General features: G+C 56.0%; 47 protein-coding genes and 1 tRNA gene. 27 read left to right on the plus strand and 21 right to left on the minus strand.

Annotated elements, in window-relative coordinates:
* The first annotated feature begins 418 nt into the window (after positions 1-418).
* On the plus strand, positions 419-751 hold the full coding sequence (locus tag DC3_RS25100) for a hypothetical protein (protein WP_146890116.1): 333 nt from the start codon (positions 419-421) through the stop codon (positions 749-751).
* Here the strand turns inward: DC3_RS25100 and DC3_RS25105 are convergent.
* From DC3_RS25105 to DC3_RS25115, 3 genes are all read right to left on the minus strand, one after another.
* Positions 731-1,552, minus strand: coding sequence for a metalloenzyme domain protein (locus tag DC3_RS25105; RefSeq protein ID WP_146890119.1), 822 nt, complete (start codon positions 1,550-1,552; stop codon positions 731-733). The two genes, DC3_RS25100 and DC3_RS25105, sit on opposite strands and share 21 nt — an antisense overlap.
* A gap of 121 nt (positions 1,553-1,673) precedes the next feature.
* Entirely contained in the window at positions 1,674-3,341 is a 1,668-nt protein-coding gene (locus DC3_RS25110) for a long-chain fatty acid--CoA ligase (protein WP_146890122.1), read from the minus strand.
* 343 nt (positions 3,342-3,684) lie between these two features.
* Positions 3,685-4,116: a 23S rRNA (pseudouridine(1915)-N(3))-methyltransferase RlmH gene (locus tag DC3_RS25115; RefSeq protein ID WP_146890125.1), complete on the minus strand. Its 432-nt coding sequence runs from the start codon at positions 4,114-4,116 to the stop codon at positions 3,685-3,687.
* Between the two features lie 123 nt (positions 4,117-4,239).
* Here DC3_RS25115 and DC3_RS25120 point away from each other — a divergent pair, with 123 nt between their 5' ends.
* From DC3_RS25120 to DC3_RS25150, 8 genes are all read left to right on the plus strand, one after another.
* Positions 4,240-4,653 (plus strand): hypothetical protein, encoded by a 414-nt coding sequence (locus DC3_RS25120; RefSeq protein WP_146890128.1) that lies wholly within the window; start codon positions 4,240-4,242, stop codon positions 4,651-4,653.
* On the plus strand, positions 4,650-4,859 hold the full coding sequence (locus DC3_RS25125; RefSeq protein WP_146890131.1) for a hypothetical protein: 210 nt from the start codon (positions 4,650-4,652) through the stop codon (positions 4,857-4,859). Before DC3_RS25120 ends, DC3_RS25125 begins: the two co-directional genes overlap by 4 nt.
* 51 nt (positions 4,860-4,910) lie before the next feature.
* Entirely contained in the window at positions 4,911-5,732 is an 822-nt protein-coding gene (gene rsmI / locus DC3_RS25130; RefSeq protein WP_146890134.1) for a 16S rRNA (cytidine(1402)-2'-O)-methyltransferase, read from the plus strand.
* An 81-nt stretch (positions 5,733-5,813) separates the two neighbouring features.
* Positions 5,814-6,776, plus strand: a complete 963-nt coding sequence (gene pfkA, locus DC3_RS25135) for a 6-phosphofructokinase (RefSeq protein WP_146890137.1) — start codon at positions 5,814-5,816, stop codon at positions 6,774-6,776.
* A gap of 86 nt (positions 6,777-6,862) precedes the next feature.
* Positions 6,863-8,023 (plus strand): deoxyguanosinetriphosphate triphosphohydrolase, encoded by a 1,161-nt coding sequence (locus DC3_RS25140; RefSeq protein ID WP_146890140.1) that lies wholly within the window; start codon positions 6,863-6,865, stop codon positions 8,021-8,023.
* A 108-nt stretch (positions 8,024-8,131) separates the two neighbouring features.
* Positions 8,132-8,208: transfer RNA gene (locus tag DC3_RS25145), tRNA-Ile, on the plus strand.
* Positions 8,209-8,403: 195 nt separating this feature from the next.
* Positions 8,404-8,532 (plus strand): hypothetical protein, encoded by a 129-nt coding sequence (locus tag DC3_RS30045; RefSeq protein WP_281292599.1) that lies wholly within the window; start codon positions 8,404-8,406, stop codon positions 8,530-8,532.
* Between the two features lie 184 nt (positions 8,533-8,716).
* Complete coding sequence (locus DC3_RS25150) at positions 8,717-10,078, plus strand: NAD(P)/FAD-dependent oxidoreductase (RefSeq protein WP_186816256.1); 1,362 nt, start codon at positions 8,717-8,719, stop codon at positions 10,076-10,078.
* On the opposite strand, the gene DC3_RS25155 is transcribed toward DC3_RS25150, so the two are convergent.
* Entirely contained in the window at positions 10,054-10,923 is an 870-nt protein-coding gene (locus DC3_RS25155; RefSeq protein WP_146890146.1) for a DUF4384 domain-containing protein, read from the minus strand. The genes DC3_RS25150 and DC3_RS25155 overlap by 25 nt on opposite strands.
* Positions 10,924-11,163: 240 nt before the next feature.
* Here DC3_RS25155 and DC3_RS25160 point away from each other — a divergent pair, with 240 nt between their 5' ends.
* Together DC3_RS25160 and DC3_RS25165 are read left to right on the plus strand one after the other, a co-directional pair.
* Positions 11,164-12,804: a ribonuclease J gene (locus DC3_RS25160; protein ID WP_146890149.1), complete on the plus strand. Its 1,641-nt coding sequence runs from the start codon at positions 11,164-11,166 to the stop codon at positions 12,802-12,804.
* A gap of 57 nt (positions 12,805-12,861) precedes the next feature.
* The gene (locus DC3_RS25165) at positions 12,862-13,707 is read left to right on the plus strand and encodes a sugar phosphate isomerase/epimerase family protein (RefSeq protein ID WP_146890152.1); all 846 of its coding nucleotides are present in this window, start codon (positions 12,862-12,864) and stop codon (positions 13,705-13,707) included.
* A 50-nt stretch (positions 13,708-13,757) separates the two neighbouring features.
* Here DC3_RS25165 and DC3_RS25170 read toward each other — a convergent pair whose 3' ends face one another.
* The 4 genes from DC3_RS25170 to mnmG all read right to left on the minus strand — a co-directional run bounded on the left by DC3_RS25170 (position 13,758) and on the right by mnmG (position 17,866).
* Entirely contained in the window at positions 13,758-14,600 is an 843-nt protein-coding gene (locus tag DC3_RS25170) for a ParB/RepB/Spo0J family partition protein (RefSeq protein ID WP_146890155.1), read from the minus strand.
* The gene (locus DC3_RS25175; RefSeq protein WP_146890158.1) at positions 14,584-15,333 is read right to left on the minus strand and encodes a ParA family protein; all 750 of its coding nucleotides are present in this window, start codon (positions 15,331-15,333) and stop codon (positions 14,584-14,586) included. The genes DC3_RS25170 and DC3_RS25175 overlap by 17 nt, the downstream gene beginning before the upstream one ends.
* Positions 15,334-15,362: 29 nt before the next feature.
* On the minus strand, positions 15,363-15,896 hold the full coding sequence (locus DC3_RS25180; RefSeq protein WP_246130806.1) for a 16S rRNA (guanine(527)-N(7))-methyltransferase RsmG: 534 nt from the start codon (positions 15,894-15,896) through the stop codon (positions 15,363-15,365).
* Between the two features lie 173 nt (positions 15,897-16,069).
* The gene (mnmG, locus tag DC3_RS25185; RefSeq protein WP_146890164.1) at positions 16,070-17,866 is read right to left on the minus strand and encodes a tRNA uridine-5-carboxymethylaminomethyl(34) synthesis enzyme MnmG; all 1,797 of its coding nucleotides are present in this window, start codon (positions 17,864-17,866) and stop codon (positions 16,070-16,072) included.
* 259 nt (positions 17,867-18,125) lie between these two features.
* Here mnmG and dnaA point away from each other — a divergent pair, with 259 nt between their 5' ends.
* The 4 genes from dnaA to pyk all read left to right on the plus strand — a co-directional run bounded on the left by dnaA (position 18,126) and on the right by pyk (position 23,774).
* The gene (gene dnaA / locus DC3_RS25190) at positions 18,126-19,490 is read left to right on the plus strand and encodes a chromosomal replication initiator protein DnaA (RefSeq protein WP_246130810.1); all 1,365 of its coding nucleotides are present in this window, start codon (positions 18,126-18,128) and stop codon (positions 19,488-19,490) included.
* Between the two features lie 286 nt (positions 19,491-19,776).
* The gene (gene dnaN / locus DC3_RS25195) at positions 19,777-20,859 is read left to right on the plus strand and encodes a DNA polymerase III subunit beta (RefSeq protein ID WP_146890166.1); all 1,083 of its coding nucleotides are present in this window, start codon (positions 19,777-19,779) and stop codon (positions 20,857-20,859) included.
* 235 nt (positions 20,860-21,094) lie between these two features.
* Positions 21,095-22,363: a phosphopyruvate hydratase gene (gene eno / locus DC3_RS25200; protein ID WP_146890169.1), complete on the plus strand. Its 1,269-nt coding sequence runs from the start codon at positions 21,095-21,097 to the stop codon at positions 22,361-22,363.
* Positions 22,353-23,774 carry a pyruvate kinase gene (gene pyk, locus DC3_RS25205; RefSeq protein WP_146890172.1) on the plus strand — a complete coding sequence of 474 codons (1,422 nt, stop codon included), beginning with the start codon at positions 22,353-22,355 and terminating at the stop codon, positions 23,772-23,774. Before eno ends, pyk begins: the two co-directional genes overlap by 11 nt.
* A gap of 147 nt (positions 23,775-23,921) precedes the next feature.
* Here pyk and DC3_RS25210 read toward each other — a convergent pair whose 3' ends face one another.
* The 9 genes from DC3_RS25210 to DC3_RS25250 form a co-directional block, all read right to left on the minus strand.
* A complete protein-coding gene (locus DC3_RS25210) occupies positions 23,922-25,052 on the minus strand; it encodes a saccharopine dehydrogenase family protein (RefSeq protein WP_146890175.1) in 1,131 nt (376 codons plus the stop codon).
* A 159-nt stretch (positions 25,053-25,211) separates the two neighbouring features.
* Positions 25,212-26,810 carry an aldehyde dehydrogenase family protein gene (locus DC3_RS25215; RefSeq protein ID WP_246130807.1) on the minus strand — a complete coding sequence of 533 codons (1,599 nt, stop codon included), beginning with the start codon at positions 26,808-26,810 and terminating at the stop codon, positions 25,212-25,214.
* Complete coding sequence (locus DC3_RS25220) at positions 26,807-27,715, minus strand: DUF1338 domain-containing protein (RefSeq protein WP_146890178.1); 909 nt, start codon at positions 27,713-27,715, stop codon at positions 26,807-26,809. The genes DC3_RS25215 and DC3_RS25220 overlap by 4 nt, the downstream gene beginning before the upstream one ends.
* 261 nt (positions 27,716-27,976) lie before the next feature.
* Positions 27,977-28,840: an ABC transporter permease gene (locus DC3_RS25225; protein WP_146890180.1), complete on the minus strand. Its 864-nt coding sequence runs from the start codon at positions 28,838-28,840 to the stop codon at positions 27,977-27,979.
* Entirely contained in the window at positions 28,837-29,736 is a 900-nt protein-coding gene (locus DC3_RS25230) for an ABC transporter ATP-binding protein (protein WP_146890183.1), read from the minus strand. Before DC3_RS25230 ends, DC3_RS25225 begins: the two co-directional genes overlap by 4 nt.
* A 131-nt stretch (positions 29,737-29,867) precedes the next feature.
* Positions 29,868-30,905: a nicotinate-nucleotide--dimethylbenzimidazole phosphoribosyltransferase gene (gene cobT / locus DC3_RS25235; protein WP_146890186.1), complete on the minus strand. Its 1,038-nt coding sequence runs from the start codon at positions 30,903-30,905 to the stop codon at positions 29,868-29,870.
* Between the two features lie 39 nt (positions 30,906-30,944).
* Positions 30,945-32,021 (minus strand): bifunctional adenosylcobinamide kinase/adenosylcobinamide-phosphate guanylyltransferase, encoded by a 1,077-nt coding sequence (gene cobU, locus DC3_RS30105; protein WP_186816257.1) that lies wholly within the window; start codon positions 32,019-32,021, stop codon positions 30,945-30,947.
* Positions 32,018-32,752 (minus strand): adenosylcobinamide-GDP ribazoletransferase, encoded by a 735-nt coding sequence (locus DC3_RS25245; protein WP_146890191.1) that lies wholly within the window; start codon positions 32,750-32,752, stop codon positions 32,018-32,020. Before DC3_RS25245 ends, cobU begins: the two co-directional genes overlap by 4 nt.
* Positions 32,753-32,763: 11 nt before the next feature.
* Positions 32,764-33,648: a LysR family transcriptional regulator gene (locus DC3_RS25250; protein WP_146890194.1), complete on the minus strand. Its 885-nt coding sequence runs from the start codon at positions 33,646-33,648 to the stop codon at positions 32,764-32,766.
* A gap of 174 nt (positions 33,649-33,822) precedes the next feature.
* Here DC3_RS25250 and DC3_RS25255 point away from each other — a divergent pair, with 174 nt between their 5' ends.
* From DC3_RS25255 to DC3_RS25295, 9 genes are all read left to right on the plus strand, one after another.
* The gene (locus tag DC3_RS25255) at positions 33,823-35,472 is read left to right on the plus strand and encodes a proton-conducting transporter transmembrane domain-containing protein (protein WP_146890197.1); all 1,650 of its coding nucleotides are present in this window, start codon (positions 33,823-33,825) and stop codon (positions 35,470-35,472) included.
* Positions 35,447-37,867: a YbcC family protein gene (locus DC3_RS25260; RefSeq protein WP_146890199.1), complete on the plus strand. Its 2,421-nt coding sequence runs from the start codon at positions 35,447-35,449 to the stop codon at positions 37,865-37,867. The genes DC3_RS25255 and DC3_RS25260 overlap by 26 nt, the downstream gene beginning before the upstream one ends.
* Positions 37,868-38,287: 420 nt before the next feature.
* Complete coding sequence (locus DC3_RS25265) at positions 38,288-38,926, plus strand: adenosylcobinamide amidohydrolase (protein ID WP_146890202.1); 639 nt, start codon at positions 38,288-38,290, stop codon at positions 38,924-38,926.
* A complete protein-coding gene (gene cobO / locus DC3_RS25270) occupies positions 38,923-39,489 on the plus strand; it encodes a cob(I)yrinic acid a,c-diamide adenosyltransferase (RefSeq protein WP_146890205.1) in 567 nt (188 codons plus the stop codon). Before DC3_RS25265 ends, cobO begins: the two co-directional genes overlap by 4 nt.
* 9 nt (positions 39,490-39,498) lie before the next feature.
* Entirely contained in the window at positions 39,499-39,849 is a 351-nt protein-coding gene (locus tag DC3_RS25275) for a DUF4345 family protein (protein ID WP_186816258.1), read from the plus strand.
* Positions 39,828-40,715 (plus strand): adenosylcobinamide-phosphate synthase CbiB, encoded by an 888-nt coding sequence (gene cbiB / locus DC3_RS25280; protein WP_246130808.1) that lies wholly within the window; start codon positions 39,828-39,830, stop codon positions 40,713-40,715. The genes DC3_RS25275 and cbiB overlap by 22 nt, the downstream gene beginning before the upstream one ends.
* Complete coding sequence (locus DC3_RS25285; RefSeq protein WP_186816259.1) at positions 40,703-41,659, plus strand: pyridoxal phosphate-dependent aminotransferase; 957 nt, start codon at positions 40,703-40,705, stop codon at positions 41,657-41,659. Before cbiB ends, DC3_RS25285 begins: the two co-directional genes overlap by 13 nt.
* Positions 41,649-43,052: a cobyric acid synthase gene (locus DC3_RS25290; RefSeq protein WP_222594830.1), complete on the plus strand. Its 1,404-nt coding sequence runs from the start codon at positions 41,649-41,651 to the stop codon at positions 43,050-43,052. Before DC3_RS25285 ends, DC3_RS25290 begins: the two co-directional genes overlap by 11 nt.
* Before the next feature lie 144 nt (positions 43,053-43,196).
* Positions 43,197-44,507, plus strand: coding sequence for an ammonium transporter (locus tag DC3_RS25295; protein ID WP_146890214.1), 1,311 nt, complete (start codon positions 43,197-43,199; stop codon positions 44,505-44,507).
* Between the two features lie 101 nt (positions 44,508-44,608).
* On the opposite strand, the gene DC3_RS25300 is transcribed toward DC3_RS25295, so the two are convergent.
* Positions 44,609-45,202, minus strand: a complete 594-nt coding sequence (locus DC3_RS25300) for a peptidylprolyl isomerase (RefSeq protein ID WP_186816260.1) — start codon at positions 45,200-45,202, stop codon at positions 44,609-44,611.
* 116 nt (positions 45,203-45,318) lie between these two features.
* A complete protein-coding gene (locus DC3_RS25305) occupies positions 45,319-46,002 on the minus strand; it encodes a zinc metallopeptidase (RefSeq protein ID WP_146890219.1) in 684 nt (227 codons plus the stop codon).
* Between the two features lie 192 nt (positions 46,003-46,194).
* Here DC3_RS25305 and DC3_RS25310 point away from each other — a divergent pair, with 192 nt between their 5' ends.
* Positions 46,195-46,575: a VOC family protein gene (locus DC3_RS25310; protein WP_146890222.1), complete on the plus strand. Its 381-nt coding sequence runs from the start codon at positions 46,195-46,197 to the stop codon at positions 46,573-46,575.
* A gap of 111 nt (positions 46,576-46,686) precedes the next feature.
* Here the strand turns inward: DC3_RS25310 and DC3_RS25315 are convergent, their stop codons facing one another.
* Positions 46,687-47,436 (minus strand): peptidylprolyl isomerase, encoded by a 750-nt coding sequence (locus DC3_RS25315; RefSeq protein WP_146890225.1) that lies wholly within the window; start codon positions 47,434-47,436, stop codon positions 46,687-46,689.
* A gap of 46 nt (positions 47,437-47,482) precedes the next feature.
* On the opposite strand from DC3_RS25315, the gene cmk reads away from it, so the two are divergent.
* Positions 47,483-48,106 (plus strand): (d)CMP kinase, encoded by a 624-nt coding sequence (cmk, locus tag DC3_RS25320; protein WP_146890228.1) that lies wholly within the window; start codon positions 47,483-47,485, stop codon positions 48,104-48,106.
* Positions 48,103-48,648, plus strand: a complete 546-nt coding sequence (locus tag DC3_RS25325; protein ID WP_146890231.1) for a lysophospholipid acyltransferase family protein — start codon at positions 48,103-48,105, stop codon at positions 48,646-48,648. Before cmk ends, DC3_RS25325 begins: the two co-directional genes overlap by 4 nt.
* Here DC3_RS25325 and DC3_RS29620 read toward each other — a convergent pair.
* A partial coding sequence (locus tag DC3_RS29620) for a hypothetical protein (protein ID WP_222594831.1) occupies positions 48,602-48,925 on the minus strand: 324 nt, incomplete at its 5' end. The genes DC3_RS25325 and DC3_RS29620 overlap by 47 nt on opposite strands.

The following is a 48,925-nucleotide window of genomic DNA, read 5'->3' on the forward strand; positions in this document are numbered from 1 at the left end:
GGTACCCGATCTTTTGCGTTCTGCACAGCATTTCTCGGGGCGGAGAATCCATCGCCAAAAACTCTGTACTCAGTACAAAAATAGCAGATGTGACGGATCTTCATGGCCAGGCAGGTGATACTGATGGCTTGTGTCCCTGAAAGAACATCAGCTGTTCTGGCCTAATCCATAAGACTTAAAAGGCTTCTGGGTGAACCTTTTTCTGCCATCATGCCGAAAGCATTTTCATGCTCTATATCTATATAAGGTGTGATCTTACGCCCTGTGAGTCCAGAACCCTGAAGCATGCACCGGATCTCTGAAACGCAGTTCCCCTTCTCCTGCAGATGGCCACCCGATTCAATTCGCTATAAACATAATTCACTCACAAGATATGCTATAATTCAAAAAGCGAGGTTTAGCCCTCCAGGAGCAACGTATGAGTACACGCATCTACACCACCGAACACCCGGAGCATGGAGATGTGGCTGTGATCAGCGGATGGGACCCTGAAGAGCGGAAATATTATCTGCTGGTTCAACTGCTGGATTCCAAGGACCCACCTCTGTACGACAGTCAGAATCGCAAGACCACTCCCTCTGGGATCATCCAGAGACTCAAGAGCATGGACCTCTCCCCTCCTGCAAGCCTGCAAGAAGACCTTGAAGACGACGCCCTGAACCAACGTGACGGGTACTACCAGCATTACGGCAACATCAAACCCCTCAAAAAAAGAAGGAGAACTTCCCCTTCACCCCTCGCTGCTCGCTAACCCGAGCAGTTTTTTGATTTCTGCACCTGCCTCTGCAATGTCTCTGACTTCAGAAGCCTCAAAGCCGGCAGAGACAAAGGGCACCCGTGCAAAGGTGTGGGTTTTGATGTTGGTGTCTTCCATGTTGCCGTGGTCAGAGGTCATGAAGATCCTCACCTCGTGCTCCACTGCTCCCTCCAGAAAAGCATTCAGGTGGATCAGGTAATTTCGGGCAGCCACAGCATCCTGGGCATGGCCAATGAAGTCACTGAACCACAGGTCCAGCATCACCAGATCCACTTCTCTGGCAGCCCTTGCTGCTGCCCTTCCCCATGCTCTGATTTCGTTCAGAGGAAGGTATGGTTCATAAGGTGCCTGGTAATGCATGCCCAGTGAAGGGCGAATGCTGGGGAAGCCCTCAGGGTTGAGGATTTCTCCTGCGTCCAGCACACTCTGAACGATTGCCCCATGTTTTCCTCCGGGAGGTGCATAGGTGGGAGGATAGAAGTTGAGCAGTTTCAGGGTCCCTCCTGCCCGGGTCAGCAGCACAGGGGTGCTGTGGTCCCGAATCAGGGGTTTGATGGTGGGACCAGGAACCGGACCGTAGTGCCTCCCCATGTGCTTTGCTGCATTGATGCCCGTGACAATGCTGGTTTGACCTGTGCCTGACTGGGGGAGGCCTTCCACACCAAGTCGAGCATCCACCTTCTGGCCTGCATCAATAAGGGATCGCAAGACAGGCAAGTCCTGATCCCAGCAACTGTCTGCTGGAGCATCCTCTGGATGACCGATGCCATCCAGGCAGAGCCAGAGAACAGGCATCAGTGGGCCCCTTGATGTTTCACGTGAAACAGGGTGAAAGCACAACCCAAAAAACAGCAGAAGGCTTTCAGGCCCTCTGCTGTGAAGTGTTGATGATGCAAATGTTGATGGTGCAGCTGCATTACTGTTCCAGTCTAAAGTCCTTGAACTGGTCGCGCAATGCACGCTTGAGGAATTTGCCCACTGTGGTTCTGGGAATCTGCTCCACAAAAACGTAAGCGTCAGGCAACCACCATTTGGCAAATTTTTCTGCCAGGAAGGCATTCAGGTCTTCTCTGGAAGGTTGCTCCTGTCCTGGCTTGACCACCAGAACGCCCAGAGGACGCTCTTCCCATCTGGGGTGGGGTGTGGCGATCACGGCAGCTTCTGCAATCGCCGGGTGACCCATCAGGGCATTCTCCAGATCCACACTGGAGATCCACTCTCCACCGCTCTTGATCAGGTCCTTGGCCCGATCCTGAATCGCCATGTAGCCTTCTTCATCGATGGTGATGATGTCTCCGGTGTCAAACCAGACCTGATCGTCCAGTCTCACCTGTGTGGCCCTGCTCCCTTCCGGATTGTTGTAATACTCCTGGCTCACCCACGCACCACGGACCAGCAGGGCACCCATGGTCTTGCCATCGTGGGGCACCTCATTCAGGTCACCATCTACAGCGCGGATCTCCACCAGAGGCACGGGAATCCCCTGTTTTGCACGGTAGTGGTACCCCTCGTCGCTTTCCACATCCACACCCACCGGAACAGAAGCACAGGTGCCCAGAGGGTGGGTTTCGGTCATGCCCCAGGCGTGGAACAGGTGCAGGCCCAGTTTGTCTCCTGCGCGGATCAGGCTCTCGGGGGCTGCGCTCCCACCCACAACCAGCATCTCCAGTTTGCTGAGGTCATAGGGGGTTCCAGCCTGAATGGCCCGTTCCACTTCCTGAAGGAGACCCATCCAGATGGTGGGAACACCTGCCGTGCGGGTGCACTGTTCTTCTGAAAGCAATTTTGCCAGAGATGCACCATCACTGAACACAGAGGCGAACACCTGCTTGGCCCCGACCATGGTGGCGGTGTAAGGCAGCCCCCAGGCATTCACGTGGAACATGGGCACCACAGGGAGCAGTGAATCGGCATGTTTCAGGTTGAGGGCATCTGGAAGCGCAGAGGCAAGGCTGTGCAGCACTGTGGAACGGTGGGAGTACACCACACCCTTGGGATGGCCAGTGGTTCCCGAGGTGTAGCACATCCCGGCAGGATCATTTTCATCGAGCTCCGGGAAATCAAAGGTGGTGGGCTGTGCACCAATCCACTGGTCGTAATCCAGCATGCCAGGGATGGACTGGGGGGTGGGACCCATGATCACCACTTTTTCAATGCTCGGGCAGTGGGGAAGCAGGGCAGGAAGCATGCGTGCGAACACATTGTCGATCAGGAGGATGCGGTCCTGGGCGTGGTTGATGATGTAGACCAGTTGCTCAGGGTGCAGTCGCACATTGACGGTGTGAAGCACAGCACCCGCAATGGGAATCCCAAAATAAGCTTCCAGGTGACGGAAGTGGTTCACTGCGAAGGTGGCGACCCTGTCCCCTTTCTGGATGCCTGCTTCTTTGAGGGCATTGGCCAGCTGTCTGGCCCGTGCTGCCATTTGCCTGTAGGTGTATTTGTGTTTGCCAGGAATGGGCTGACCGGCCTCATTGACGCCAGCAGGAATCAGAGACACCACTTCACGGTCAGGGAAGTAACGCTCTGCACGTTGCAGAATGTGGGGGATGGTCAGCGGAAAATTCATGATGGTGCTGTGCATGGACAACCTTACCTTTCTGCCAGCGTGGGCAGCACAAGATGAAATTTTGAACTTGGTTTCATTTTAACAGCCTGATGCCCCTTTCAGGGAAGTGGAACCTCATCTCTTCAGGTGAGCACAAAGCCCGAACGTGTAGATGGCGTAGAGCTCTCAGCCCTCAGCATTCAGCCATCAGCAAAAGAAATGTCCCTGAAAGGTTTGAGCTGTACCGGCACGCAAGCCATGCGCTTTTCTGCCCCGGCGAAAGCAGAAAGCTGTTTTTGTGCTGATCGCTGACCGCTGACCGCTGATGGCTGCTGCAGAGAACACCACCTCTTCAATGCTTTTGACCTTACACTGCCCCTCACCTGTGGTACGGCTCACCCTTGGAGATGGTGCTTGCCCGGTACAGGGCTTCAAGCATCACCACCATGGCCAGATCGTGGGGAAAAGTCAGTTTGCTCATGCTCCAGAGGAAATGGGCTTTTTCCCTGAGTTCATCGCTGTGTCCATCTGGACCCCCAATCACAAAAGCAATCTCACCATGACCGGACAGGGCCACCTGATCGAGGTGCACAGAGAGCTCCTCACTGGTCAGGTGTTTCCCTCTGGGATCAAGGGGCATCAGGTAGGCATTTCCAGCGGCCCTCAGCACCTCCTGGGTGGGATCTGCTTTGTCTTTTAAACGGGTGGTTTTGACCTTGTGGTAACGTCCAAGTCGCTGGTAATACTCTTCCCAGCCGCGTTTTGCATAGTCCAGTCGGGGTTCTCCGACGGTGATGAAGTGCAGTTTCATGCCTTCACCGTAGCACGGCACAAACGCCCGAACCTGAGAACTGCTGCGTGACGTTCTGGTGCATAAAAATTCCCCAGTCCCCTTTGGAAATTCAGCAGTTTGGAGTACACTGACCGAAGACGTATGAATTATGCGGCGGTCCTGGCATTCGTGATGGTGTTCGCGTTTTCCTTTCCTGTGCTGGTGAGGATTGCGAACAGCGTCGGTGTGGCAAGGTCCACCATTGTGATCACGGTGGTGCTTCTGGCCTTTCTGCTGTTCCTCACCCAGTGGGTCCGGCTCAGGGTGTCCAGGTACCGCAGCACCGTCAGCAAGATTGAACAGGCAAAAGCACAAACCTCACAAAGTCCAAACTCAGACAGTGCATACTATGTGGGAGGGGAGCACCTTGGAGAACTGCTGCTCAGGGTCGGAAAACGCCGCGAAGCCATTGCTGTTTACGAGCGTTATCTGGAGTTGCAGAAATCCGAAGGGAAAGACGTGCAGGCCATCCTGTCACGCCTCCAGGCCCTGAGATCGCAGGAGGAAGTATTGTGAAGGCTTACAAAGGCGTGGTGGTGGACGGCGTGGTCGTTCTGGAAGGGGTCAAACTTCCGGACGGCACAGTGGTCACTGTCACTGTGGGCGAGGCAGAACTGTTGCGCGCCACCATCAGCAACGCACTCCGGATTCGTCGCAACAAGCGTGCCAAAGTTCGCATCAAGACCCAGCCCATCTACGCTGAAAAGCTGTCGCTGGATTAGGCCCTGGTTTCACTTCATCCTGTGGGGAAAGTCACCCTTTAGACTGTAGGGGTGATTCATGTCACCCTTGTTCCCACTCCCGTTGGCAATTTATCGGACATCACGCTCAGGGCCCTGGAGGTCCTGAAAAACTCTGATGCCATTGCTGCTGAAGACACCCGGCACACCGGCATCCTCCTGAAACATTTCGGAATCGACAAACCCCTGGTGCGCCTCGACCAGCACACCATCAGGGACCGTGCAGAGGGCGTCCTGGAAAAATACCCCAGGCTGGCTTTCGTCAGTGATGCAGGAACGCCAGGCATCAGTGACCCTGGAGCAGAACTGGTGCAGATTGTGCTCGCTCTGGGAGGCCAGATTGAGGTCCTGCCCGGCCCGACCGCCCTGATTCCTGCCCTCGTGCTCTCTGGACTTCCCACCCAGCCTTTCACCTTTGAAGGATTCCTTCCCCGTTCAGGTTCTGAACGCAAGGCCAGGGTGCAGGCCATGATTGAGCGCACCCACACCAGTGCCTTCTACGAAAGTCCTCACCGGATGCTGGACACGCTGGAGGAGCTCATCAAATTGTGCGGACCTGAACGCCAGGTCAGCATCACCCGGGAGCTCAGCAAAAAATTTGAGGAGACTTTCCGAGGAACCCTGCAGGAGGCCGCCACCCACTTCAAGAAAGGCATCAAGGGAGAAATTGTGATGGTGCTCTCTCCGGCAGCAGCACAGGACCCCTCACAGGGGATGGACTTCCGGGAGCTGGCCCGTAAACTGTACCAGGATGGCCTGGGCACCCGTGAAGTGCGAGATGAACTCATCAAGGCAGGTTTGCGTAAGAATGACGCTTACATGATAGCCTTAGAACTGCGTGAATCGTCCAGCTGAAAGACAAAGCTGCAAAACAGGGTTGCAAGACAGCTTTGAGAAGCAGAAGGCAGGCTGGAGGTTCAGGAGAGGGAAAGAGACATGAAACGAATCGCTGTGTTTACCAGTGGGGGCGACGCTCCTGGCATGAATGCGGCTGTGCGTGCTGTGGTGCGTGCAGCCACGGGCAAGGGCATTGAAGTGGTCGGCATCATGCGTGGATTTCAGGGCATGATCGAAGGCGACATGCGCCTGCTTGGCCCCCGTGATGTGGCCAACACCATCCAGCGTGGGGGCACCATTCTGCTGACCGCCCGGTCCAAGGACTTCCGCAATCCCGAAGGGCGAGCAAAAGCCGCTGAACAGCTCAAAAAGTGGGACATTGATGGCGTGGTCTGTGTGGGCGGAGATGGCAGCTTCCACGGCGCGCACTACCTGCATGAAGAGCATGGCATCAAGGTTGTGGGCCTGCCTGGCACCATTGACAACGACCTGTATGGCACCGACTACACCATCGGGTACTTCACTGCTGTGGACACTGCCCTGGACTGCATCGACAAACTGCGCGACACCGGAGCCAGCCACGAACGCATTTTTGTGGTGGAAGTGATGGGTCGTCATGCGGGTTTCATTGCGCTTGATGTTGGTATCGCTTCCGGGGCAGAGGAAGTGCTGATTCCCGAGCATCCCATGCCCATTGAAGAAGTGATCCAGACCCTCAAGGAAAGTGAAGCCAAGGGCAAAAAATCCAGTTTCATCATTGTGGCCGAGGGTTACCCTGGCGGTGGTCAGGGCGTGCAGGATGCCATTGAAGGGGCAGGTTTCGAATCCAGACTCACCATTCTGGGCCATGTGCAGCGCGGCGGAAGCCCCAAAGCCGAGGACCGCATCCTGGCCTCCCGTCTGGGCGAAGCTGCCGTCTGTGCACTGCAGGACGGCAAGAGCGACGTGATGCTTGGTGTGACCAACCACGAAATCTCCTTCACCCCTCTGGCCGACACCTGGGAAAAACGCAAAGACGTGAATGCCCACCTCAGAAGCTGCGTCAAGACCCTCTCGGTCTGAACCTGCTCTGTAAGCAGAAACCCTGAACATGGACCTCCTGATTCTTGTCAGGAGGTTTTTCTGTGCTTTTTGAGGGACAATGAAGCATGCTTCTGTCCAGACTTCAACTCATGCACCGCGAAGAGGCGTCCCTGGCCTCCTATGCCACATTGAATTTGCACACCCGGGGCAGAATCCACCCCGAACCTGAAAGTGAACACCGCCTCCCCTTCCAGAAGGACCGGGACCGCATCCTGCACACCACGGCCTTCAGGCGTCTGGAGTACAAAACGCAGGTCTTTGTGAATTACGAGGGCGATTACTACCGCACCCGACTGACCCACACCCTGGAGGTGGCACAGGTGGCCCGTTCCATGGCCGTGGCCCTGGGGGTCAATGAAACCCTGACAGAGACCATCGCCCTGTCCCATGACCTGGGTCATCCTCCTTTTGGACATGCAGGGGAGCACCAGCTCGACCACTGGATGAAGTCCAGAAATGCCGGAGGCTTCAATCACAACGAGCAGGCTTTCAGGATCGTGACAGAGCTGGAGAAACGTTACCAGGACTTTTCAGGCCTCAATTTGAGCTGGGAGACCCTGGAAGGCATCGTCAAACACGATGCAGATGCGCAGATCTTTCCAGCCCTTGCAAATGGATTCGAACCCCACTGCAGGCCTTCACTGGAAGCCCAGATTGCTGCCATTGCCGATGGGGTGGCCTACAACACCCACGACCTCGATGATGGCATCAAGGCAGGCATTCTCACCCCTCATCTGCTCAGCGGACTGAAGATCTGGGATGAACTGGTTCTTCGCCTGAACCTGAAGGTGGAGCCCTTCAGTGAGCTCAGCCGCCGGAAACTGGTGCGAGAACTGCTGGGCTGGATCATCAACGACATCCTGCAGGAAACCGAACGCAGGTTGCAGCAGCACCAGATTGAGACCGCAGCACAGATCAGACAGTTGAATACGGTGGTGGTGGCCTTCAGTGCAGAGATGCAGCAGATGATGGCAGAACTCAAACGTTTCCTGTACCAGCACCTCTATTACCATCCCAGCAAGATGCAGCAGACCTTCCGGGCAGAGCACTTCATTGATGGCCTTTTCTCTGCCTACCTGAAACAACCCCGTCTGCTTCCCTTGCATGTTCAGGCCTGCATCCCCATGCTGGGTCTGGAACGCACCATCTGCGATTACATTGCAGGCATGACCGACCGCTTTGCCATGGATGAGTACAGCAGGCTGTATGCGCCCCGTGAGCACTGAACCTGCTTCAGAAGACGGATCAGGGCCTGAGAAAGCTGTCTGCACAACTCCGGGGTCTGAAACAATTGACACTTTGAGCATAAGCTGCTATTATTTCTTTCGCCTTGTGCGGGAGTAGCTCAGCTGGTTAGAGCGCACGCCTGATAAGCGTGAGGTCCCCAGTTCAAGTCTGGGCTTCCGCACCACCAGAACAAGAAACGTCCCATCTCCATCAGAGGTGGGACGTTTCTTTTGCCCCCAATTGCGCCCAATCCCACCAGATTTCTGTGGGCTCCAGAACAGAACCTCATTTTTTTCAGATTTCTCTCAGATGACTTCAGCTCAATATAAGCCAGTCGCGTTAACCTGTACTCATCAAATGAGGTGCAAAGGAGGCCATCATGCTGGTCACAGCCCTGCTGTTTTCTATTGTCTGTGCAGTCCTTCTATCCCTGATGGTTCTGGGGGTTTATCTGGTGATCGAAAAAGTGTTTGAACGGATGGATGAACAGGTTCATCCCCACCATTGATCTGTCAAAAAATCCAAATCTGACATCAACATTTATATTGAGGGGTTTCCTCAGGTAAAAATAAGGGAAAACCCGATGTGTTTTCCCGCACAGGAAAGATTCTGTGCATCCCCTACACTGAAAAAATGCCAACTTATTTTAAACATTTGCTCTGGGGAAATGTATGAATCCTGCCCGGAGCCCAATGTATAAAAAAGCCATTGTGATGGGTTCCAGCTTCAGTGGCCTGTGTGCAGCTCGAATTCTGAATGAATTTTTTGAAGAAGTATGGATTCTTGAGAAAGATGCTCTGGACGCCTCATCCAGACGTGGCGTTCCACAATATTTGCATTCTCATGTGCTGCTGGCCCGGGGATTTTCTGGTTTGAACGCCCTGTTTCCTGAGCTTGAACATGAACTCCTGGAAAGGGGTGCCCTGAAAACAGACATTGGCACCTACGCCCGCTGGTACCAGTGGGGCGGATGGAAGCGTAACTTTCCCATGGGGATTGGAGCCCTGTCTTGCAGCCGCGCCCTGCTGGAGACCGCTTTGCGAGAGCAGGTGCTTGCTTTGCCAGGTGTGCATCTGCTGACTGGACACAAAGTTACAGGGCTGGTGTCTCAGGGAGACAGCAAAACAGGTATCACCGTCAATGGAGTGCATGTCCAGACCCCCAATGGAGAAAAAACCCTTGAGGCCGAGATGGTGATGGACTGCTCAGGACGCGGTTCTCATGCACCAAAATGGTTGACTGACCTGGGATATTCTGCACCCAGAGCCTCTGAGATTCCTGCCAGGGTTGGATACGTCACCTGCAAGTACAACACCCCGGTGCCTGATCCTCTGGAACAACAAGCCCTGATCATCAGCCCAGCAGCCCCGAGAGAACAAAGGGCAGGGCTTGTGCTCCCCATCGAAAACCACCAGTGGAGCGTGACGGTTGCAGGATGGTGCTCAGACCATCCCGAACCCACCCATGAGGACCTGATCAAATTCGCACAGAGCCTCCCTGTGCCCGACCTGTACCAGTTGCTGGTCAAGGCCGAGCCTGTGGGTGAACCTGTACGGCACCTGATCCCCAGCAGCATTCGCAGGCATTACGAGAAACTCAGGGCCTTTCCAAAAGGTTTCCTGGTGATGGGTGACGCCCTGTGCAGCTTCAACCCCACCTACGGTCAGGGCATCACTGTGGCTGTGCTGCAGGCAGAGCACCTACAAGAATGTCTGTCTGAGAGTCAGGGGGAACTGAAAGACCTGTGGCGCTGGTTCTTCAAGCGCATTCAACCTGCCATCCAGACCGCTTGGTCGATGGTGGAACTGGAGGACAGCCGCTTTTTTCCAGAGCATCCACTGTCCCCTGCGAAAAAATTCTTGCAGCGTTACCTGACCCGGGTGCACAGGGCCGCCACCCAGGACCATGAGGTGTCCCGTGCCTTCTATCAGGTGCTCAACATGAAAGAGCCGCCACAGGCCCTGTTCCATCCCAGGGTGCTGTGGCGGGTGTTGCTGTTTTATAAGCAAGTGGGCCAGACGGCTCCGGTTTACCAGCGCAGTTCCAGGCTGTAACGGCCTTTGTTCTTGAACTTGAGTTTCACCGTCACGGTGTCGTCTTCCTGGCCGCCTTTGCGGGTGAAACGGGCCTCATAGTCCCCGTGTTTCTGGTTCAGGCTGGTCAGGCGGTAGCCCTGGTTTTCAAGGTCACGCTGGTAGAAATCCCAGACGGTGTTTGCAGAATCGGTGGTGGTGAATTCCAGGGTGATGCGGTCATTTTTGCGGTTCTGCACACTGACCCGTGCCCCCGGGTAATTGCTGGCCCTCACATCGTCATAACGCTGAACTGGTGGGACGAAACCACTGACCACATTGTAGAAGGCTGTCGCGGTGATCCAGTTGTCCTGGGGAATGGGTTTCACGATGATGGACAGTTTCTGGGCCAGTTGGTTCTGTCCCTGCACACTCACTTCAGCAAAGCCATTTCCCTGACCGGACTGGAAACGGGCAATGTCATTCAGGTTGAGGGGGGTTTTGCTGGCCAGGGCGAGCACCTTGTTCACACCGTAAGGAGCACTGATCTCATACTCAAAAGGATCATTGCGGTCTGGAAATTGCTTGGTGATGTTGGCTTTCAGGAAGTTGCCCCCACCTGCATACTTGTTGGGCAGGATCATGTCCACCTGACCGTTGGGGTCCACATTGAAAAGGTAGACATAAGCATCCTGATTCACACGGGTGTAAATCTTGACGTTTTCACCAGGGGTGTAGGCCGGAGTGCTGCCCTCTTTGTCCAGCCAGACACTGACTTCAAGGTTGGTGGGAACAGGATTGACAATGATGCGCTGGGGGCTCACCTGGGGAGCTGCCATTGCGTAACTGAGAAGAGCTGTGCCTAAAGCGACTGCGTAGCGTTTCATGACCTCAGCGTAGTGGAAGACACAAACTTCTCGGTGAAAAAAATCTTGCCATTTCTTAAGCAAGGCTGAAGCTTCCCTTGATCCAGCCTGAAGTTTGCCAGAAGCATTTCCTGGGGCGGCGTTTCACGTGAAACAGTTTGAGCTTTGCTGTAAAGCCTGATATAATCCTTTGATATTGCGTCAAGGCACGCCATTGAAATTTTAAGCTTTAGGACACCACAAGCGACCCCAAGGAGCACAATGAGCGAAAAACACCTGGAAATCATTCCGCTGGGCGGAATGGGCGAAATTGGCAAGAACATGTTCGCCTTCCGTTACGCGGATGAAATCATGATCGTGGACGGCGGTCTCGCCTTCCCTGATTCTCACATGCCTGGAATTGACCTGGTCATTCCCCGCATCGACTACCTGCAGCAGAACGCCAGCCTGATCAAGGGCTGGGTGCTCACCCACGGTCACGAAGACCACATCGGGGCCATTCCCTACATCCTGCCCCGGCTTCCCAGGGTGCCCATCTATGGGGCCAAACTGACCCTCGGGCTGCTCAAGGAAAAACTCAGTGAATTCGGTGTCAAAGAAGCCGACCTGATGCTCAAAGAGGTCACCACCGATGACCGCATCAAGCTGAGCAAGTACTTCACCGTGGACCTGTTCCGCATGACCCACTCCATTCCTGACAACTCAGGCATGATCATTCATACTCCAGTGGGCCGCATTGTTCACACAGGCGACTTCAAGCTGGAACAGCACCCCACTGACGGCAAACCTTCCCACCTCTCCAAACTGGCACAGGCAGGCGCAGAAGGTGCCCTGGTCCTGATCTCTGACAGCACCAACGCTGAAAGACCCGGCCAGACCACCAGTGAGCAGGAGGTCGCCAGTGCCATCGAGAAAATAGTGGCACAGGCCAAGGGCCGTGTGTTTGTCACCACCTTTGCCTCCCATGTGCACCGTGTTCAGAACATTGTGCACATCGCAGAGAAACACCGCCGCCGCGTGGTGATGGAAGGCCGCAGCATGGTCAAGTACGCCCAGGTGGCCCAGAACCTCGGTTACCTGACCCTCAAAGACCCCCTGATCAGCACCGATGAGATGGGCGATCTGCAAGACGATCAGGTGCTCTTCATGTGCACCGGTTCCCAGGGCCAGCCCATGAGCGTGCTCTCCCGTCTGGCCATTGGCACCCACGCCAAACTGAGCCTTAAAGCCGGAGACACCGTGATTCTGTCTTCGAGTCCCATCCCCGGAAACGAGGAAGCGGTGAATGCAGTCATCAACCGCCTGTACTCACTGGGTGTGGATGTCTATTACCCCCCCACCTACAAGGTGCACGCCTCTGGTCACGGCAGCCAGGAAGAACTGAAAATGATCTTCAACCTGGTGAACCCCAGATACTTCCTGCCCTGGCACGGTGAGCCCCGCCACCAGATCAACCATGCCCGACTGGCCCAGGCCCTGCCCAACCCTCCCAAGCGCATCATTGTGGCCCAGAACGGGGACATCATCCGGGTCAACAAGGACGAGTTCAAGATCGCTGGAAAAGTCCCCGCCGGAGATGTTTATGTGGATGGCCTCGGTGTGGGCGACATCAACGATGAGATCCTGCTGGACCGCCGCACCATGTCCGAAGATGGCATCCTGATCATCACCGCAGTGCTGCATCCTGAACCTCACGTGGAACTGGTGTCTCGCGGTTTTGTCCGCACCAACCGGGATCTGGAGAACAGCATCCGCAGCGTGGCTCTGGAGGTTCTGGAAGTGGGCATGCGTGAGAAACGCGCCCTTGAAGACATCCGGGACGACATGTACTCCGCAGTGCGAAAATTCGTTCGCAAGGTCACCGGACGCACCCCTGTGCTGATCCCCATGCTGGTGGATTGAGCAGCAAATTTTACCTCTCCTCTACCCTCTTCGCGCAGAAGAGGGTAGTTTTTTAGTATGGAACTCAAACGCATTCGCAGTTTATGGGGCGTGGAAACCCCTCTGGTCCGTGCGCTTCCTGACTTCAAGACAAATGGCTATCAGGGCATTGAGGTGGCCGTGGTCTTCACGCCTGAGTTGAAGCAACTCGCCACCCTGGCCCGGGAACACGAACTGGAAGTGGTTGCCCAGATCCTGACCACTTTCCCAGGCACGCCAAGGACACCCAGAGCACACCTGCAGGCCTTCAAAGATCAGGTGAAGATGGCCCTTCCTCTAAACCCAATCCTGTTCAATGTGCAGGGAGGATGTGACAGCTGGAGCGAACTCGAACAGGACCAGTTCTATGACGATGCTCTGAAGTTTGCAGCAACGCTGGATGTTCCTGTGGCCTTCGAGACGCACAGAGGCCAGCCCACCTTTACCCCGTGGACCACCGCCCGGATTTTACAGACCTTCCCGGACCTGCGCCTCACCTGCGACCTCAGCCACTGGGTGAATGTGTGTGAGAGGCTGCTGGAGGATCAGGAAGACAACATCAGGCTTGCAGCTCAGCACTGCATTCACATTCATGCCCGTGTTGGCCATGAAGAAGGACCACAGGTGACCGATCCCAGTGCTCCTGAATTCGCTGCCCATCTGGCTGCTCATGAGCAGTGGTGGGAGTGGATGTGGGAAGCCCAGAAGGAACGGGGCCAGACCTTCACCACCCTGACCCCAGAGTTTGGTCCTCCCCCCTATCAGCACACCCTGCCTGTTTCACAACAGCCTGTGGGAAATCTGGATGCTGTGTGCAACTGGATGGCTGAGCGACAGCTGCTTCACTTTCAGCAATGGAAAGCATCCATCGAAAACCTTCAATGATCCCATGATATAGAGAGGAGCACCCTGGTGTGCTCCTCTTCTGCTGTACGTCAGTTCTGGTAGCCCAGCAATTCCAGCAGCCGTTCCAGTTCTTCCTGGGAATGGTAGCTCAGTTCGATTTTGCCTTTGTCCTTCCCGGCAATCCGCACTTTGGTTCCAATGTGGCGGGCAAGTTCAAGCTCAATGCTCTTGAAGGTGCGCTCCGGAACTTCCTTTGGGGCTCTGGTTTTGTCTGGGCGTTCCCGCTTCAAGGCTTCGGCGTCCCGCACGTTCAGACCCTTGGTCAGGATTTGCTCCAGGGCCCACAGGCGATCCTCTTCTGGCAGGGCAAGAATGGCCCTGGCATGACCTGCAGTGATCAGCTTCTGTTCGAGGGCATCCAGGGCTTTCTGGGGCAGGGTGAGAAGCCTCAGGGCGTTGGCGACCGTGCTTCTGCCTTTGCCCAGAGCCCTGGCAATGCCTTCCTGGCTGACCCCCTGTTCAAGCAGCTTCTGGTAAGCCACAGCTTCTTCAACTGGGTTCAGATCTTCCCGTTGAAGGTTTTCGATGATGGCGATTTCCAGGGCTTCCAGGTCATCGAAGTTTTTCAATATTACTGGAACTTCGGTCAGGCCAGCGAGTCTGGCAGCCCGCCAGCGGCGCTCGCCGGCAATCAGTTCATGTTTTTCACCCACCTTGCGAACCAGCAGCGGCTGCAGCACCCCTTTTTCTTTGATGCTGGCTGCAAGTTCTGCGAGGGCTTCTGGATCAAAGACCTGTCTGGGCTGGTAAGCGGCCTGCTGGATCTGGTCGATCTGCATCAGGGTCATTTTATCGCCTGAGGCAGGGGCGCTCAGGGGGGATTTGCCCAGCAGGGCATCCAGACCACGGCCAAGGTTAGATCTTTTTGACACGCTGCATCACCTCGTCAGACAGGCGTTTGTAGGCTCCAGCCCCACTGGACATGGGAGAGTAGAGGTTGATGGGTTTCGCATGGCTGGGGGCCTCAGAAAGCCTGACATTGCGCGGGATGACACTCCAGAACACCAGATCTCCGAAGTGGTTGCGCACGTTTTCTTCGATCTGCACCGAGAGGTTGGTGCGTCCATCAAACATGGTGATGACAATGCCAAGCACCTGCAGGGCGGGGTTCAGTCCATCCCTGACCCGCTCGATGGTGTCCATCAGGCCCGCGATGCCTTCCAGCGCATAATACTCGGCCTGCAATGGGACAATCAGGGCATCTGCAGCCACCAGGGCATTGATGGTCAGGGGACCCAGACTTGGTGGAGCATCAATCAGGACCAGATCGTATTTTTCCAGGCCTGCCAGCAGGTTTTTGAGGGCATCGGGCTCATCGGTGAGTTCCACACCTGCACCAGCGAGGTCCGGGGTGGCAGGCAGCACATGCAGATTCTTGATTTCGGTCTGCTGGATGAAGTCGGAGAGACGTGCAGGTTCGCGCAGGGCATCGTATACCCCGGCCTCTGCACCCCGCACCCCCAGACCACTTGAGGCATTGGCTTGCGGGTCAATGTCCACCACGAGAATCCGGCGGCGGGTGTTGGCCAGGTAAGCCGCCAGATTGACTGCTGTGGTGGTTTTCCCCACGCCACCTTTTTGATTGACTAACGCGAGCACTTTCATTACGGACTTCAGTATAACCAGAATAGGCTTCAGACCCGGGTCAGATGTAAAACCACCAGATCGGCATCTTCATCCAGGCTGTGGCGTTCCTCCTGAATGCTGTATGGGCCAAGCCTTTTCGGGGCACTCCATTCTTTTGGTCTTCTGGAGAGCAGGTGCCACTGCTCGGTCACCGTGTGCTGAATCAGTTTGATCAGCACGTCCAGATCGCCAACCGCCTGTGCCGTCACCCAGGAAACAGGTTCTTTGAATTTGCGCACGTCTCCGGCGAAAACCCGCACATTGGCCAGTCCCAGCTGTGAACGGGCGATGTTCAGAAAAGACGCCCTGCGCTGTCGGATCTCACAGAGCACCACCTGAACATCTGGTCGGGCAAGCGCAATGGGAATTCCAGGAAGGCCCCCACCAGACCCCACGTCCAGCAGGGTCTCACCTTCTGGGATGTACTTTGCGTACTCTTCTGCACTGTCCATGTGCATGTCAAAGTGGATTTCCACTGAAGGCCCAAACAGGTCGAGGGCGCGGGAGTATTGCTTGACCAGTGCTTTGTACTTCTGTTTCACGTGAAACATTGTAGCAAGGGAACGCCGAGGGCCGAGGGCCCAGAGCTGAGGGCAAAAAGCATAGGATTTGATCAACCTGTAAAATCATTCAACTGCTGCTGGTAAAAGCCATGCTCTGGGCACAGTAAACCAAAAAACCACCCCAATCTGGGGTGGTCATCGAGTTTGATGTTTTAAACCTGCTGGGTCTTCAGATAAACCAGCAGGGCACTGAGGTCAGAGGTGCGAACCCCTGGCACCCTGGAAGCCTGAGCCACCGTCTGGGGTTGTGCTCTGGAGAGCTTTTCGCGGGCCTCATTGGACATGGCCGTGATCTGGCGGAAGTCGATGCCTGCCAGGCTGCGTTCGCCATATTTGCGTTCAGATTCCAGTTGCTGGCGGCTGCGTTCAATGTATCCAGCGTATTTCACGTGGATCTGCACGCTTTCCTCTTCCAGCCAGTTTGCCATTCCTTTGAGTATGATCCCCAGAGGTTCCAGGTCAGCAAGGGTCATGTCCGGGCGGCGCAGCAATTGCTCACCTGTGATGCCCTGATGGCGCTGAGTGCGCAGCTGGCGGATGCCCTCTTCAATGCGCTGGTACTTCTCCTGAACAGCTTTCAGGAAAGCATCATCGACCAGACCCAGTTCATGGGCAAAGGGGGTCATGCGCTGGTCTGCGTTGTCCTGGCGCACCAGCAGGCGGTGTTCCACCCGGGAGGTCATCATGCGGTAGGGTTCATCGGTGCCCTTGTAGACCAGATCGTCCAGCATGACCCCGATGTAGCTGCCTTCACGGGTGAAAAATTTCTCTTCCAGACCCAGTGCTTTGCGTGCAGCAGCTGTTCCAGCGACCAGTCCCTGTGCGGCGGCCTCTTCGTAACCACTGGTTCCGTTGATCTGTCCTGCTGTGAAAATGCCTGACATGTATCTGGATTCCAGATTGAGGCTCAGTTCCAGAGAATCCACCACATCGTATTCCACAGCATAGGCATAACGCTGGATCACGGCATTCTCAAAGCCGGGAAGGGTGCGAACCATCTGGTCCTGAAGCGCAGGAGGCAGGCTGCTGGAGAAACCTTGCAGGTACACTTCGCTGGTGTCCACGCCGTCTGGCTCGACAAACAGCAGGTGCCTGTCGTGATGAGAGAAACGCACGATCTTGTCTTCAATGCTCGGGCAGTATCGGGGACCAAGGCCCTCAATGTCTCCGGCATACATGGGAGACAGGTGCAGGTTCTCCTGAATCAGACGGTGGGTTTCCGGGGTGGTGTGGGTCTGCCAGGTGGGACTCTTTCTGGCATCAGGACCGGGATTTCCAGTGAAGCTGTAGACCCGATCATCTCCGGGAAGTTCGAGCAGGGCAGCAAAATTCACCGAGTCTGCACGCACCCTGGGAGGGGTTCCAGTCTTGTAACGCTTGAGTGTGTGGCCTCCGCGCTCCAGAGCCTGGGACAGGAAACGGGCAGGAGGCTCCCCCTGACGGCCTTCCGGGCGGGAATGGCGACCATACCAGGTCAGACCCCGCATGAAGGTTCCGGCAGCGATCACCACTGCTTTTGCAGGATAGGTGCGACCATCGATGGTCTGCACCATCCATGTTTCCCCTTCCCGGTACACATCTGCAGCCTCACCCCGGATGATGTCAATGGCCGTGTTGCCCAGCACATATTCCTGTGCTTTTGCAGCGTACTGGTCGCGCTCGTTCTGCACTCGCAGGCTCTGCACGGCAGGCCCTTTTGAGGCGTTCAGCATGCGGCTGTGGATGGCGGTGTCATCGGCGATGCGGCCCATCAGACCACCCATGGCGGTGAGCTCAAAGACCATCTGGCTCTTGCCTGGCCCCCCCACAGCAGGGTTGCAGGGCATGCGTCCAATGGTGGCCGGGTTGGATATCATCATTGCGACAGTGCCGTATTTTGCAGCGGCCCATGCAGCTTCAATGCCTGCGTGGCCCCCTCCAATCACGATCACGTTGAAAACTCTCGACATAACCCATACACTTTACCCTAGTTTTTAGTAGGGGTACTATGAGGCGTGCCACGATACTGCTTTCAGCAGAACTGAGCTCAGCTCAGTTCTGCTTGAGCAAAGCGAATAGAAAGGTCAGGACACTGACTCAAGGTTCAAGCAACATCTGCCTGGATCAGTAGAATGAACAACCCTGGCCCGCCTCTTTCGTTTGTCCGCAGTCAAAGCAGGCAAAAAATGGGGCCCCAGCTGAAATCTAGTGACAACAAGGGAGGCTGTAATCTCTTTGGACATCTGGTCTAATATTCTCGACTACGTGCGGCAGAACATCTCCGATGTGGAGTACCACACGTGGTTCAGGGATGTGAAACCACTCGGTGTGGAGCAGGGTGAATTGATCCTCGGGGTCAAAAACGCCTTCTCCCAGGAGTGGTTCAAGTCCCATTACGTCAAGCTCATCGAGATGGCCATGCGGGACATGGGGGCACAGAACCCCAAAGTCAACTTTCAGGTGCTCCCTGCGGTGCAAGACGCCATGCTGCTGCCTGGCACACCCACCCCGGCACCTGCCCCGGAACCCCGGCCTGCCCCTGCAGTTCACATGGTGACCGAACCCAACCGGGTCAACCTGAATGCCAAATACACCTTCGACAACTTTGTGGTGGGACCCAACAACAATCTGGCCCACGCTGCAGCCGTTGCCGTTGCTGAATCTCCAGGCAGAGCCTACAACCCCCTGTTCATCTATGGGGATGTGGGACTGGGAAAAACCCACCTGATGCATGCGGTGGGGCACTTCGTTTCGGAGCGCCACCCGCACATGCGCATCGAGTACGTCTCCACCGAGTCTTTCACCAATGACCTGATCAATGCCATCCGGGACGACAAGATGACGGCCTTTCGCAACAGGTACCGCTCCATTGACCTCCTGCTTGTGGACGACATCCAGTTTCTGGCAGGCAAGGAAAGAACGCAGGAAGAGTTTTTCCACACTTTCAACGCTCTGCACGAGAACCACAAACAGATCATCCTGTCCTCAGACCGTCCTCCCAAGGACATCGAGACGTTGGAAGCCAGGCTGCGTTCCAGATTCGAATGGGGCCTGATCACCGACATCCAGAGCCCTGAGTTTGAAACAAGGGTGGCCATTCTGAAAATGAATGCCGAAATCCGCAGGATCAGTGTGCCTCAGGATGTGCTGGAACTGATCGCCAAACACGTCACCAGCAACATTCGTGAACTGGAAGGGGCACTGATGCGGGTGGTGGCCTTTGCCAGCCTGAACAACGTGGAGGTGAACCGTTCCGTGGCCGCCAAGGCACTGTCAGAGATCTTCACGCCCAACACCGTTCAGCTGGACATGAATGACATTCTGCGTTCAGTGGCCAATTTTTATGGTGTGACGCCAGAAGCCCTGAAAGGGACCGGGCGGGCCCGCGAGATTGTGATTCCCCGCCAGATGGCGATGTACATGATCCGGGAACTGACCACCCACTCTCTGCCCGAGATCGGTCAGTTTTTCAGCCGTGACCACTCCACGGTGCTGTACGCCATCCAGAAAATGACCGAGCAGATTCAGAAGGACACAGAGCTCACCAAAGTGGCCCAGCAGCTGTCCCAGCGCCTGAAACAGAGCCCAATGTGAAGCCATGTGCAAAAAATCACTTTCTGTGGATAAGTCTGTGGATAAGTCTGTGGATAACCTGTGGATAACCCTGTGGATAACCTGTGGATAACTTTGCCTGTGGATAACCCCTGTACTTATCCACAGGTTATCCACAGGAAAGTGCCAGTTATCCACAACTTTATCCACAAGACGTTTCTCGTGTAGGATGGGCTCCAGGTGGGTTTTCCACAATATCCACAGGCCCTATTACTACTACTGCTGTTAAAAATATCTATATATATAATCTTTAAAAGAGGAGAAAGCCATGCAGATTCAGGTCACCAAAAAGTTCCTCAGTGATGCCTTGAGCACCCTGGAAAGAATCATTCCAGCCAGAAGCAACAACCCTGTTCTCTCCTATGTCAAGATTCAGCCTTCTGACAGAGGAATTTACCTGAGTGGAACCAACCTGGAATTGGACATGGAAGGTTTTGTTCCCGCTCAGGTGGAAAACGGACAGGCCGTGATTGTTCCTGCCCACCTGTTTGCCCAGATTGTCAGGAACCTGCCCGGAGAACTGGTCGAGATCAACCTCAACCAGAGTGAAATCACCCTGACTTCTGGTGGAAGCAACTTCAAACTCCAGACCGGAGACCTCTCCGCCTTTCCAGAGATCCAGTTTCCTTCCCACTCCGATGTGGAGATGGACGCCAAGGAACTGAACCGTTCGCTGAGCAGCGTGCGTTATGCCACGGCCACAGAAGCTTTTCAACAGGTTTTCCGTGGAATCAAGTTTGAGCTTCGTGCCAAACAGGTGCGTCTGGTGGCTTCCGATGGTTTCCGTCTGGCCCTCAGAGATTTCACCGGGTCTGGTGTGGACAGAAACTTGATTGTTCCTGCCAAGAGTGCCGATGAACTGAACCGCATCCTCAAGGAGGGTCTGGTGAAACTCACCTTTGGAGACCACTTGCTCTCTGTGGCCTCAGACCGCACCAAGATGAACATCAAGCTCCTGGATGGTGAGTTTCCTGATTACGAGCGGGTCATTCCCAGCAACATCAAGGTAAAAGTGCAGCTTCCTGCTTCAAAACTCAAGGAAGCAGTTTCGAGGGTGGCCGTACTTGCGGATAAAAACGCCAACAACCGTGTTGAATTTCTGGTCTCGGAGTCCAAGCTTCAATTGATCGCCGAGGGGGATTACGGACGCGCACAGGAAGTTTTAGAGGTACTTCAGGAGGGGAGTGAGCCTGCCATTTCGCTGGGTTTCAATGCCAAGTTCGTTTCGGATGCCCTCGGTCCCATGGAAGGGGATGTGGTGTTGCAACTTTCAGGAGTGACCACCCCAGCCCTTTTCAAGACCACCGATGAATCTGGTTACCTGGCAGTGGTGGTGCCCCTGCGCATCTGAGGCTCGAAGCTGAAGTTCAGCTGTGGGAGGGATAAACATCCCCGAGTTATCCACAGGTTATCCACAGAAAATTGTGGAAAACCCCGATTCTATCAGAGGATCTTGAGGATGTGTACCTCCCTCCCAATTTTCAGGACAGGAGTCCCGGACAAGACAAATTGACGAAAGGCTCTTAAAAATCGGTTATAGTGTCACAGGTACACTTCCCTAGGGAAGTTTTTTAATGGAGGTCATCATGACGAAAATCGCTAACATCATCGCCCGTGAAGTGCTTGACTCCCGTGGTAACCCCACTGTCGAGGCCGAAGTTCACCTCGAAAGCGGTTTCGTTGGCCGTGCCATCGTTCCCTCGGGAGCCAGCACCGGCAGCCACGAAGCCAACGAGCTGCGTGACGGGGGCAAGCGCTACCTGGGCAAAGGTGTGGAAAAAGCTGTGGAGAATGTGGAAAACGTCATTCGCCCGGCCCTCATCGGTGTGGACGCACTCGATCAGGTCAAAGTCGACCAGATCATGCTCGACCTCGATGGCACCCCCAACAAGAGCAAGCTCGGTGGCAACGCCATCCTGGCTGTCTCTCTGGCCAATGCCCGTGCAGCTGCAAGCTACCTGGGCCTTCCCCTCTACCGTTACCTCGGTGGGAACAACGCCAAGGTGCTGCCCGCACCCATGATGAACGTGATCAACGGGGGGGCACACGCCGACAACCGTGTGGACTTCCAGGAATTCATGGTCATGCCCCTCGGCGCTCCCAGCTTCAAAGAAGCCCTGCGTTACGGCGCAGAAGTGTTCCATGCCCTCAAGAAAGTGCTGAAGAAGCGCGGCTACAACACCAACGTCGGTGACGAAGGTGGTTTTGCTCCTGACCTCCAGAGCAACGAAGAAGCCCTCGAAGTGCTGATGGAAGCCATCAAGGACGCTGGCTACGAAGCAGGCAAGGACATCTTCATCGCCCTTGACCCCGCCACCAGCGAACTTTACAAAGACGGCAAATACCACCTTGAAAGCGAAGGTCGCATTCTGACCAGCGAGGAAATGGTGGACTTCTGGGCCGACTGGGCTGCCCGTTACCCCATCGTCTCCATCGAAGACGGCCTGCACGAAGACGACTGGGCTGGCTGGGAACTGCTCACCCAGAAAATCGGCGACAAGGTACAGCTTGTGGGTGACGACCTGTTCGTGACCAACGTCAAGCGCCTCAAACAGGGCATTGACACCAAAGTCGGCAACTCCATCCTGGTGAAAGTGAACCAGATCGGCAGCCTCACCGAAGCGATGGACGCCATCGAAATGGCCCAGAAGGCTGGCTACACCGCAGTGATTTCTCACCGCAGTGGTGAGTCCGAAGACAGCTTCATCGCTGACCTGGCTGTGGCCACCAACGCTGGACAGATCAAGACCGGTTCTGCCAGCCGCAGTGACCGCATCGCCAAGTACAACCAACTCCTGCGCATTGAGCATGAACTCGGTGCTGCAGCTCGATTCCTGGGGAAAGATGCTCTTTAAACGATCCACCAAGATTGTCGCGACCATTGGTCCGGCAAGTGAAAAACCCGAAGTCCTCGAGCAGATGATTGATGCTGGCCTGAACGTGGCCCGCCTCAACTTCTCCCACGGCACCAAAGAAGACCACCAGAAGCGCGTGGACATGATCCGCGCCGCTGCAGCCAAAAAAGGTGTGAACGTGGGCATCCTGCAGGACCTGCAAGGACCCAAAATCCGCACAGGTCGCTTCAAAGATGGTCCTGTCACCCTGGAAAAGGGCCAGAAGTTCATCCTGACCGCCGACGACGTGGAAGGCAACGCCGAAAAGGTGTCCACCACCTACAAGCCCCTTCCCCAGGATGTCAGCGTGGGCATGACCCTGCTCCTCGATGACGGCAACCTTGAGCTGCGCATCAAAGAGATCAAAGGCAACGACATCATCACCGAAGTTGAAATCGGTGGGGTGCTGAGCAACAACAAAGGCATCAACGTGCCCGAAGCCGACCTCTCTGCCCCTGCACTGTCCGACAAGGACATTGCTGACCTCGGGGTCGGTGCAGAAATCGGCGTGGACTGGGTGGCCCTCAGCTTCGTGCGTTCCCGTGACGACCTGATTCTGGCCCGCCACCACCTGAGAATGCTCGGTTCAAGCGCGAAACTGATGGCCAAAATCGAGAAGCCCCAGGCTGTGGACCGCTTCGACGAAATCCTCGCTGAAGCAGACGGCATCATGGTGGCCCGTGGTGACCTCGGGGTGGAAATGCCCACCGAACAGGTCCCCGTGATCCAGAAGATGATCATCCGCAAGTGCCGCGAAGCGGGCAAGCCCGTGATCACCGCCACCCAGATGCTCGAAAGCATGCGCACCAACCCCCGTCCCACCCGCGCAGAGGCCAGTGACGTGGCCAACGCCATCTTCGACGGAACCGACGCCGTGATGCTCTCCGCAGAATCTGCAAGCGGCATGTACCCTGTGGAATCCGTGGGCATGATGTTCAAAATCGCTGAGACCGCTGAAGGCACTTCTCAGTACGAAGAAGAACTCATCAAGATCCCCGAGGATCGCCACACCACCCAGGACGCCATTGCGCACTCTGCAAGCGAAATCGCACGCTTCCTGAACGCCAAGGCCATCGTGTGCTTCACCTCCTCCGGAGCCACTGCAGCACGCGTGTCCCGCCGCCGTCCCCGCAAACCCATCCTGGCCCTCACCCCCAACGACAAAGTGGTGAACCAGCTGGCCCTGATGTGGGGTGTGGTGCCCCTCCTCACCCGTGACCCCAAAGACACCGATGACATGGTGGAGATTGCCGTCCAGACCCTGCAGGATCTGGAGCTGGTGCAATCTGGAGACCGCATCGTGATCGTCGCTGGTGTACCTTTCGGCATGAAAGGAACCACCAACACGCTGCGCGTGGCGCGGATTCCGTAACCTCACCACCCACCCTCACCCCGTCTCACGCCTCCCTCTCCCAGAACTGGGAGAGGGATTTTGCTGTCTTCCTGTTTTCCCATCAAAAACCTCTCCCGCGAAAGTGGGAGAGGGAGCGAAGAGGCAAAGCCTCAAGCGGAGCGAGGGTCAGGCAGGCACAATCCGGGCACTGTTCGCCAGATGCTCCACCTGCTCCACCTGGTAGTAACGCCCGAAGCGGTTTTCCAGGAAGGGTCTCAGGGGCACATCTTCCTGACGCACGAAGCCCTGGGCAGGCAGGAAGTCTTCGGCGTGGAGGTCCAGGACGGCGCACAAAGAAGCTGCGGTGGTGAGCTGGATGGCACTCCAGTGTTGACCGTGGACCATCTGGTCGTAGATTTTGCGGGCGTCGCTGACCTGGGTGAGGCGGCCCTCTTTGTAGCCAGTCACGGTGCAGAAGGTCAGGACCACATCCTGAGGGGTGATGGGAAGGGCGTTTTCCAGAATGTCTTTCAGCATCTCACGGCGCTCGGAGAGGCGCAGATCGCGGATCAGGAACTGCATCAGGTAGCGGTGGCCAGGGTAACGCACGGACTTGTAATCCAGACGCTGGACTTTGCCTTCCAGGGTCTCACAGAGGGTGCCCAGACCACCAGAGGTGTTGAAGGCCTCGTAGGTGATCCCATCCAGTGAGAAGCTCTCCAGGCCCTCAAGGGCCTGCATTTCCACGATTTTGCCATCATGCAGGGCTTCACAGGGGTTGATGTACTCGTTGACCACGCCGTCGGTGGACCAGGTGAGGTTGTACATCAGCATGTTGGTGGGGAACTGTGGGAGGGCACCCACGCGCATTTTGATGTCAAGAATGGAATCAAACCCCTTTGCGAGGTCTGCCGCCAGAATCCCGATGAAGCCAGGGGCCAGACCGCACTGGGGCATGAACACCTGACCGGGTTTTGCCTGCTTTGCCAGTTCGCGGATGTGGGCAGTGGTTTCACGGTCCTCGGTGAGGTCGAAGTAACTCACCCCAGCGTTCAGGGCGGCTTCTGCAATGAACTTGTTCACGAAGTAGGGCCCGGCAGAAACCACCTGATCCACTTCCTTGAAGGCCTCCTGCATCATGCCAATGTCGGTGGCATCCAGAACCACACTTCTTACAGGCACGGTTTTGACGGCGCGTTCCAGGGCCTGTTCACTCTTGTCTGCAAGGGTGACTTCATAATTCTGGGCGTGGTGGAGCAGGTGCGCGATGGTGGTGCCGACTTTTCCTGCACCGAAAATCAGGACTTTGCGTTTCATGGTGTGTGACCTCCCTGCCAGAGAAGAAAACCTCTCTGGCAATGTTTTGGATGTGGGTTTTGAGGGAAGAAGATGGAATCAGCGTCAGGCGTGCCTGCCTGGGAATGATGTCGATTGAACTGTAGGGGCGGGCCGCTGGCTCGCCCCACATCGCATGTTTTACAGCTCGGAGACGCTCACAGGTGCTTTGACCTCTGCGTATTCGGTTTCCATCTGGGCCAGTTGCAGCTTGCCAGAGATGTCGTCGTTCACGCCGTGCCAGTAGGTGTAGTTGTCGATCACCCAGATGCCAGATTCGCGGGTGCCGTTGCCTGAAGCCTTGGTGCCACCGAAGGGCATGTGGGCTTCTGCTCCGGTGGTGGAGTTGTTGATGGAGGTCATGCCTGCCTGGATGTTCTCGCGGAACTTGTAGGCCCATTCGCGGTTGTTGGTGTAGATTGCGCTGGAGAGGCCGTATTCCACGCTGTTGGCGACTTCGATGGCTTCATCGATGCCGTCGACTTTCACCAGGTTGATGGTGGGGCCGAAGCACTCCCGCTGGAAGATCTGCATGTCTTTGGTGACGTTGTCCCAGACGGTGGGCCAGCCATAGAATGCCTCTTCGGGGTCGCCCTGGAAACCTTCGGGTTTGTTGTCGCGGGTGATGCGCTTCTTGCCGTGCAGCAGGGTTGCGCCGTCTTTTTCACCGAGGTCATAGTGGGCTTCCCAGGTTTTGAAGAAGCGCTCGTTGATGAAAGGGCCATAGAGCACGTCATCGTGTTCGCCAGGGTTGCCGATTTTGATCTGCTGGACTTTTTCGAGGTAGCGCTTCTTGAACTCCTCGTAGATGGGAGCGTCCAGGATGATGTTTCCTGCACTGGTGCAGCGCTGGCCTCCGGTGCCGAAAGCGGCCCACAGGGCACCTGCCACAGCATTGTCCAGATCGGCGTCGCGCATGACCACCAGAGGGCTCTTGCCCCCGAGTTCAAGGGTGGGGTGGGTGAGGTTGCGGCCTGCCACCTCGCCAATTTTGCGGCCCACAGCGCTCGATCCAGTGAAAGCGATTTTGTTCAGGCGCTTCTCATCCATCATGTCCACCAGGAATTCACCGGTGGAACCTCCGCCGTAACCGAAGACGAGGTTCATGACCCCATCGGGCAGGCCTCCTTCAATCAGAAGCTGGGTGAAGGCGTAACTGGTCAGGGGCGCATCTTCGCTGGGCTTCCAGACGATGGTGTTTCCGGTCAGAAGCGCTGGAATGATCTTCCAGGCAGGCACGGCCACAGGGAAGTTTCCTGCGGTGATGATGCCCACCACGCCCAGAGGACGGCGGAAGGTCATCAGGTCCTTGGTTTGCATTTCACTGGGCACAGTCTGGCCGTACAGGCGGCGACCCTCGGACTGGAAGAAGTGGCAGGTGTCGATGGCTTCCTGCACGTCTCCACGGGCTTCTTTGAGGGTCTTGCCCATTTCGCGGGAGAGCAGGCGGCTCAGGGCTTCTTTTTCACGCTCGATGGCCTTGCCGATGTTCCCGATGATGTTGCCCCGGATGGGAGCGGGGGTCTTGCTCCATTTTGCAAATGCAGTTTTTGCAGCGATGCAGGCTTCACGAACCTGCTCTTTGGTGGCAACAGGGAATTCTCCGAGCACATCGCTGAGTTTTGAGGAGTTGCGGCTCAGGTAATGGTCCTGGCTGTCGACCATTTTTCCATTGATGATGTTGAGGTAACGCTTCACGGTGTGTTCTCCGGTCTGTGGTTTCTGAGCAGTCTGGGTCACTTCACGACCTCCCTTTTCTGGGTCTGGGTGGTGTAGGTGCTCTCGAAGATTTTATCTGCATTTCCAGCCTCGAAACCCTCACGGCGGTGTTCGCGTTTCAGTTCGGATTTTGAGAGGTGGCTGTAGGCAGGGAGCACCCGTCTTTCAGCGAATTCCACATAGGACCCGCTGATCATTTTCTTTTTGCCTTCGGCAAATTCGGCTTCGATCATCTCTGCGACGGTGGAGGACTGCAGCAGCAGACCATCAGGACTGACCTTGATCTTGCCCCCAGAGTCGTTCAGTTTGAAGCCGTTTCTCTCCAGGAAGTCGTTGTAGCCCTGGATGCTGTCGTAACCCTCTGGCAGGCTGTGAATGGACACAGTGAAGTGGTTGAGGTAATAGCGGTTGTAGATCACCCAGGCGGCGTATTCCGATTCCTGTTGCAGGCGCTCGTAGTCCTCCAGGGTGGGGAGCCTCCAGAGGGCCTTGTGCAAGAAGGCATCCACTTCTTCCCAGTTGTCGAGGTTGAGGCCATCGACAGGATCGGTTTTCACTTCATCGGTGTAGCTGTGGATGATGCGCTGGGCCACTTCGGAAAGCTCATGGACCCGCAGTTCGGACACGAAGATTCTGGGGAACTCGGGGGAGGGGGGAGCGTACCAGAAGGCATTCAGCTTCTTGGCCTGAAAATTGTATCTTTCCTGTTTGCGGTAACCGTAGTGCAAAAAGATCTTTTCAAAGGACTGGATGCCGAACTGGGGCACACCCATGGTTCTGAAGGCGATGTGATCGTTTTCGATCTGGTCTCTCGCTGCAATGATGCCTTCTTTGAGCATGGCTTCAATCACGCCTTCCACATCGGGAACGCGCTGCTGGTAACGCTGCATCAGACCGTCGAGCACTTTTTTCAGGGTGTCATGCATCTCAAGATCCTTTCTTCATAAAGACACCAACCCCTCTGAAAAGCCAGTCCCAGAGAGATTTTGGTGTCCTGAAATGGGACATTTATCCTGTTCTTGATCTCATGCTAGCACCACGCTGAAACCCAGCTGACCTGTCATTTGAAAAGTGTATACAATCCCACAGGCCCGGAAGCGCAGGGTCAGCGACAACCAAAAGTTAACGCCCGCTGTGGAAACGGGCGCAACGCTTGTCAAAAGCCAAGTGTGAAAGTTATATGAGGATCAGAGGTCGCGTCTGCGAAAGACCACGATGGCCAGACCTAAAAGTGCAACCAGATAACAAAAAGCCCAGATCAGGTCCCCGGACTGGATGGGGGTGCTGCCCACCAGAGGGTTGCCATCGCGGATGCCCTCTGGAAGGTCTCGCATCGAGCGGGTTTGCAGGTAATAACTGGCAAAACGCCACATGGCATCGCTGGGAAAGATGTAATGCGAGTACACCCCGATTTTTTCCATCAGAGGTGTGGCGGTAAACTTCCCAAGGTTCCCCACCAGTCCACCCGTCCAGGAGAGGGCATAGACCATGAACATCACGACCCCACTGGTCAGCACTGGAAAAATGGCACTGCAGAGGACTGTGCTGGTCAGCAGAATCCAGGTGCCCAGGCCCATCAGCACTATGGTCTTGATGTAATCTGCCGGGATGTACCCGGTGATCCAGTAGGTGCCATAAACCACCCCCAGAGAAAGCAGGGCCAGATACACCAGGCTCACCACACTGAGCCCGAGCCATTTGCCCAGCACCAGTTCGGCACGCTTCAAAGGCTTGACCAGAATGGTCATCAAGAGGCCACTTTCCACCTCTCCTGAAAGGGTGGAAACGCCCAGCATGATGCCCACCAGACTGCCCAGAAAGTTCACCACATACAGGCCCATGATGCTGAGGGTGGCATAGATCTCATCGGCCCTCCTCAGGCGTTCACGGCCCAGTTCTGCAGCCCGTTCTGTCAGGTTCTCCTGCAGGGCATGGGCACCATAAAAATACAGGCCCAGAAAGACCACGGTCAGAATCAGCAGGGCCAGAATCAGCTTCTTGGCGAAAGCCTCCTGCAGGGTGAAAGCAGAAACTTTGAAGATGTTGTTCATCTGGCCTCCATCAGGGAAACATACAGGTCTTCCAGGGTGCGTTTCTGTGGGGTGAGGCCATAGATCGGACACCGGTGTTTGAACAGCACCTCTGCAATGCGGGCAATGTCTTTTTCATCCGAGACCCTGAGGTGTGCGGTGTTCCACGTGAAATCGAGCACCTCTGCAAAAGACTGCAGCTCTGCTTTGAGGTCCTCAGTCATTTTCTCGCTCAGGATTTCCACTTCCAGGGTTCCTTTCAGCAACTCCTGCAATGAACCGGTGCGTAAAACCTGACCGTTTTGCACAATGCACACCCGATCACAGGTCAGTTCCACCTCGGAGAGCAGGTGGGAATTTAAAAACACCGTGGTCCCCTGTTCCTGCAGGTGGTGGATGATGTTCCTGACCTGTCTGCGGCCCAGCGGATCAAGGGCAGAGGTGGGTTCATCCAGAAAGACAATCCTGGGTTTGTGCAAGATGGCCTGGGCCAGACCCACCCGTTGTTGCATCCCCTTGGAATAGCCTTTCACTTTCCGGTCTCCGTGCTGTGAAAGGCCCACCTGATCCAGCACTTCTGGAATGCGCCTGTCCAGTTCCTGCTCGGTCATGCCGCACAGGCGGCCATGCCACCTGAGGAGGTCCTTTCCAGAGAGCCAGTCATGAAAACGGAAAAGTTCAGGAAGAAACCCCACCTGCCGTTTGACTTCCAGGCTGTCAGGCGTTTGACCCAGGAGCTTTGGGGTTCCACGGGTGGGAGAAATCAGGCCCAGGAGCATTTTGATGGTGGTGGTCTTTCCAGCCCCGTTGGGTCCCAGAAAACCGAAAACCTCTCCCTGTGCCACCGAGAAGCTGATGTCCTGAACGGCCACCTTGCGGGGATAGGCTTTGTGAAGATGCGTTGCCTCAATGTCCATGCTGACTTCAGAGTACGGGGATTCTTTTTGAGAAATGCGGTGACAGGGCGAGGACAGATTGTGGTTTTGAATGTCCAATACAATTTGTAGGGGCAGGCCGACGGCTCGCCCCCTGCTGAAATCCTGTCAGATCAGCCAATTCCAGCTTCTGCAAAAGTTGCCATGTTTTTCAGAACGCTGGCCGCAGCCTGCAAGATGGGCACACAGAGGACTCCACCTGTCCCTTCTCCCAGACGCATGTCCAGATTGAGCAAGGGTTCCAGACCCAGGTGGGAGAGTTGTTTGACGTGCCCGATTTCCACACTCTGGTGGCTTGCAAAGAAATAATCTCTGGAAAGGGGAGAGAGGGCTGCGGCAATCAGGGCTGCAGATCCAGCAATGAATCCATCAATGACCACAGGAACCCGGTGGGCGGCACCTGCAAGCATCACCCCGGTCATGGCAGCGATTTCCAGACCACCCAGATCTGCAAGCACACCCAGAGGATCTTCTGCGTGGCTCTGGTTGCGGTTCAGGGCCTCTTTGATCACCTGGACCTTGTGGGTGAGGCCTTCATCTGAGATGCCTGTTCCACGTCCTGTGACCAGATCTGGAGAGAGGTTCAGCATTCTGGCGGTGATGGCTGCTGCAGGGGTGGTGTTGCCGATGCCCATCTCTCCGGGCACCAGAATTCCTGCACCTTGCTGAATGGCCTGTGTTGCCACTTCTGCTCCAAGCAGCAGGGCTTTTTCTGCTTCCTCGCGGGTCAGGGCACTTTCCTTTCGCAAGTTGCGGGTGCCTCTGCGAACAGGGGTGTTCACCAGAGCAGGGTGGTCGGGCAGGTCTGCATTCACGCCTGCATTGATCACCTGCACTTTTGCACCCACAGTGCGGGCGATGGCATTTACCGCTGCCCCTTCGGCCAGGAAGTTCAGAACCATCAGAGGGGTGACACTGGCAGGAAAGGCACTGACGCCTTCTTCACACACGCCGTGGTCTCCTGCGCAGACGATGGCCACAGGGTTTTGAATTTCTGGTTTTTCTGTGCCCAGAATGCCTGCAAGTCGCACCCCCAGGGCTTCCAGTTTTCCCAGAGATTTCGGAGGTTTGGTGAGCTGGTCCTGGCGTTCCAGCGCGCTTTTCAAAGCCTGTGCATTGAGGGGTTGAATCTGGTCAATTAAGGTCTGCATTTCAGGGAACAGATTAACGCTTTTGCGTCCTGGCAGGTGCTACTTGACCTTGATGGGTTGGCCTGCAACACAGAAGTAACTTTCCTGGCAGGCTTGAGAAAACATCTGGTTCACCCGGCCCAGAATGTCCCGGTACTGTCTGGCGAGTTTGTTGACAGGGACAATCCCAAGACCCACCTCGTTGCTGACCACGATGGTTGGAGATGTCCTTTGCTGAATCACTTCACAGATCGCCTGGGCACGCTCCAGAATTGCTGCTTCGGTCATTTCCTGCATCATCAGGTTGGAGACCCACAGGCTCAGGCAATCGATCAGCAGTGGACCATAGACTTTCTCGACTGCTTCCAGCAGTTCTCTGGGAGCTTCGAGGGTTTTAAAGTGCTCAGGTCGGTCGGTCTGGTGTCTGGCGATGCGGTCTTGCATCTCCTCGTCGAAGGCCTGTGCAGTTGCAATGAAAGTGATTTCTCCTTCCTGCTCTGCAGCCAGCTTTTCAGCAAAGGCACTTTTCCCAGAGCGTGCCCCTCCAGAGATGAACACACTCCTGATGGAAGAGGCTGAAAAAGCAATATTTAAATGTTTCAATATCCATTCTCCATCATGTTTCAGCACTGTGAGGCTGGCAGGAGACAGTTCAAAACGCTGCAGATTCAGGGTCTGTCTCAGGATGGCCCGGATCACTCCCAGATGCGTCACCAGAATGGTGTTTCCTTCTGGAAGGTCTCTCAGCACTCCGGCAATGCGAGAAGCAAAGGCTTTGCCACTTTCCCCCTGTGGTGCTCCTGCAGCGGATTCCGGATTCTGCATGTCTTCCAGCCATTGCAAAGGAGCATTCCCGTGCTTCGCTTCCAGTTCTGCCCAGGTGTGACCAGCCATGATCCCAAAATCCATTTCTCGGAGATCAGGATGGATGACAGGGGAGAGGCCCAGAGCCCCACAGGTTTGCAGGGTTCGAAGGCTTGGAGAGCTCAAGACCACACTGTTTGAGGGCAGAAAGGGCTGCAGTTTTTGCACAGCACGCTTGCCCTGGGCACTTAAAGGTGAATCTGCAGCAGGGTAGCGTTTCAGATGGTTGTCTTCGGTGGTGCCGTGCCGGATCAGGTACAGGGTGCGGGTCATGCCTGTCCTCCAGAGACGATCACCCACAGGAGCAGAACAGCAATCTCGGTGCATTCGATGATGGCTCCGTACACGTCACCGTTGATGCCTCCTCCCAGCCTGCCTGCGGCGAAATGGGCCACCACCAGAGCAGAGATCAATCCTGCAAGCAGCATCCACCAGCCACCCGGGAACAGCAGAACAGGAAGGATCAAGATGAGGCCCATCTGCCACCAGCCTTCTCTTGATCTGGCCCCGAGAGATTCCTGTCTGGCGGCAGGGTAAAGGTTCATCGGGAGCAGAACTGCAAATCGGGCAATGGCTGGAATGAGGATCAGAGGAAGAAGTGCAGTCCAGCTGAAAGCATGCAGTTCGGTCAGGAGGCTCCATTTTAAAAGCAGGGAGATCACCGCAACCGCCAGACCAAAAGCCCCCACATGCACATCTTTCAGAATCTCCAGGCGTTTCGCGGGAGACTTCATGGCAAGCAAGGCGTCTCCGGCATCCACCAGCCCATCAAAGTGCAGCATTCCGGTGATCCACAGCCATGCAGTGAGGGCAAGGGCTCCACTGACCCCGGCAGGGAAGAGGTGACCGATCAGAACCACCAGGAACAGCACCAGACCGACTGCATAACCTGCGACTGGATAAAAGCCACTGGCCTTCTTGAATTCACCTTCTTTCACTTCCCCCACGTCTGGAAGGGGGAGGGTGGTGAGGAAGGTCAGGGCGAGGTGGGCATAGCGCAACATTGCCCTCCAGTCTAATCTGCTTTGATGGCCTGGATCAGTTCAGCGACCAGGGGGTTGGGAAAGCGCCTGCTCTGGGTGATGGCATAAAAATTCTCCTGCAGGTCCCGGATCTTGCAGCATTCCACCAGTGCTCCGGTGCGCAGTTCGTCCTGCACCACCACCGGGGGCACCAGGGTGACACCAGGGGTTTCACGGGCCAGCAGACGCAGCATGGCCATGTCATCCACCTCGGCCAGGATGGTGGGCCGGATGCCTGCCTGTTCCAGAATCAGGTCGAATTCTCGCCTGAGGTCGCTTTGCAGGCTGGGAAGCACAATGGGCACCGTGCGCAGGTCTTCTGGAAACTGGAACGGTTGGGCGTCTGGTGCGGGTTTGCGCACCAGACTGACCCGCTGCTGTGCCAGCAGGTGACTGTGCCAGAGGTTTTCGGCGTCTCTGGGAACCGGCATGTTGGAGAGCACGAGGTCCAGCGTGTGGGCATCCAGCTGGGAGAGGAGTTCACGCAGGGTCCCTGAGCGGACCACCAGTTCCAGATCGGTGCGGCCCATCACGGGCTTCAAAAAATCCAGCTGGAAGTTGCGTGACAGGGTGGCCACGGCCCCCACCCTGAGCACCTGTCTGTTGCTGGCCTGTCCAGACCTCAGCAGGTTTTGCAGTTCATCTCCGGTTTTGAAGATGGTCTCGGCGTAGTCCAGCACAATGCGGCCCACCTCGGTGAGGGTGAGTTTGCGGTTTTCCCGTTCAAAGAGGTTGTGACCGAGTTGCTCTTCAAGTTTGCGGAGCTGCACAGACAGGGCCGACTGGGAGAGGTGCAGTTTCTCGGCCGCACGGGTGAGGTTGCCCTCCTGGGCCACAGCCCAGAAGTAGCGCAGATGATGGTAGTTCAGAAAAGCCACCTTTTACTTTTATCAAAACGAACGATTTTTAGCAATTATTCTATTAGACGAAAGATTAAGACGGTGCTATAGTCTGTGCAGATGCAGGTTCGCCTGCCACACATCAAGAACTTCATGAGGGCACTGCCCGCCACCCGGGGTGGCAGGGTGGTGTTCTGCTGAAAGGACGTCTTTATGGAACCGATCACCACAACTTTGCCGTTTCTGGTCATCACCGGTCCCTTGCTTTACCTGCTTGCCGGGCTCATCTCTGTCCGCTGGGCCAGCCGAAATCCACAAAAGATGGTTCAAATCACCAACCCGATCGCATGGACGGGTTTTGGGGTGGCTGTGCTTTCAGCCATTGGTCTGGCCTTCACAGGGAAAATCAGCCACACTTTTTTCTCACTGGGTGCTTTTTTCAAACTGACCGTTTACTTTGATGTGCTCTCGGCGGTGATGCTCACCCTGGTGTCCTTCATTGGTCTGATCGTGACCCGCTACACCCGCAATTATCTGGCAGGAGATGCAGGACAGGGCCGATTCCTCAAGTGGCTTTCTTTGACCATTGCTGCAGTGCTCACCCTGATGGTCAGCGGTCACCTGGGGATGTTCGTGCTGGTGTGGATGGGGATCAGTCTGGGCCTCCACCAGCTTCTGGTGTTCTACCCGGAGCGTTTTGGTGCAAGGCTCGCTGCCCGCAAGAAATTCATCACCAGCCGTCTGGGTGACCTCAGCATGATCACTGCAGCTGTGCTGGTCTATCAGGGTTTTGGGACGCTGGATTTTGTCCGGATCTTTGAACTCGCTCAGGAGGCCAGAATGTCTGGTGCCTCCCTCCCTTACATTCCCGAGATCACTGGACTGCTGGTGCTTGCGGCCCTGCTGAAATCTGCACAGTTCCCCTTCCACAGCTGGCTTCCTGAAGTGATGGAAACCCCCACGCCTGTTTCTGCCCTGCTGCATGCTGGCATCATCAATGCCGGTGGCTTTTTGATGGTCCGCATGAGTGAGGTGATGGTGCTTGCTCCAGGGTCCCTCACCGCACTGACCGTGGTGGGTGGCCTCACTGCCCTGTTTGGCTCTGTGGTGATGCTCACCCAGAACACGGTGAAAGTGGGCCTTGCCTACTCCACCATCGCCCAGATGGGCTTCATGTTGTTGCAGTGTGGTCTTGGGGCTTTCCCGGCTGCGGTGCTGCACATCGTCGGTCATTCTCTTTACAAAGCCCACGCCTTTCTGTCCTCGGGCAGTGTGGTGGAAACCAGCAAATCCAGCCTTAAACTTCCGAAAGGAAAACCCCAGACTTTAAACCTGCTTCTTGTCCTGGCCTCTGCTGTGGGCCTCACTTTTGCAGCCGGAGCCCTTTTTGGAGCACCGCTGGATCACAAACCAGGCCTGCTGGTGCTGGGTTCCACCCTGATGATGGGTCTGGTCTACCTGATGTGGAATGCAGCCTCTGAACGCCTGACTGCAAAACTCTTCGTGAAAGGGCTGGGGTTCACAGGGTTTGTGGCGGTCAGTTACTTTGCCCTGCAGTCGGGTGTGGAATGGCTCCTCAAAGGTGCCGTGGTGACAGACCCTCTGGCTCCAACGGTCATGGGCCTTCTGATCTCGATCAGCCTGATCGTGCTGTTCCTGGCAGCTCTGGTGTTGCAGATGCTGCTTCCTTACCGCATCTCTCACCCCCAGTGGCAGGTTGCCTACATCCACCTGCTCAATGGTCTGTATGTCCACGCCTTCACCCACCGCCTGATCGAAAAAGTGTGGCCCATCAAGCCCGCTGTCTCTCCTGAAGCTGCCCAGAAAGGAAAAAGCCATGACTTTGCAAAGCGTGCATCCTGAATTCCGTAAACAGGTGAAAGGCGTCACCCAGCGCATTGCCCCCCTGTGGCCCCTCAAGCACTTCGTTGCCGTGAATCCCTTCGTGGGCCTGACCGATCAACCGTTTTCTGAGGCCTGCCAGACGGTGAAGCAGGTGGTCCACGCCAGCATGCTGATGCCCCGCGAATATTACGCCCAGCAGGTGCAGCAGGGCAGAATTCAGGAACAGGACCTGCAGAAAGCTGCGCTTGAACATGGGCTGGATGTGGTGACCCTCAAGCATGCTCTGGCTCAGCCATCCAGTCAGAATCAGGCTGTGGTTGCCCACACCGTGACAGAAGTGGTGGATGAGGCCAGAAACACCTTCTACAGCCGCATGACCACCGAGGAAATCTCCAAGTGGTGTGCAGCATATTTTGACCAGACCCAGGCTGTGTGGACCCTGCCCTGGCGGGACCTTCCTCTGTACAGTGCCTGGAGGATGGCTGCCCGGCTGGACCGTCAGCCTGAGGTGCTGGGCTTCAGGGATTTCCGCAAATGGGTGGGTCAGCTGCCCACCGATCCTCATGAAGCCATTCACTTCATCACCGAAGCCCTGCAAGTGCGGGATGCTGCACTGGAGGTGTATCTGCACCGCGCCCTGTGCAGCATCTCTGGATGGGCCTCCTACGTGCGCTACCAGACCTGGGATGCTGAACTCGCTGGCGTCGAGAAAGACGATCTGGTGCAACTGCTCGCCATCCGCCTGAGTTTTGACTTCGCCCTCTTCCAGATGCACAAAAACCTGCAGCTCGAATGGAACCGTGCTGTTTTCCAGATGGGGCACCTCAGGCAATACCAGACAGACATGCAAGGGGATCTGGCCCTGCAACGGGCCTTTGAGCATGGTTTTCAGCGGGAACTGATCTCCCAGCTCTCACAGAAAAAAGAGGTGGCAGAGCAGGGCAGGAAAGCTGTGCAGGCGGTCTTCTGCATTGATGTGCGCTCTGAAGTGTTTCGCCGTTCGCTCGAAACCCTGAGTCCAGACCTTGAAACCGCAGGCTTTGCAGGCTTTTTCGGGCTTCCCATCCAGTATGTGTCCCTCGCAGAAGAGGAGGGCAGCGCCCAGTGCCCGGTGCTGCTGCATCCTGCCCTCAGTGTGCAGGAGACCCTGCAAGGTGTTTCTGAAAAGCAGCGAAAAGAGGCGATCTCTGCCCGTGTGCTGAGAAAACAGGCAGCGCAGGTCTGGAAAGCCTTCAAGACTTCTGCCGTGTCCTCTTTTGCATATGTGGAAACGGCTGGACTTGGGTTTGGGGCGAAGCTCGCCAGTGACAGCTTTCGCATCACCCGTCCGGTCAAGCATCCTTCAGTTCACGGCCTGCATCACCATCAGGTCAAACAGCTCGGACCTGACCTTTCTGGATGGAGTTTAGAGCAGCGCCTGAAGCTTGCAGAAGGGATGCTGAAAGGCATGTCCATGAAGACTGGATTCGCCCGCCTGATCCTGCTCGCTGGACACGGCAGCAGCACGGTCAACAATCCTCACGCTTCTGGTCTGGACTGCGGGGCCTGTGGAGGGCACACTGGAGAGGCCAACGCCAGGGTTGCTGCGAAAATCCTCAATGATGCTGCAGTGAGGGTGGGTCTTGCTGCAAAAGGCATCGACATTCCGGCAGACAGCTGGTTTGTGGCAGGCCTGCACAACACCACCACCGACGACATGACCCTGTATGACACCGAAAAGTTGCCCGCTTCCCATCAGAAGGATCTGCAGCAGCTTGAGGGTTGGCTGGAGCAGGCCGCAGGACTCACCCGTCTTTCCCGTGCCAAATGGCTGGGGGGATCTGACAAAACCGCTCTTCAAATGGCCCAGGAGGTGGAAAAACGCAGCAAGGACTGGTCCCAGGTGCGACCAGAGTGGGGTCTTGCAGGAAATGCAGCTTTCATTGCAGCGCCCAGAGTCCGCACGTCCAGCTTGAACCTCGAAGGCAGGGTTTTCCTGCACAACTACAACTGGCAGGAAGACCCTGCCTTCTCAGTCCTGGAACTGATCATGACTGCCCCCATGGTGGTGGCGAGCTGGATCAACCTGCAGTATTACGGTTCCACAGTGGACAACCGGGCTTTTGGCAGCGGCAACAAAGTCCTGCACAACGTGGTGGGGGGCACTCTTGGGGTGTTGCAAGGCAGCAGGGGAGACCTGCAGACCGGCCTTCCCCTGCAGTCCCTGCATGACGGAGAACAATTTGTCCATGAGCCCCTCAGGCTCAGCGTGTTCATCGAGGCCCCTCAGGAAGAGATCAACAAGGTGATCTCGAAACATGGACACGTGCGGGACCTGCTGGACCACCATTGGCTCTACCTGTTCAGGATCACCCCAGAAGGGGAATTTAAACGCTATGTGGGAGATCTCAGGTGGGAGGCTTTGGACAGCTGAGAGACGGAAATTGGAACACCCACCAGGGCGAGGCACGCCTCGCCCCTACAACCCACATCAATATTGCTGTCAGTGGGTGGGCCAATAGATCGCTCCTGAAAACCCTTCTGATTTCTGCCTTCTGCCTTTCGCTCTCAGCCCTCGGCCCTTGCCTCCGTTTCACGTGAAACATCCCCATCCTGCCCCCCTCAACAGTGTTATCCTGTGAGACATCGGGAACTGCTCCGCGTAGGACGGTTTAAGGGCGAAAGTCCAAGTGGGGAATCTGGTGGGCTGTGCATAAAAATCCTGTACAGCAAGTCCAGAACTGACGCGCAACGGTGATAGAAGCTGGCTTCTTCAGTCCGAATGCCACCCCGGTGAGAACCTCGCGATTGGGTGCGTGAAACGCAATTCAAGCCCGCTCGTGTGTGGAGTGCCATGCAGAGTCTGGAAACAGAGCAGGTGTGCCTGACCCTCAAACCTTCAAGCCTCATTCTGGATTTTCTGGAGCCCAGAACCATCCTTTCGAGTGCGCCGTTCAATGGTGGCCTGACCCGCGCCAGGTACGTGCTGAACCGCACCGTGGGCATGGAGTTCTGCCCGGTGGATGTGCAAGAGGCGGTCAGACAGGAAATTCAGGCAGTGAACCTTCCTGCAGACCAGACCGTCTGCTGCCTCACTGCAGTGGATGTCTGGAAGTTTGGCGAGGGCCGCGCAGAAGAACAGGGCATCAGCGCCACCGCTTTTGTGACGGCAGGGCTGGGCAACCTGAGTGCTCCGGGCCTGACGCCGATCAGTGACCACAAGCCTGGAACCATCAACAGCGTTGTTTGCATTGAAGCGAACCTGCCCACAGCTGCACTGGTGGAAGCCGTACAGATCGTGACTGAGGTCAAAGCCCGCATGCTGCAGGGACGCCAGACCCGGGAAGGCCATGCAGGAACAGGCACCAGCACCGACACTGTGACCATCGTGATGCTGGGCGGCAGAGATGAAAAATATTCCGGTGCAGTGACCCCGGTGGGTCGGGCTGTGGCCCGGGCCTTTGAAGATGCATTCCGGGAGGCCATCAAATGAGCAGCCAGCCCCACACCACCAAACCCTATGAGAAGCCCACCGGAGAGCGCAGAGGGCTCGTCATCATCAACACCGGAAACGGCAAAGGAAAAACCACGGCTGCTCTGGGTTTGCTGGTTCGTGCCCAGGGAAGGGGCCTGAGAACCCGCCTTCTGCAATTCATCAAGCATGAAAGTGCAAACTTTGGAGAGCACCGCAGCCTCAAAACACTTGGCATCCCCTTTGCAGGTCTGGGAGATGGTTTTTCCTGGACCAGCAAGGATCTTGACCGCAGCAAGGAGATGGCACAGGCTGGATGGCAGGAGGCAAAAGCGGCCATTTTGTCCGGTGAATATGACCTGCTGGTGCTTGATGAGGTGACCTATCCCATCAACTGGGGCTGGATTGACGTTCAGGAGGTGCTGGACACCCTGAAAGCCAGACCAAAAATGCTGCATGTGGTCCTGACCGGACGCAAAGCCCATGAGCTTCTGGTTGAGTTTGCAGACACCGTGACAGAAATGCAGCCTGTGAAACACGCCTTTGAAGCGGGCGTTCCAGCCCAGAAAGGCATCGAGCACTAGACCATGCGCATGCTGCTGTTCCTCGGGGTGGCTGCAGTGTACCTCCTGATCACGTTTCAGGTGCTCAGGCGTCCATCGAGTGTGATGCAGGATGTGGGCCTCAGGTTTGACAACATCAACGGCCTGAGTGAGTTCCATGCCATTTATGTGGGCATCTGGTCGGTGACGGCGGCCATGCTGATCTATTCGGCATTCTTTCCAGAGGAGCGTGCACTGGCGGTGTTCGCGGCCCTGATGGTGCTTGCCCAGCCCATTGGAAGGATTGTCGCCCTGTTCAGGGGGGGCCTGCCCCGGGGAAAAATGCAGCTGATGTTCGTGCTGGAAACCATTGGAGGACTGTGGCTCTGCTTTCTGGCCTGAGTGTGCTGCTGGCTTTTTTGCTGGATCATCTGGGCGAGCCTCCCATGAAATTTCATCCGGTGGTGTGGATGGGAAATTACCTCCGGGCAGCACGCCGACTCCTCTTCAAAGACTTCTTCGCAGGTCTGCTGGGATGGGGGGTGGGTGCTGTGCTGGTCCTGGGTCTGGCAGCAGGGGTGCAACTGGCGATTCATCAGATGTCTCCTGGCTGGCAGATTCTGCTCACCGCAGTCTGCCTGAAGCCCCTGATGGCCTGGAGTGCCCTGAGAAAAGCTGGAGAAAGTGTCCTGCTTGCTCCAACTTTGCAGGAAGCCAGACGGGAGCTCTCCTGGCATCTGGTGAGCAGGGACACTTCAGAACTCAGCGAAAGTGAGGTGATGGGGGCCGCCATGGAATCGGTGGCAGAGAACCTGTCAGATTCACTGGTGGCTCCGCTGTTCTGGTTTCTGATTGGAGGCCTGCCCATGGTGGCTTTCTACCGTTACTGCAACACCGCAGATGCCATGTGGGGATACCGCACGCCTGAACTGGAGCACTTCGGCAAGGTGGCCGCCAGGGTGGACGACCTGCTGAACCTGATTCCTGCCCGTCTCACGGGCCTGCTGATCTGCGCGGTGCACCAGTCAAAACAGGCCTGGAACACCATGAACAGAGATGCGCTGAAAACTCCGAGTCCCAATTCCGGTTACCCGATGGCAGCACTGGCAGGTTTGATCGGGGTGAGGCTCAGCAAAAGGGACACCTATGATCTTGGCGCAGGGTTCCGAGATCCTGAGAAATCCGATCTTGCTCTGACCCTGAAAGCCCTTCACCGTGTGGCATGGATCAGTGTGGTCTTTCTGTCAGGGGTTTCATGTTTCCTCTGATCGCAAAAGCCCACCATGGGGGCAGGCAGGACGATCTGGCCCTGCTGGATTTCTCTGTGAACAGCAACCCACTTGGTCCGAACCCTCTGCTCCTGCAAGCCTGGCAACAGGCAGACCTGACCGAGTATCCAGAACCCACCTACCTGCAGACCCGCACAGCCCTTGCCCACTGGCATCAGGTTCAGCCTGATCAGGTGGTGCCGGGGGTTGGAGCGAGCGAACTGATGTACCGGATCTGCTTTGCCCTTTTAAAGCCTGGAGATGGGGTGCTGTCTATTGGCAGTCCCTTTGGTGAGTTTGCCCGTGCTGTCGGGTTGTGCAGGGCAAAACTGACGGTGACGGACCGGATTCATCCCCAGTTGAAACCTGTTCGGTTGCTGTACCTGTCCAACCCGCACAACCCCAGCGGTCATTTCGTGCAGGACCTGCAGCCTTTGCTGGAGGTCGCAGAACATGTGCTGCTGGATGAAGCTTACCTGCCTTTTCTGGGGATTCACGCAGAGGGACTGCCTGATCGGGTGATCCGTCTGCAGTCTCCCGGGAAGGTGCATGGTCTGGTGGGCATGCGCATGGCTTACGCCCTGTGCAGTTCAGAAGTGGCAGAGAAACTCATCAACCTGCAGAGCTCCTGGCACATCCCAGGCAGTCTGGATGTGGTCCTCAGGCACCTGCCAGAAGCCCAGAACTTTGTGGAAAGGACCCTGCCAGAGGTCAGACACAGTGCACAGAAACTCGCTGCTGCCCTGAAGGTTCCTTTTTGTGGGGTTCCCTTTTTGCTCTGTCCCATGCCTGACACACCACGTCTTGTGCGTTTCCTGCTGGACCGGGGGATGCGGGTCCGGGACTGTTCCAGCTATGGGTATCCTGACTTCATTCGCGTGAGCACACAGCTGGAAAAAGACGTTCTTTTACTGGAGGGGATCAAGACTTTTTATGGCTCTTAAAACCATCATGCTGATGGGGTGCACCTCGGATGCAGGGAAGTCCTTCCTGACGGCTGCCCTGTGCCGGTATTACGCCAATCAGGGGTACCGGGTGCGCCCCTTCAAAGCCCAGAACATGAGCAACTTCGCTGCTGTGACCCGGGACGGTCTGGAGATGGGCCGTGCCCAGTACCTGCAGGCCATTGCTGCCAGAGCTTTGCCAGACGTCAGGATGAATCCCGTACTCCTCAAACCCATGGCGGACACCCGCAGTGCAGTCATCGTGATGGGACGTCCCGATGCTGAAATTTCTGCTTTGCCCTGGTTTGATCGCAAGCCCAGGCTGTGGGGGGTGGTGCAAGAAGCCCTGCACAGTCTGCAACAGGAAGCCGAAATTCTGGTGATTGAGGGGGCAGGGAGCCCTGCCGAGATCAACCTCAAAAAGAGCGATATTGTGAACATGCGGGTGGCAAAAGAGGCCCAGGCAGACGTGTATCTGGTGGCTGACATTGATAAAGGTGGGGCGTTTGCCCACCTGCTTGGGACCTGGATGTGCCTGGATGAGGATGAAAAAAAGCTGGTCAAAGGGTTCATCCTGAACAAGTTCCGAGGGGACAAAACACTCCTGAGAGAGGCCCCGATGTGGCTTGAGGAGCAGACCGGAATTCCTGTGGTGGCCATTGTGGACATGCTGCCTCACAGGCTTCCCGAGGAGGACACCCTGCATTACCGGGCAGAGCCAAAATTCGGTATGAAAAACATCGCCCTGCTGTGTTATCCCTTTGCCAGCAATCTGGATGAGTTTGATCCTCTGATCCATCAGCCTGGCCTTCAGGTGGTGCCCCTGCGTGAAGTGCGGAATCTGGAGGTCTTTGATGCCCTGATCCTGCCCGGCTCACGCAACACGGCAGAATCCATGCGCTGGCTGAACAGCACAGGATGGAGCGCACAGATTCAGAACTTTGCTGCCCAGCAGAAACCCATTCTGGGGATCTGTGGTGGCTTGCAGTTGCTGGGCCGTCAGATTCTGGACCCTGCGCACCTGGAGAGCGGAGACATGGCTGGACTGGGTCTTCTGGATCTGGAGACCACCCTGGACCCGGACAAGACCACCTTGCAGACCACAGTGGAGCATGAGGGGCAACCTCTCTCTGGCTATGAGATCCATCATGGAGTGACCCGCAGCCTCGGGGCCAGTCCCTGGTTGCCTCAGAACCTGGGGTGGCAGCAGGGTCAGGTCAGAGGAGCATATTTGCATGGGCTCTTCGAAAATCGACACTTTGTTCAGGATTTTTTGAACATCCTGAACATTCAGGCTGAAGTTCTGGACTGGCAGACAGAAACAGAGCAGGAACTGACCAGAATTGCGGTACAGGTGGTCAAAGACTCTGGCTGGGAGCGGGTTTTGACCTGATTGTGCATGATTTTTCGCACAGAATGTCAGAACCCGCAGGACAAAAGTCCAAAAAATGCATGAAATCCTGCTAGACGTTCAGTGATTTTGGGCTTGACTGCACAAATTGAATATGCAATCTGCAAAGAGGGCTACTCTGAAATCATGACGCGCCTTCTTCCCCTGCTCGTGTTGCTCAGCAGCCCCGCCCTGGCTGCAAGTGGCAAGATCGATACGGGAGACACGGCCTGGGTGCTCGCCTCAAGCGCCCTCGTGCTCCTGATGACGCCCGGACTGGCCCTCTTCTATGGAGGTCTGGTTTCCACCCGCAGTGTGCTGAACACCATGATGATGAGTTTTGCCGCCATTGCCATCGTGTCGGTGCTGTGGATCTTCTTTGGTTACAGCCTGGCTTTCGGTGAAGGCTCCTGGATCGGCAACCTTTCCCATGTCGGTCTGCAGGGCCTGGACAACCAGGTCTGGGGAACCATCCCCGAGTACGTTTTTGTGCTCTTCCAGACCGGATTTGCCATCATCACCCCTGCATTGATCAGTGGCGCAGTGGTGGAGCGCATGCGCTTTGGTGCCTACCTGCTTTTCATCACCCTCTGGAGCATTCTGGTGTACATCCCCCTGGTGCACTGGCTCTGGACCCCCGATGGATGGCTGGCGAAACTTGGCGTGCTGGATTTTGCTGGAGGCCTGCCCATTGAGGTGGCCTGTGGATTCTCTGGTCTGGTGGCTGCAATGGTGGTGGGTGGCCGCATGGGCTGGCCCAAACGTCCGGTGCTGCCCCACAACATGGTTTACGTGCTGATCGGGGTCGGGCTCCTGTGGTTCGGCTGGCTGGGCTTTAACGCTGGATCTGCGCTGACCGCTGGAGAAAGCGCAGGAAGGGCCATCACCGCCACCAATGCTGCTGGTGCTGCTGCCATGCTGAGCTGGATGCTGTGGGAATACCTGCACTCCAAACGGGCCACTGCCCTGGGTGCAGCCACCGGAAGCATTGCCGGACTGGTTGCCGTCACCCCTGCAGCAGGTTTCATCAGTCCACTGGCTGCACTGTTGCTGGGTTTCCTGGCAAGCACCGTGTCTTTCTGGATTCTGGCTTACAAGCACAAGCTGAAATTTGATGACTCCCTGGACGTTTTCGCTGTGCACGGCATGGGTGGAGTGGTTGGCATCCTCTTCACCGGGCTCTTTGCCTTCACCACCGGACAGGGCAAAGCACCCCTGGTGCAATTTGGGATTCAGGCCCTGGGCCTGGTCTTCACCATCGGATTCTGTGCTGCCCTGACGCTCGTCAGCCTGAAAATCACCCAGATTTTCATTCCCTTGCGGGTCAGTGTGCACGACGAGAGCATTGGTGTGGATCTGGCTCTGCATCAGGAATCGGGATACAACAACGATGATTTTGGTTTCTCCACTCCCGAAATCAACAACCTTGCGGCTCCAGTGTTGATTTCATCAGATTGATTTGACGGATTCAGCCAAATGAAAAAGGAGGACTCTTTGGAGTCCTCCTTTTGATGCCAGTCATGCAGTGTTTTTTGCTGAGGGCTGATCGCTGACGGCCGTTAGAAGTCTTTTGCGCCTTTTTCCACCACGTAAGCCTTTTCGATGCGGTCAGGCTGGATGAAAGCAGAGGGACGCATGGGGTCAATCCGCTGAATTTTGTCCAGCACGTTCAGGCCTTCGGACACGCGGCCAAAGACGGCGTGCTTGCCATCGAGCCAGGGGGTGTCCACGAAGGTGATGAACAGCTGGGAACCGTTGGTGTTGGGGCCACGGTTGGCCATGCTCAGGACACCTTTGCCGCGGTGACGCAGGGTGGGATCGAATTCGTCTTCGAAGCTGTAGCCAGGGCCACCACTGCCAGTACCAGTGGGGTCTCCGGTCTGGGCCATGAAGTCTTCAAGCACCCGGTGGAACACGATGCCGTCGTAGTAGTGGTTGCGGATCAGGAACACGAAGTTGTTGACGGTGACAGGGACCTGATCGGCGTACAGGTCGATCACCAGACGGCCCTTGCTGGTTTCAAACACGGCTTTGTACTGCTTGCCGGGTTCAATGCCATCTCCGAGTTCAGGGGCCTGGCGGAATTGGGTTTTGCGTTCGCTGGACAGTTCAGGGGTGAGGGTGAAACCTTCGGGAATGTAAAGTTCGCTCATCCTCAGCATTGTATGACAAGAGGGCCAGAAGAGATTGCGGTTTTGCTTCTTTTATGGTGGAGGACACCAAAAGTGGAGGGGGAGCACAGGCTCCCCCTCCACCTGTTTCTTGCTGCTCAATCGTTCCTGCTGCCTGTGAACAGGTACACGTATTCCAGAAGCTGGGCCAGGGCAATGGCAAAGCCTGCAATGTAGGTGAGGGCAGCAGCAGTCAGGACTTTTCTGGCCCCGCTGTTCTCCTGCAGGCTCAGGAGGCCTTTTTGCTCCAGTTGCCTGAGGGCACGGCCAGAAGCATCAAACTCCACAGGCAGGGTGATCAGGTGGAAGGCCACTGCAGCAGCAAAGAGAATCACCCCAAGCAGGGTCAGGCCGCTCAGTTTGAACATGAAGCCCAGGATCACCAGCAGAGGACCAAAGTTCGATCCAAACATCAGGGCAGGGGCAAGCTGGCTTCTGAGCACCAGTGCAGGGTTGCGGCTGGCATCCTGCTGGGCATGTCCCACCTCGTGCGCAGCGATTGCCGCCGCTGCCAGGCTGGGCTGGGAGAAGTTGTGTTCACTCAGGCGCACCACCTTCTGTCTGGGGTCATAGTGATCGCTCAGAAAGCCAGGAGCCACCTCCACGGGAACATTGTGGAGTCCAGCCTCATCAAGCAGGTGGCGGGCCACCTGTGCCCCGGTGAGGCCACGGGTGTTGCGGTGCTGGCTGTAGGTGCGGTAGGTGCGCATCAGGTAACCCTGGATCAGAAAAGATCCAACGATCAGGAGGATGATCAGCAGGGTGAAGGGTGTGAAAAGCATGGAGACCTCCTTGAAGGTCATGTGGCAGGAAAGAGGCCACATGTACAGGGGGAACACATTCCCCTGTACATCAATATGAGGTCTGACCCTCAGAAGTTGCTTTTTTTGTGGTGTGGAACAGAAAATGAAGGATGTCTAAAGTGTCACCACCCTGGTCACAACCCTGCAGCTTCAGTGGGGTTATGCTGAATCATGATCAATGGACTTGACCACGTACTGGTTCCTGCACCCAGACACAGCGAAGAGGCCGCCCGCAAGTTCTATGGCTCTTTTCTGGGCCTCACTGAAATTGAGAAGCCTGCAGCCCTGCAGGGTCGCGGAGGATTGTGGTTCGGGCTTCCTGATGGCAGGCAGATTCATGTGGGCATTGACGAGCCCTTTGTGCCCCAGAAAAAAGCCCATCCCTGTTTCAGAACCGCAGACCTTCAGCAGGTGATGGGCCATTTTGAGCAGCATCAGGTGGCTTATACCCTGGACACCACGCTGGAGGTGCACAGAATTTTCACCACTGACCCTTTTGGGAACCGTCTGGAAATCGTGCAGGGAGCACACATCACCACGCCCCTCACCTGACCCTCGCACATGACAAAACACACCCGCAGCCATGGGGTTGCTGCGGGGTGGGGTAGTGGGGGAGAAGCATTCAAGGATGGGGTGCACTTTCGTGCTGGCAACAGAAAGACGTTACTTGTCTTTAGTATAGATCGAAACGGTCTTCATGCTGTCGGGTTCGCCTTCAGCAGGGGCTTCATACTTCTTGATCTTGTCCAGAACATCCAGTCCAGCAAGCACTTTTCCGAAAACGGTGTATTGCCCGTTCAGGCTGCTGGCCGGGGCCAGGGTGATGTAGAACTGGCTGCCGTTGCTGTTGGGGTCCTGGGCACGGGCCATGCCCAGAATGCCTTTTTCGTCGAAATTCAGGTTCTGGCGCACTTCCAGACCAAACTGGTAACCAGGGCCGCCCTGACCCCAGGTGTTGCGGTCCTCATTCAGGGTGTTGGGGTCGCCACCCTGCACCACGAACCCATCGATCACCCGGTGGAACTTGATTCCGTCGTAATAGTGGTTGAGGGCCAGGAACACAAAGGAATTCACAGAAGCCGGGGTGTCTTCCTCAAAGAGGTCCATCACGATGTCGCCCTGGGTGGTCTCGATTCTGGCAACGTAATCGGTGTTGTCTTTGAGGATGCGGTCCGGTTCTTCCTTGAAAGAACGCACAGGTTTGTCGGTCAGGGATTTGACCTGGGTGTACCCTTTGAGAACTTCATCTGCACTGACCGAAGGTGTGGTTTCTGCAGGCGTGGTTTCAGGGGTCTCGGTGGTGCTCTCAGTGGTGGTTTCTGGCGTGGTGGAGGTGGAGGTGTCCTCTTTGGGTTTGCATGCCACAAGCGATGCAGTGAGAAGTGCTGCACAAAGCAACCATTTCGATTTCATACTCCATCATTTTACGCACAGGGAATGAGTGTATTACCATAAGCCCGTGACTGTGATCATCACCATCGATGGCATTGCAGCGAGCGGCAAATCCAGTGTGGCCTCGCGTGTTGCCAGCAAACTGAACATCCCCTACATCAGCAGCGGTTATCTATACAGGGCCGTGACTTACCTGGTGTATGTCTCTCAAATCGACCCTTCAGACCAGGAAGCCATTGTGGCTGCCCTGCACACCCATCCCCTCACCCTGATTCCAAAACCAGAAGAGAACGAAGTCTGGCAGGGAGAGGAGAACTACACCCCATTCCTGCACACCACAGAGGTGGATCTGACGGTCAGTGAGATTGCCCGGCATGCAGCAGTGCGGACCTGGGTGACCGAGCAATTGAAAGACCTCCCCCCTCCTTTTGTGGCAGAAGGTCGGGACATGGGAACGGCAGTGTTTCCCCACGCGCATCACAAGTTCTACCTGACGGCCAGTGTTCAGGTGCGTGCACAGCGTCGGGCAAAAGAACGCCCTGAAGATCTTGAAAGCATTCAGGCAGCCCTTGAAATGCGGGACCGTGAAGACCGCATTCAATCAAAACCTGCTCCAGATGCTGTGGTGATCGACACCAGCGACCTCACCCTGGATCAGGTGGTGGAGCAGATTCTGAAAGGAGTGCAATGATTCCGATTCCCTGGATGTATGACCTGACAGTGACCCTGGCGAGCTTTCTGGTGTATCCAGCAGGCCTGAAAGTCATGGGCAGAGAAAAGCTTCCCAAGACTGGACGCCTGATTGTGGCAGGCAACCATGTGGGCAACATGGACCCTTTCGTGATCACCATTGCTGCAAAACGTCGGCTTCGCTTCATGGCCAAAAAAGAACTGTATGCCAATCCGATCATGAAGTGGTACATGCTGAATGTGGGGAACATTCCGGTGGACCGCCAGAGCAAGAGTGACATTGCCTCCATTCGCACCTGCATCAAGGCTCTGGAAGAAGAAGAAGCCCTGGGGATTTTCCCGCAAGGCACCCGGGGAGGTTCCCAGGTGATGGGAGGGGTTGCCCTGATTGCCCTGAAAGGGAAAGCACCTATCATGCCTGTTTATGTTGAGAAGAAAGGCAAATGGATTGTGCGTTTTGGAGAGCTGATTGAGCCCCAGGGCACAGTGCAGGAGCTCACCCACAAATTTGCAGAAGCACTGGAGAATCTAAAGCAGCTGTAATCAGGCTGAAAAAACGATGAAGCATTTCTGGGACAGAACTTACATGGTTCTGTCTTTTTTGCGCATGAGAGATTGACATTTTTTCCTTGAGAAAGTTATGCTTGTGGGCACAAAAAGCTGGATCAAGTTCACGGTTGCCTAGGTTGGTGGCAGCCATGGGTAAGGTTTGTAACAAATGCTTTTTGTGAGGTGATGAATGTATAAAAAAGCGCTTGGTTTGTCGATGACCACAGCAATACTGTTGATCGGGTGCAACAACTTCAAAGCTGATGTTGCT

The sequence above is a fragment of the Deinococcus cellulosilyticus NBRC 106333 = KACC 11606 genome (genome assembly GCF_007990775.1).
GTDB lineage: Bacteria > Deinococcota > Deinococci > Deinococcales > Deinococcaceae > Deinococcus_C > Deinococcus_C cellulosilyticus.

Bases quoted from the DNA above. Each gene is read 5' to 3' on its own strand.
- DC3_RS25100 (WP_146890116.1), top strand. From the start codon at position 419: ATGAGTACACGCATCTACACCACCGAACACCCGGAGCATGGAGATGTG.
- DC3_RS25105 (WP_146890119.1), bottom strand. From the start codon at position 1,552: ATGCCTGTTCTCTGGCTCTGCCTGGATGGCATCGGTCATCCAGAGGAT.
- DC3_RS25110 (WP_146890122.1), bottom strand. From the start codon at position 3,341: ATGCACAGCACCATCATGAATTTTCCGCTGACCATCCCCCACATTCTG.
- DC3_RS25115 (WP_146890125.1), bottom strand. From the start codon at position 4,116: ATGAAACTGCACTTCATCACCGTCGGAGAACCCCGACTGGACTATGCA.
- DC3_RS25120 (WP_146890128.1), top strand. From the start codon at position 4,240: ATGAATTATGCGGCGGTCCTGGCATTCGTGATGGTGTTCGCGTTTTCC.
- pfkA (WP_146890137.1), top strand. From the start codon at position 5,814: ATGAAACGAATCGCTGTGTTTACCAGTGGGGGCGACGCTCCTGGCATG.
- DC3_RS25140 (WP_146890140.1), top strand. From the start codon at position 6,863: ATGCTTCTGTCCAGACTTCAACTCATGCACCGCGAAGAGGCGTCCCTG.
- DC3_RS30045 (WP_281292599.1), top strand. From the start codon at position 8,404: ATGCTGGTCACAGCCCTGCTGTTTTCTATTGTCTGTGCAGTCCTTCTA.
- DC3_RS25150 (WP_186816256.1), top strand. From the start codon at position 8,717: ATGTATAAAAAAGCCATTGTGATGGGTTCCAGCTTCAGTGGCCTGTGT.
- DC3_RS25155 (WP_146890146.1), bottom strand. From the start codon at position 10,923: ATGAAACGCTACGCAGTCGCTTTAGGCACAGCTCTTCTCAGTTACGCA.
- DC3_RS25160 (WP_146890149.1), top strand. From the start codon at position 11,164: ATGAGCGAAAAACACCTGGAAATCATTCCGCTGGGCGGAATGGGCGAA.
- DC3_RS25165 (WP_146890152.1), top strand. From the start codon at position 12,862: ATGGAACTCAAACGCATTCGCAGTTTATGGGGCGTGGAAACCCCTCTG.
- DC3_RS25175 (WP_146890158.1), bottom strand. From the start codon at position 15,333: ATGAAAGTGCTCGCGTTAGTCAATCAAAAAGGTGGCGTGGGGAAAACC.
- mnmG (WP_146890164.1), bottom strand. From the start codon at position 17,866: ATGTCGAGAGTTTTCAACGTGATCGTGATTGGAGGGGGCCACGCAGGC.
- dnaN (WP_146890166.1), top strand. From the start codon at position 19,777: ATGCAGATTCAGGTCACCAAAAAGTTCCTCAGTGATGCCTTGAGCACC.
- eno (WP_146890169.1), top strand. From the start codon at position 21,095: ATGACGAAAATCGCTAACATCATCGCCCGTGAAGTGCTTGACTCCCGT.
- pyk (WP_146890172.1), top strand. From the start codon at position 22,353: ATGCTCTTTAAACGATCCACCAAGATTGTCGCGACCATTGGTCCGGCA.
- DC3_RS25210 (WP_146890175.1), bottom strand. From the start codon at position 25,052: ATGAAACGCAAAGTCCTGATTTTCGGTGCAGGAAAAGTCGGCACCACC.
- DC3_RS25220 (WP_146890178.1), bottom strand. From the start codon at position 27,715: ATGCATGACACCCTGAAAAAAGTGCTCGACGGTCTGATGCAGCGTTAC.
- DC3_RS25225 (WP_146890180.1), bottom strand. From the start codon at position 28,840: ATGAACAACATCTTCAAAGTTTCTGCTTTCACCCTGCAGGAGGCTTTC.
- DC3_RS25230 (WP_146890183.1), bottom strand. From the start codon at position 29,736: ATGGACATTGAGGCAACGCATCTTCACAAAGCCTATCCCCGCAAGGTG.
- cobT (WP_146890186.1), bottom strand. From the start codon at position 30,905: ATGCAGACCTTAATTGACCAGATTCAACCCCTCAATGCACAGGCTTTG.
- cobU (WP_186816257.1), bottom strand. From the start codon at position 32,021: ATGACCCGCACCCTGTACCTGATCCGGCACGGCACCACCGAAGACAAC.
- DC3_RS25245 (WP_146890191.1), bottom strand. From the start codon at position 32,752: ATGTTGCGCTATGCCCACCTCGCCCTGACCTTCCTCACCACCCTCCCC.
- DC3_RS25255 (WP_146890197.1), top strand. From the start codon at position 33,823: ATGGAACCGATCACCACAACTTTGCCGTTTCTGGTCATCACCGGTCCC.
- DC3_RS25260 (WP_146890199.1), top strand. From the start codon at position 35,447: ATGACTTTGCAAAGCGTGCATCCTGAATTCCGTAAACAGGTGAAAGGC.
- DC3_RS25265 (WP_146890202.1), top strand. From the start codon at position 38,288: ATGCAGAGTCTGGAAACAGAGCAGGTGTGCCTGACCCTCAAACCTTCA.
- cobO (WP_146890205.1), top strand. From the start codon at position 38,923: ATGAGCAGCCAGCCCCACACCACCAAACCCTATGAGAAGCCCACCGGA.
- DC3_RS25275 (WP_186816258.1), top strand. From the start codon at position 39,499: ATGCTGCTGTTCCTCGGGGTGGCTGCAGTGTACCTCCTGATCACGTTT.
- DC3_RS25285 (WP_186816259.1), top strand. From the start codon at position 40,703: ATGTTTCCTCTGATCGCAAAAGCCCACCATGGGGGCAGGCAGGACGAT.
- DC3_RS25290 (WP_222594830.1), top strand. From the start codon at position 41,649: ATGGCTCTTAAAACCATCATGCTGATGGGGTGCACCTCGGATGCAGGG.
- DC3_RS25295 (WP_146890214.1), top strand. From the start codon at position 43,197: ATGACGCGCCTTCTTCCCCTGCTCGTGTTGCTCAGCAGCCCCGCCCTG.
- DC3_RS25300 (WP_186816260.1), bottom strand. From the start codon at position 45,202: ATGAGCGAACTTTACATTCCCGAAGGTTTCACCCTCACCCCTGAACTG.
- DC3_RS25305 (WP_146890219.1), bottom strand. From the start codon at position 46,002: ATGCTTTTCACACCCTTCACCCTGCTGATCATCCTCCTGATCGTTGGA.
- DC3_RS25310 (WP_146890222.1), top strand. From the start codon at position 46,195: ATGATCAATGGACTTGACCACGTACTGGTTCCTGCACCCAGACACAGC.
- DC3_RS25315 (WP_146890225.1), bottom strand. From the start codon at position 47,436: ATGAAATCGAAATGGTTGCTTTGTGCAGCACTTCTCACTGCATCGCTT.
- DC3_RS25325 (WP_146890231.1), top strand. From the start codon at position 48,103: ATGATTCCGATTCCCTGGATGTATGACCTGACAGTGACCCTGGCGAGC.